We start from the raw sequence: 57,671 nt of genomic DNA on the forward strand, positions 1-57,671 counted from the left end.
AAAACAGCGCAAATTGTACTTTTTGGCAAAGGAGCATATTGAGGGAGAGTTTATGAAAAAAATAACAACATTGACAGCAGGTATCTTGCTGGGCATGAATATAGCTTTGGCAGGAGGCAACATTCCTGGGGTGCAGGCTGAGGAAGCCCCTAGCATCACAGCAATTGAAAGCAATGACAATACGGTTTTCAAAGTGGCTCAGCTGCGACCAGATCGTATTTTAGGGGAATATCGCCTAGCAAAATACGATACCATAAATATCATGGCCATAGGCTATTCCAATGGTATTGGCGTAGATGATATTACTGTAGGAGTGGACGGTATGGCTCGTTTGCCTTATGCAGGCAATATAAAGTTGGTAGGTCTTACTCTGGATGAGGCTAGAGATTTGATATATGCCAAGTTAAGCCCTTATTTCAAATTACCAGAGCTGAATATCAGCCTTAAGAATTATGGTGCCCGCAAGGTTTACGTTATGGGCAACGTAGAGAAGCCGGGTATCAAGGAAATGAATGTAGATAATATGAATGTCTACGCGGCAGTTTCCAGTGCCGGTGGTGTAGATAAGCGAGGTCGTTCCAAGCATATCCAGCTGATACGGCAGATAGACGGGGTGCTGTATTATCGGGAAATCAATATAGATGCCTTTGTCAAGAAGCATGATTTAAGCCAGAATATCCAGTTGGAGGATGGAGACATTGTCTATGTACCAGATTCCGGCAAGGTGGTATTCAGTGAAGATATTGCACCATATATTAATATCTGGGCAACTTACAAGTCAATTATAGATTAATTTTAGGAGTAGGAAATGAATCAAATAGAGCGGGAAGAAAATATAGATTTGACCAAGGTTTGGAGTTTGATGTGGGCGAAAAGACGGGTATGCAGTGGTATTGTGATTGGATTTACCATATTGGCATTGATAATTTCGCTGATATGGCCTAAGGAATATACATCCCAGGTTACAGTTCAGACCTCTAGCAGTGGTGTGGATATTGGTGGTGCCGCTGCTGCTATGGCAGCCTTGACAGGTGGCAGTCTTGGCGGTGGCAACAAGGCTATGACTTATATAGAACTCATGAAAACTCGTGTAGTATTGGATCCAATTATTGCACAGGTTTTTGATGATGAGCCAGAGGAGGATAGACCAGAGGCAGAAAAATTTGCCAAGAAATATCTAACTATTGCCAATACCAAGCAAACTCAGCTTATTACCCTTGAAGCCAAGGGGCGGACTCCAGAAGAAGCACAATATATAGCAGAAAATGTTGTTAATAACTTTTTGCAGTTAATGACCAGCTTGAACAAAGAAAATAAATCCTTGGTAGTGTCTTTTCTGGATGAACGCATTGATGTAGCGAAAAAGGAAGCGGATGAATCTGCTCAGGCCTTGGAGAACTTCAGCAAGGAGCACAAAATCTATAGCCCCGGGGAGCAGACCAAGGCTCAGCTGGAAAAATCCGCAGCATATGAGAAAACACTAGGAGAATTGGCTGTTCAGAAGATGGCTCGGCAGGCAAGTTTGTCCAGTATTTCAGCTCAGCTAGGGGAGCAGAACAGTGATGCATTGGAATACGCTATGACAGATAATCCATCAGTGCAGAAAATCCACAATACCATTGTAGAAAAAGAAACCGAACTGGTTAAGCTGAGGATTCTGTATCAGGATAAGCATCCTGCCGTTGTTAATGCCTTGGCAGAGCTGGAAAAACTGAATCAGCAGTTGAATAGCGAGGTACAGAAAGCTGTTGCTTCCAAGGCCGTTGCTATTAGTGAGACTCAGGCGGAGTTACAGCTAGCTAGATACCAAGCTGCTACAGCATTGGCAGTTGCTCAGGCATCAGAGTCACAAGTACAGGCCTTGCAAAACAAGTCTGATGAAGATATGGCTGGCATGGCAGATGATATTCTTGAATATCAAAAGTTATATAGAGAAGCCACTATCAAGCAAGAGATATATAACAATCTAACTAAGCAGATAGAGCAGGCCAAAATCCAGCAGACTATGGAGAGCATGGATATACAGATTGTAGATCCAGCTAATCTGCCTAGAGAAGATAAGCCAACCTGGCCAAGAAAGAAAATCTTTATTCCAGTAGGTTTTATTTTGGGTGTAATGGTGTCAATAGGTTATGGAATTACATTGTATAGGAAAATGTATTAATTCTTTTTTAGATAGGGGTAAAGGATACTTTGGATATAAAGATATTGGTAGCTACGCATAAAAGTTATTGGATGCCAACAGATAATGTTTATTTGCCAGTTCATGTTGGCAAAGAAGGAAAGGAAGACATCGGTTTTATTGGTGATAACACTGGTGACAATATCAGTACTAAAAATGCCAATTATTGTGAACTTACTGGACTTTATTGGGCATGGAAAAATATTTCTGCGGACTATATAGGCCTTTGTCACTATCGGCGTTATTTTACACGTGCTAATCCCATAAATTGTGAAAAAAAGAAGCAAGTCATATTATCTCGTAATGAATGGGAAAAACTTTTGGAAAAGCATCCAATAATCGTACCTGATAAGCGAAAATATTATATTGAAACAAATCGCAGTCATTATAATCATTCACATTATGCTAAGGATATTGATACAACTGAAAAAATAATACAGGAAAAATACCCGCAATATATTAATGCTTTTACTAAAGTGATGAAACGTACTTGGGCACATATGTTTAATATGTTTGTTATGCGCAAAGATTACCTTAATGAATATTGTACTTGGTTGTTTGATGTATTGCAGGAACTTGAAAACAGGACTGATATAACCAATTATAACGTTATAGAAGCTAGAATCTATGGTTACATAAGTGAATTGTTATTAGATGTGTGGCTTGAAACTAAGCAGTATGAATATTATGAGCAAAATGTAGCATTTTTAGAGCCACAGAATTGGATAAAAAAAGGCGGAATATTTTTAAGGCGAAAAATTATGGGCAAATGATAGGAGTGTGTTATATAAAATGCCATCAGAAGCAGGTATGGAGGAAATTCATCAGGATATATTAATTCTGTTAAAAAAGTTTCATAAATTATGTGTTGATAATAATATTAAATATTCATTGCATGGTGGTACTTTGCTGGGGGCTATTCGAGATAAAGGGTTTATTCCTTGGGATGATGATGCTGATTTAACTGTTACTAGAGAAAATTACAATAAATTAAAGCAAATATTCTCTAATAATCAAGAATATATTGATATGGTTTTTGATACAACAAGTGCTTTGCCAACGCAAATAAGATGTAAAAATAATAGACAAGAATCTGTTTGGCTGGATATTTTTATTTATGATTACATTTCAGAAAATAAGATGGCATCCGTACTGAAAAAAATAGGATTAGCTTTTTTTATTTGTTTTGCCAAAACACCTCAACTTATAAAATTTACAAGGGTTGGTGAATATAAAGGTTTAAGATATTATTTAATATATATAGTTTATTTATTAGGTAAATTATTTCCGCATAGTACAAAATTGAGATGGAAAAATTGGTTTGCAATAAATGCTTTTACTGGTAGTAAAAAGTATATGATACGGTCTAATGATCAGTATAGAGCTATTGGTTTAAAAATATCAGTAGAAGCTTTAGATGATTATGAAATGGTTCCATTCGAGGACACCAAGTTTATGGTACATTCAGGATACGATGAAATATTAAGGTCATCATATGGTGATAATTATATGACTCCCGTTAGAATGGCAGATATATTTGCATATGTACATAAAGAAATGAGGAACTGGTGAGGTAATATGAATATAGCGGTTATATTTGCTGGTGGAGCAGGTAAGCGTATGAATACACGTGCAAAAAACCAAGCAGTTTTTGAAAAATGCATGGTAAGCCAGTACTTATATATACCTTGCAACATTTTCAAGAACATAAGGACATAGACAAGATTGTATTGGTGTACATAAAATCATGGATTGACTATGCGCATAAGGTAACTGATAAATATCATATTGATAAATTGGTATCTATAGTTCCTGGGGGTAGTACAGGCCAGGAATCAATCATGCATGGGATATTGCTGCCAGACTGAATGATATAGTTTTGATTCATGATGGTGTGCGTCCGCTGATTAATGGAGATTTGATAAGTCGCTGTATTGATACCGTCAAGAAATATGGGAATGTTATTACTATTACATCAGCTAATGATCAATATTGCGCATTAATATCTAACAAGGCCATTGTTGATTACATAAGGGTTACATTTGAAGATACAAATGTAATGATACATTAAGGATATAAGGAAATACTTACATCTGCATACGATTCAAATTTCATGATACCTGTTCCACCATCTGATGTAGAAAAAATGGTTATTAGATGATAAGAAAAAGATGAAAAATTATCAGAAGAATATAATTTTAATAGTTAATTTTAGAAGAAAAGACAGTTTGGGCAAATAAATATGTTATTATGCTTGTACAATTACTGCACTAGGAGGATATCACATGAAAAAAATAGCCTTGATTACAGCAGCAGGTGTTGGAAGTCGTATGCATCAGGAGATACCTAAACAGTTTTTAAATGTAAATGATAAACCTATCATAATTTATACATTAGAAGCATTTCAGAAACACCCAAATATTGATGCCATTGAGGTAGTATGTTTGGAGGGGTGGCATGATATATTGCGAGCATATTGCAGGCAATTTGGTATTGATAAATTAGATGGTGTTGTATCAGGTGGTACCAATGGGCAAGAATCTATTTTTTATGGACTAAAAGATATTTCAATGAGATATAACAAAGAAGATATTGTATTGGTGCATGATGGAAATAGACCGATGGTATCAGCAGATGTAATATCAGATAGTATATCAGTTTGTGAAAATTATGGAAATGCAGTTGCTGTAACACAATGTGTAGAAGCAATGTTAAGGAAGAATACAATTGATGGTACATATGCATTAGAACAAGTAGATCGAGAGGATTTGAAAAAAACGCAAACCCCCCATGCATTTCCATTGGGAACATTAATAGATATGCATAAACAAGCGTCGAGTAGAGGAATTAAAAATACAGTGGCTTCATGTACGATGGCAATTGATTTGGGGATGAAAGTATATTTTTCACATGGTTCTGAGAAAAATTTTAAAATTACGACGATGGATGATTTAGATATGTTTAAAGCTATTTTAAGGACTAAATAATTATAAGATAATAGAGGGGAAAATGAAAAAAAACGAATATTATAAGCAACACGTATTAAAATATGTTGAAAATTTAAATATGTCATGGCTAATAAACAAATCTTTGTTAATAACAGGCGTAACGGGTATGATTGGTTCCGCATTAGCAGATATGCTTTTATTGGCAAATCAAAAATACAATTTACACTTAAGGATTATAGGTATTGGTAGGAGTAAAAACAAAGCAGATAAATTATTAGATTATGAATGGTATAAGCATAGCGATTTTACATTTATAGAGCAAGATATAATGCAGCCACTAAAGGAAAATATCTTAGGTGTAGATTATATAGTGCATGCCGCTAGCAATGCATATCCAGCTGTTTTTAAGCGTTATCCTGTAGAAACTATGTTAGCAAATATTATTGGGACTAAAAATTTATTGGATTTAGCAATTAAAGAAAATGGGAAATTACTGTTTGTTTCGTCTGGCGAGGTATATGGTGAATGTGATTGTGATGTAAAGTGTGAAGATGATTATGGATATATTAATAGCATGGAATTAAGATCATGCTATCCAAATTCAAAAAAAGCAGCGGAAACATTATGTGTATCATATGGTGAAGAATATGATGTTGATACTGTGGTAGTTCGCCTTAGTCATGTATATGGACCATCGTTTACAAATGAAGACAACAGGGTGGTGTCAGAGTTTATAAGGTTGAGTAAGAGTGGAAAGAACCTAATATTGAAAAGTAATGGAAAAACAATACGTTCATATACTTATGTATTGGATGCATGTAATGGTATTTTGATAGCCTTAGAAAAAGGAAAAAATGGGGAAGCATATAATATTGCAGATGAAAATAAAGCTATATCCATAGTTGATATGGCAAAAATCATTGCAAAAATTGGCAATGTAAAATTAAATTTTGAATTAGTAGATAACAAATATATAGGTCAAACATCAATAAGTAAACAAATTATGTGTGGGAAGAAATTGAAGAGGTTGGGATGGAATTGTTCATATCAAATCAAGGATGGACTAATAGAAAGTTTTAAATGTTTGGATGTAAACTAAATCTTAGAAAATAGGGTTTTATAAAAAAGGAAATATAATGGTAAAAATAGATAAATGTCTCATTGTATTGTTAGGAATAAAAAATTATTTAACAAAACATATTGGAAAAAGTTATGATAAGAAGCATAAAAACAAGAAAATTTTAATACTTATAGAACCTCCAGGTATTGGGGATGTTGTTTTGCTCCTAGATAGTTTGTATAACTTATCCAGGTATCTGAATGAGAGTAATGGCTATGATGTGTATTTAGCAGTTGATGAATCAACAAGCAGGTTTCTGATGAGTTGCAATGCTACATTCGGATTTCACATAATAAAAATGAATTTTAATTCAGCACATAAATATGACTGTGCTGTTTATAAAAACAATTTTAGTAAGTTAAATTTTCAATTTTGGGATTTGATTATATCTGCAGACCATCTAGGAAATTATTTAAAATTGCTATTGATGGGTTTGTCATACGGTAGAATAATATCTAGTGAAATACGATACGAATTGCCTTTTCTTGATAGATTATTAGAGCCTTTATTGCCCAATTTTAGAAAATTAAGTTTTCAAGATGATAGTAGAAAATTGGTGAATAGAACTGTTATTGCTGAGGCTATTATTAGAGAAGCTGTTATTAGCGAAGCTAGCGAAAGTAAATGGGTATTTAATAGATATAAAATTATTCCGTCTAAAAGTAGCAATTTATCTAATATGTATTGTTGTGTAAGTGCTGGAATAGCTAAAGGACACACATATGATTATAGGGCTTGGGAAATAGATAAATATTATGAATTGTTAAATTATGTAATTTCCCATACCAAAGTAGATATTGTTTTAACTGGCAGTGAAGATGATAAAGAAAATAATGGCAAGCTCTTTGATATGTTAAAAAATAATGAAAGAGTAATAAATCTGACAGGAGAAACATCTTTTAAGGAGTGGATTGCACTGCTTGGTAATGCCAAATTTGTGATTGGAAATGATAGTGGATATATACACTTATCATATGCATTAGGTGTGCAGGCATTTGTGATAGCTGGATATTGGAATTATGGAAGGTTTTTACCATATGTGAAACATGATGAAGAGGATGCAGTTCCTATAGATATTCGTGCTGCAAAACCAGAGTGTGTCCTATGTGCATACGGTAATAGTAATCCCAAGAAGCATGAGTGCGACTTGTTAGTGAAAGAAAAAGGAATATATAAGTGTATAGATGATATTACTGTCAAAAATGCTATTAAAGTTATTTATCCTTGGTTGAAAAAAAAGAATTTGATTGTGAGTGATAGTGAAAATGTTTAATGTAGCTGTTGTTATAGTAACATATAATAGATTAGAAAAATTGAAAATAGCATTGACACATTATGAAAAGCAGCTTTTATTACCTAAATATATTATAGTTGTAGACAATAATTCTACTGATGGGACAGATATATATTTATCAGAATGGAAAAATCAAAAGACTGAAATAAAAAAACATATCATTAGTTTGAAAAAAAATGTAGGTGGAGCTGGCGGTTTTTATGAAGGCGAAAAATATGCTATGCAATTGTCGGATATAGATTGGGTAATGATAGCGGATGATGATGCATATCCTGCTGAAGATTATTTGTTGGGGATGAGAAAATATATAAAAAGCGTTAATCATAGTAGTAATATATCGATTGTTTGTGGCAGGGTAGTAGAATCACATAAAATAGAAAATATTCATAGAACTTATTGGGTTGATAAATGGCATTGGAATTATCATAAGTATGTGCAAGCTGAAGATTATGAAAGAGATGTTTTTTATCCAGATTTTGTTTCATATGTAGGAATATTAATAAAAAAAGATATATTGCATAAATCAGGATTAGTGTGCAAAGAATTTTTCATTTGGAATGATGATACAGAGCATTCTTATAGGATGCATAAATATGGTTTGTTTGTATGTTTGCCAAAGTATAAAATCTATCATGATGTATCAGAAGAAAATAAAAATTTAAATTGGAAATCCTATTATAGTTATAGAAATAAAACTATATTTTTCAAAAGGCATTGTAAATTGCAATTTTCTTTTGTTATTTTATTGCAAGTTTTAAAATCTATTTTATGCCCCATAAAAGGCAAAAGTTTTACAGAAGTAAAATTACGGTTAACAGCCATTAAAGATGGTGTATTAGGTAATATGGGCATGAATGATGTGTATAAACCAGGTTGGAAGCCGTAAAATAAATAATTTAGTGGTGGTTGCCGTGAATGACATTTGTAAAGTGATATTTAATAAAAGTATATGGCTTTATATATTTGCATTGCTAATTATTCTAAATGCAAATTCATTGTATATTAAAGATTATTCTGCTGGCAAAATTCCAGATTATGCAATATTAGTGTCTTCTTATATCTGTATGTCTGTATTAGTAATAAATCAGAGAATGTTATCTAAAAAGATATTAATGAGCACATTAAAATTGTGCATATGTGTAGGCATTTTTGTTCTGATTCTTTACGCTGTAAATCCATACAATATCAATGTTAATATTCAGTGGTTGCTTAGAGTGGCCGTGTTAATCATATATTTTGTTATATGTAAGGACAACGAACATTCATTACTAATGGCATATAAGAATATAATGATTTTTATAGCATGTGAATCGTTATTCTTTTGGTTATTTGGTTCAGTTTTGGGAATTATAGAGCATACAGGATATTTATATTCTACATGGGCAGCTAATGAAAACTCAATAAAGGTATGCAATAGCTATTATGGAATATATTTTGAAACGCAGATGACAGATAGTTTTGGCAATGCAGGATTGATTAGAAATACAGCCATTTTTACAGAAGGGCCAATGGCATCACTGAATTTTTGCATAGCCTTGATGGTAGAGTATCTTCTACAACAAAGACCATATATGCCTTTTGTTGTAATATTCGTCCTAGCGATATTATCAACAGTTTCAACAACGGGGTATTTGGTATTATTGTCTTTAGTGTTGTTTAAGTTGATTATATATCCAGTTCATACTTCAATTTTGAAATTTATCAAATTTGTGGTGTTGCCAATTGCCATTGTAGTTATTGCTGGGGCTGGTATATATGTTTTGGCAGATAAACAGGATACAATGTCACTTTTATTGAGGGTGGATGATTTTATAGTAGGTTATAATACCTGGATAGAACACCCAATATTTGGATGGGGAGCTGGTAATACCTATCCTTTACAACAGCATATGGATTTTTGGCGCGGTGAGCAGACAGGGTTTAGCAACTCTATTTTTTGGGTATTAGTGCAGGGAGGCATTTATTTAGCAGCACCGTATATTATATCTTCAATATACATTTTGCTTTATTTGAAAAAAATGAAAGAATATAAAGCTTTATGGTTTATGATAGTGTATTTGATAATGTTATCATTTACCATAGCACCGCATCTTAATATAACATTTGTGGTTTTTATTTCATTTGTCATGTATGTGTATGGTAAAAAATCAAAAAGTTGCAGATGATGCTGTGCTGATATAGTAATTATAAAATTTGCTATTAGGAAGGAAAATATTAGTGAATGAAGATGCAAGACGTTATAATGTCTCAGACAGACAGACAGACAGACAGACAGACAGACAGACAGACAGACAGACAGACAGACAGACAGACAAGGTATTGAATATGATATTGTTAGAGCATTATTGATGATCAATATATAATGAATGTGAAAGAAGCTATATGAAAAAGAGTATTCAAAAAAATTACATATATAACTTAAGCTATCAGTTACTGACTTTGTTTACGCCATTTATTACTACCCCATATATTTCTCGAGTTTTAGGGGCAGAGGGGATAGGAATCTACAGTTACACTACATCTATAGTTTCCTATTTTATATTGCTGGCATCTTTGGGGGTTGCTAGTTATGCCCAACGAGAAATAGCCTATCATCAGGAGAATCAGTATATACAGAGCAGAATTTTTTACGAAGTTTTTGGCATTAGGCTGCTGACAGTTACAGTTAGTTTGTTTAGTTATTATGTACTTCTGGCTCATTTTGTACATGAGCATCCAATCATTTACTGGGTGCAAGCATTGAATATATTGGCAGTGCTTTTTGATATTAGTTGGTTTTTTCAAGGCTTGGAAGAGTTTGGTAAGATAGTTTTTCGCAATTTTATTATACGTATTTTTAATATTGTAGGTATATTTTTGTTTATCCACAGTGAAACTGATTTACTACTGTATATAAGTTTGATGTCCATTATGAATGTTTTAGGAGGATTGTCTATATGGTTGTATCTGCCTAGGTATTTGATATGTGTGGCAAAATCCGATATAAACATATTTAGAAATTTCAAGATTATAATCCAATTTTTTTTGCCTCAGATGGCTATTCAGATATATACAGTATTTGATAAGACCATGATTGGTGTTCTGACAGCTTCAAATCTTGAGAATGGTTTTTATGAACAAGCAGAAAAGATTAGCAAAATGTTATTGATGCTGGTTACTTCCTTGGGACCTGTTATGATGCCGAGGATAGCTGCTGCTTATGCTCATAATGACAAGGAAGCAATTAAGCATTATATTATGCGTTCCTATCGTTTTGTATGGATGATTGGTTTGCCTATAATGTTTGTTACGATAGGATTGATAGATACAGCAGTGCCGTGGTTTTTTGGCCCAGGATATGAGAAGGTCGGTCTGCTGGTGAAGATTTTTAGTGGTTTATTATTAGCTATCGGTATCAATAATGTAACTGGTGTGCAATACCTAATATCTGTTAATAAACAAAATACACTTACCTTAACTGTGCTGTTAGGCGCAATAATCAATTTTTGCTTGAATATGATATTAATTCCTAGTATGGAGTCAACAGGTGCAGCTATAGCTTCTGTTGCTGCCGAAACTGCTATTGCTCTAGTGCAATTTTATTTTGTGAGGGCGTATTTTTCTTTGAGTAAGGTCTTGCAATTGTCAAAATGCTATTTATTGTGTAGTTTGCTGATGTTTGCCTCTTTAATGATGGTATCAAGTATTTATTATGAACAAACAGTAATATATACAGTTGCTTTAGTGGGATTATCTGTCATTGTTTATAGTGGGTTTTTGATGTTATTTAGGGATGATTTTTTCATGGGATTCCTGAATAAAATAATGGGAAAGGTTCGTGAGAGATTATGAGTTTGAAGCATTTGATAAAGAAATGTGTTATGCATTCTGCCTATGGACGCCGAGTATTTTTTATTCGCGAATTGTATAGAAATGAAAAAATCAAGGGAAGGATAGTAGCAAATAAATTTAATTATGTACTTGATAACATCTAGTATTAGAATTTTTGCAAAGGTATTCCGTTGCTCAACTAGAAATTTTTTCCATACACGATCTGTCTAGAGAAAAATATAAAAATTTGGGTATGGAATTTGGAACATATCATGGTCCTTTAGATGATGATATAAAGAGATTAAAGAGAAAATTTGAAGCAATTGGTATAGAGTGCAAAATATTGAATATATCTTGATTTTATAACATCGAATTGCTATGTAGATAAAACGTATATTACGAATTAGAAGTAAACAATTATGAGATTTAGCAAATTGAGGAGTTGACAGGAGTAATGTTAGGAAATAGTCTTTCACAGACAGATAGGATTTTATCCATAAAGGGATATTTAAAAAGATATCGCATTACTAGGGCGATTGGTAAAGGGATAAAATCATTTTTAAGAGAGTATCATACAAAGGAATATATACATTCAGAAAAGAGAAAAGATTATTTTTTCTTAGATAATAGTCATGATTATGAAGATATGTGTATAGTTTTGGCCGGTTATAAATCTGATCTTTGGGATGATGTATTTGATAGAATAAAAGCATATGTCTATGAGAATATGGATATATGCGTGTGTTCTAGTGGTAAAAAAGATGAAAGACTTTTAGAAATATGCAAACAAAATGGTTGGTCTTATTTAGCTACCAAGAAAAATCAAATAAGCGATGTACAGAATATTGCTATTGATTTACATAAGGCAGCTCGATATATTTTCAAATTAGATGAAGATATTTTTGTTACAAAGTATTTTTTTGAAAATCTAAAAAGAAGAATGACGATCAGTAACCCTACCTATTATGAAATTGGTTTTGTGTGTCCGCTGATTAATGTAAATGGTTATAGTTATGTAAGAGTATTAGAAAAATTAAACTTGATAGGACATTGGGAAAAGTATTTTAACGAATGTATGCACACAGATGGAATTCATCATCATATGGATATATGGAAAAATGGTAATGCCGCCAAATTTATGTGGGGAGAGGATTGTCCAGAGTTGAATGATTTGGATGCTGTAGCTGAAAAATTTAATTCTGAGGCAGATTCATATAGTTTATGTAATACACGATTTAGCATAGGAGCAATATTATTCACAAGAAAAGCATGGGAAGAAATGGGACATTTTCCTGTTGATAACAGTATTGGCCTTGGTGCAGATGAGGAGGCAATATGTCATTGGTGCATGTTCTCTGCGCGAGCAATTGTAGTTGATGAAAACACTATTGTTGGGCATTTGTCTTATGGACCACAAAATGCTGTAATGCTTGAATATTATAAAAATAATAGACATAAATTTAGATATTCTGGTAACTAAGGTCTGTCAAATAGCAAAGATATCAGTTCACTGATTGAATGAATGTGTAAATTAATATTTGAACATAAGGGGGAGTACTTAATGTACGATTACCTGGTAGTAGGCAGTGGTTTGTTTGGGGCGGTTTTTGCTCATGAGGCGCGTAAAAACGGTAAATCAGTATTAATGTTGGAGCGTCGTAATCATGTTGGAGGCAATATATATTGTGAGGAGCTTGATGGGATTAACATACACAAATATGGCGCTCATATTTTTCATACATCTTATAAAGATGTGTGGGAATATGTGAATCAGTTTGTGGAGTTTAATAATTATGTTAATTCTCCTGTAGCTAATTACAAAGGGGAGCTATATAATCTTCCTTTTAATATGAATACCTTTACAAAATTATGGGGCGTAGTGACACCACAGGAGGCTGCCAATCGTATTGCACAGCAGCGGACAGTGATTCAGGGAACACCTCAGAATCTGGAGGAGCAGGCTATCTCATTGGTGGGAACTGATATTTATACCAAATTGATAAAAGGATATACCGAAAAACAATGGGGGTGTAGCTGTACAGAACTGCCAGCCTTCATTATCAAGAGATTGCCGGTGCGCTATACCTTTGATAATAATTATTTTAATGATAAATATCAAGGAATACCTATTGGTGGGTACAACAAATTGATTGATGCACTGCTGGAAGGCATTGAGGTTCGTCTGGGAATTGATTATAATGATAATTCTGCAGAATATAGGAAGTTAGCAGCTAAGGTAGTTTATACTGGTCCTATAGATGCGTATTTTGCTTATAGTCTTGGGCGGTTGGAGTATCGTGGCTTGCGTTTTGAAACTGAACGCCTGGAGGAACTTAATCATCAGGGGGTGGCTGTTATGAATTATACTCAGCGCGAGATTCCCTATACGCGTATTATAGAACATAAGCATTTTGAATTTGGGACACAACCTGTAACTTACATAACCAAAGAATATCCAGCAGATTGGCATCCAGGAGAAGAGGCTTATTACCCTGTAAATAACGATAAAAATCAACAGCTATATGAAAAATATGCTGCACGGGCAAAGCAGGAAAGTAATGTTATTTTTGGTGGTCGCTTGGCAGAGTATAAATATTATGACATGGATGATGTTATCAAAAGTGCTCTAATATGTGCTGAGAAGGAATTTTAGAATCAATATGTTATTAGGTATTGGCATAAAATAGGGAAAGCGAATAAATTATGACTAGATTTAGGGAGCTGCGGCTGCAGCGTGGTTTGTCACAGGAGCAGCTGTGCAGACTTTACAATGAAAAATATAATAGAAAATATACAACCGCAGCTATGTCCCTAATAGAGCATGATAAGCGTTCACCGGAGTTGGGGGCTTTGTTGGATTTTGCTGATTTTTATGGGGTGTCCTTGGATTATCTTTTGGGCAGGGACCAGGGGGAATTTGATTCTGCTCAGGTTGATTGCAAGAGTCGTACCTGGTACTTATCTGAGCAGCTGCGGAATATTGTCTTGGGCTTGTACAATGGCAAGGGGGCCAATAATATTGGTGGAAAATCTGAGGAGTGCGACTCTGGGGGTACCAATGCAGGTGATGGTGTCTCGCATCAGACTGAGGCAGCTGCACATAGGAGCCAGCAGAATATCAATCAGGAACTGCGCCAACTAGGGGAGCAGGATGAGAATGAGGAAAATTTGGAAATGCTGCGCAGCTTGTTGAAGCAGTCTATAGTTCTGGCCAAACGTGTAGAGAAAAACAAAAAATCTTGGTATAAATACTAAAATTATATAAAAATGATAATTGATAAAAAGCCCCCTATATGGGCAATCGCTGGAGATAGTGATTGCCCTCTAGGGGGCTATAAATTGTGCATTTTTGTAGGTTTTTTGTTTATAGCATCATAAGGTATTTCTGATACTCTGATGGGGCAATGCCTAGCGCCTTCATAGCAGCTTCAGCAGACCAATTGGTACTTTTCATAAGGCTTTTTATTGCTTCTAGTTTGCCAGCAAATTTACCACGAGCTTCACCGCGAGCTTCCCCGCGAGCTTCGCCAGCTTTGAGTAGAGCTTCCCGGGCTTCTTGTTCATTCCATTCAAATCCAAACATATCAATGACCTCCTCTTGGTGGTTTTTCAGATATTCTGTCATGACATCATGTTCCAAACAATAATGGACAGATTTGTGAACAGCCTCATCAATGGACAAGTTTTGCTTTCTGTAGAATTTGTAAGAAAATACTCCCCCATACGATAACAGTATGCTTTCTAGTGCAAATCATCATATAGAGGAGTATCAAATCATGTTCTGTTAATAATTACATCTGGCGATACATGCCGATAACCTTGCCCAGAATGGTTACGTCCTTCTCATAGAAAGGCTCCATAGAATCATTCTCAGGCTGGAGGCGGATGCAATCTGCTTCCTTGAAGAAGCGCTTTACAGTAGCGCCTTCGCCATCTACCAGGGCTACAACAATATCGCTGTCCTCGGCAGTGTTCTGCTGACGAACCATCAGATAGTCGCCATCGTAGATGCCTGCCTTAATCATGCTTTCGCCAGCAACCTTTAGCATGAAGCATTCGCTGGAAGTACCCATCAGATGAGTAGGGAAAGCAAAGGTATCCTCAATATTCTCCTGTGCCAGAATAGGAACACCTGCAGTAACAGTGCCTACCAAAGGTACGTTTACAGTACGCTCCCAAGGCTTGTCCTCCAGCAGATCAATAGCACGAGGCTTGGTTGGATCCCTGCGGATAAGGCCGGCAGCCTCCAGCTGATTCAGATAGCCGTGTACAGTAGAGCTGGATTTCAGGCCTACTTCTTTACCAATCTCGCGTACAGAAGGTGGATAACCCTTCTTCATCAACTGTTCCTTAATAACCTTGTAGATTTGTTCCATTCTTTTGTCAGCGCAACGCTTACGTCCCATATTAATACATCCTTTCAATATTATTGTAGAATAAGCAGATTCCCGTTAGTTGAAATAATTGTACCACATAAATGTTTGTTTGTAAAGTGTTCCGCAAACAAAAGTGTTAAGGAATTTCTGTTTTCTAAAAGCTAATTTAGAGAAAATATGTTGCAGATAACCTGTCTTTATGCTACAATAAATTCAGAAATACAGAGACAGTCTTTGGGGCAGGGTGAGATTCCCTACCGGCGGTATAGCCCGCGAGCCTGATGAGGCAGAGTAATTCTGCAGCGGATAGGCAGGATTCGGTGAGATTCCGAAGCCGACAGTATAGTCTGGATGAGAAAAGACATGTTGTGTGCATCTTTTTATGTGTTGTCAATGGCTGTTGAGGATTATTTCCTGACGGCTTTTTTTATTTGCAAGAACCGAAAGGTAATCAGCAGTATACATAGGCTGCTTCTGTACTTCAGATATTATGTATCAGAGGTGATAGGATGCAAGAAGATTTTGATGAGCAAATGATGAGGCGGGCCATTGAGCTGGCCAGAAATGCTACAGGCCGTACCTCCCCTAATCCCTTGGTGGGAGCTGTGGTAGTCAAAGAGGGACGGATTGTGGCTGAGGGCTGGCATCGACAGGCTGGTACTCCTCATGCAGAGGTTCATGCTCTGAATATGGCTGGTGAGCTGGCTAAGGGGGCTACAGTGTATGTGTCGTTAGAGCCTTGTGCTCATTACGGCAGAACAGGTCCTTGCGCCAAAGCACTGGTGGAGGCTGGGGTAAGCCGGGTAGTTATAGCTATGACAGATCCCAATCCTAAAGTAGCAGGCAAGGGCATTCAGATTCTTCGGGAAGCTGGCGTAGAAGTTGTTACAGGAGTACTGAAAAAGGAGGCCTATGAGCTGAATGAGGTTTTCCTGAAGTGGATAACCACAGGCAAGCCCTTTGTGGCACTGAAAACTGCCATGTCTCTGGATGGAAAGATTGCTACTGCTGGGGGAGAATCTCAGTGGATAACCAATGAAAAATCCCGTTACCAGGGACACCGTCTCCGGGATATTTATGATGGTATTCTGGTTGGGATTAATACTGTATTGCAGGACAATCCCAGCCTGACCACCAGGTTGCGGGAGTATCAGGGACAGAATCCTGTAAGGATTGTCTTGGATAGTCAGGCCAGATTGCCACTGGATAGCAAGCTGGCTACAGATGGCGCAGCTAGAACCATTGTGGCTGTATCGGCCCAGGCTCCTGCTACCCGTAAGGCTGCTTTGGAGGCAGCAGGCTTGGAGGTTCTAGTGGCAGGAACTGATAAGGTTGATGTGGTGGAGCTGATGAACCAGTTAGGGGCTATGCGCATTACCTCCATATTGGTGGAGGGCGGCGGCAGGGTGAATTTCTCCTTGCTGGAAGCTGGCTTGGTGGACAGAGTATATGCCTTTGTGGCTCCCAAGCTTATAGGTGGCAGTCAGGCCTTGACTCCAGTAGAGGGAGAGGGCTTCGCTCAGCTGGCTCAGGCTGTGGAGCTGGAGAATATCCAGACCAGTTTGCTGGACAATGATGTGATGATTACTGGCAGGGTTCGTAGACCGGAATGTGAATAAAGGGGTATGCTATGTTTACAGGAATTGTTGAAGAAGTGGGCCAGGTGAAAGCCATAGGCAATGGAACTCTCCAGATTCAGGCTACCAAGGTATTGGAGGATGTTAAGCTGGGAGATAGTATTGCTGTCAATGGCATTTGTCTTACGGTAACAGGCTTTAACAGCCATAGCTTTCAGGCAGATGTTATGCCTGAAACCATTAAGCGAACCTCCTTGGGGGAGTTGAAGCTGGGCAGTCCAGTAAATCTGGAGCGGGCCTTAACCTTAAGCAGTCGTCTGGGGGGCCATATTGTCAGTGGTCATATTGATGGCACTGGGCGGATCGTTTCTCTTAAGGAGGACAAAAACGCTATCCTTATGAAGATACAGACTGATGGTGCTATTCTGCGGTATATTGTGGAAAAGGGCTCTGTGGCTTTGGATGGTATCAGCCTAACAGTGGCTCAGGTTGGTACTAGGGATTTTACAGTATCCCTGATACCCCATACTAGGCAGGTAACAAATCTATCTGCCAAGGGAGAGGGTTCTCTCATTAATATTGAAAATGATGTGGTGGGCAAATATGTGGCCAAGCTGCTACAGCCTGCTGATGAGTCTGTGAATGTAGCTGCCCAGTCCAGTATTACCATGGATTTTCTTAAGGAAAACGGATTTTAAAAAGCATGCCCTATAAAGGGTTAGAGATAAAGGAGCATAGATATGGCAAAATTTGCAACAGTAGAGGAAGCAATTGACGAAATCAGAAACGGCAATATGATTATTGTAGTGGATGATGAGGATCGTGAAAACGAGGGCGATATTATTGTAGCGGCAGAGAAGTGTACTGCTGACCATGTTAATTTTATGGCAACTTATGCCAAGGGCCTGATTTGTACTCCAGTAGAGGGGTATATTCTGGATAGATTAAAGATTGGCCAGATGGTTACCAATAATACTGATAATCACGAAACAGCTTTTACTGTTTCTGTAGATGCAGTTAGCACCACCACTGGTATTTCTGCCTATGAGAGATGGGAAACCGTTAAGAAGATTATAGATCCAGAGGCAAGACCAGAGGATTTCCGCCGTCCAGGCCATGTATTCCCTCTGCGCTCTGTTCCAGGTGGTGTATTGCGCCGTGCAGGCCATACTGAAACCACCACTGACCTGGCTCGCTTGGCTGGCCTGATTCCTGCTGGCTGGTGCTGTGAGATTATGGATGATGATGGCCATATGATGCGTACACCAAAGCTGATGGAGTTCGCAGATAAGCATGGCTTGAAGATTATTACCGTTAAGTCCCTTATTGAGTATCGCAAGAAAACTGAGTGCTTTGTGGAGAAGATTGCCGAGGCAGATCTGCCAAGCAAATATGGTCACTTTAGAATCCATGCTTATGAAAGCAAGCTGGATGGCAAGTGTCATTTGGCTATTATGAAGGGTGATGTTCGAGGCAAGAAGGACGTGCTGGTAAGAGTGCATTCCGAGTGCCTGACTGGTGATGCTTTGGGCTCCATGCGCTGTGACTGCGGTGAGCAGCTGGCTACTGCCCTGAAAAAGATTGAGGCTGAGGGCTGCGGTGTGGTTCTTTATATGCGTCAGGAGGGCAGAGGTATTGGTCTGGCCAACAAGATGCGTGCCTACGAGCTGCAGGATCAGGGCAAGGATACTGTAGAGGCTAATGTATTGCTGGGCTTTGCTCCTGATGAGCGGGATTATGGCATTGGTGCTCAGATTTTGTCTGACTTGGGTCTCAGCAGCATTCGTCTTATGACTAACAATCCTGCCAAGAGAGCTGGTTTGGAGGGCTACGGCCTTAGCATTACTGAGCGGGTGCCTTTGGTTATGCCAGTAAATGAATATGATAGGAATTATATGAAGGTAAAAAGTGCCAAGATGGGACACATTCTGGGCTAAGCTGTTGAATATTAAGGAGGATTTTTCATGAAAGAGGTAAAGGTTTTGGAGGGCATGCTGAATGCCCAGGGTATGCGTTTTGGTATTGTAGTATCCCGTTTTAATGAGTTCTTTACATCTAAGCTGCTGGGGGGGGCACTGGACACCCTGCATCGTCATGGTGCCAACGAGGATGATATTACTGTAGCTTGGGTACCTGGTGCCTTTGAGCTGCCATTGGTATCCAAGAAGATGGCTGAGTCTGGCAAATATGATGCTATTATTGCTTTGGGTACTGTTATCCGTGGCTCTACCACTCATTATGATTATGTTTGCAATGAGGCTGCCAAGGGTATTGCTCAGGCTAGCATGGCTACCGGTGTACCTGTTGCCTTTAGTGTAGTAACCACTGAGAATTTGGATCAGGCTATTGAGCGTTCTGGTACCAAGGCTGGCAACAAGGGTGCTGATGGTGCTATGACTGCCATTGAAATGGCCAATCTGCTGCGCCAGATTTGATAGGAGGCGGCAGGCTATATGAAAATCGGTGTAATTAGTGACACTCATGGCTGCCGTGACCATTGGGCCAAGGCCTATGACAAGTTTTTCAAGGATGCGGATTTGATTATTCATTCTGGAGATGTGCTTTATCATGGGCCTCGGAATCCTATGCTGGAGGATTATAATCCAGCGGAGCTGGCAGAAAAAATCAATGGCTGTAGTCAGCCGGTGCTGATTTGCAAGGGAAATTGTGATTCAGAGGTGGATCAGCTGGTGCTGAATACACCTATTCAGTCCCCTTATGTCCATGCCTTTGCGGATGGGCGTCATATTGTGGCTACTCATGGTCATATGGTAGAGTCTGACGAGGCAAAGGAGGCTATGGCTGCTGCCATTAAGGCGGATATTTTTATCAGCGGTCATGTGCATTATACAGTGCTGGAGAAAAGGGGCAATACTGTGTTCCTGAATCCCGGCTCTCCGTCCCTTTCCAAGCGAGAAGATGGGCGCCAGACCTGTGCAGTGATTTCTGATGTTGATATTAAGGTGTATGATGTCAATACTGCTGAGGTATTGGCTGAGTTTAAATTCTGAGTTTAGGGGCTATCCACCATTGGTGGGCAGCCCTTAAAATTTTGAAATTTAGTTAGGAAGTGAAAATATGTCTGATACATTAGTAAAAGCTATAACCAAGGGCGTTCGTGTCTATGCGGCAGTTACTACGGATCTGGTTAATGAAGCCATCAAGCGCCATGATTGCTATCCAGTAGCAGCAGCAGCCTTGGGTAGAACCATGACTGGTGCCCTGCTTATGGCAGCTAATTTGAAAAACAAGGAAGCTATTACCATAAACATCAGAGGTAATGGCCCCTTGGCCAATATAACAGCAGATGCTGTACCAGAAGGCTATGTCCGGGGCTATGTAGCCAATCCTCATGTGGAGCTGCCTCTGAATGCTCAGGGCAAGCTGGATGTAGGCGGCGGTGTAGGTCAGGGCTTGGTAACTGTTACCAGATTTACTGGTCTGAGAGAGCCAATGCGAGGCAGCAGTGAGATTGTTAGCGGTGAAATCGCTGAGGATTTAACCAACTATCTCTATGTTTCTGAGCAGACTCCTTCCAGTATAGGTTTAGGTGTTTTGGTGGATACTGATTACACAGCCAAGGCTGCAGGTGGCTTTATGATTCAGCCTATGCCAGATGCAGACGAGGAGATTATTACCAAATTGGAAGAAAATCTTAAAAATCTGCGTCCAGTAACCACCATGATTGCCGAGGGCAAAGGCCCCAAGGAAATTATAGAGGAAATTATGACAGGCTTCCAGATGGAGTTCCTTACTACAACAGAGTTGGGCTTCAAATGCCAGTGCTCCAAGGAACGCCTGGAGGATGTACTGCTAAATCTCAATAGAGATGATATGCTGTCTTTGATAGAGGATGGTCAGGCAGAGGTTTGCTGTCAGTTCTGCGGAGCGAAATATAACTTTACCAAGGCAGAATTAGAGCATCTTTTAAAATTAGCCGACTCTGTAAAGTAAAAATACTTTACAAGAATATTTTTTTCTGCTATAATGACTAACGCAATGTGTAAATAGATGTTATCAGTTCACTGGGTAATTTTTATTTGGATTGTTGCAATTGATAATGAGCGTGTGTTATAATATTCATATTGTGTGTGAAGAGCGTACACACTCATAGATACTACAAGGAGGTGTGTTACATGGCAAGTGTATGTGAAGTATGCGGTAAGGGCGAGCTGAGCGGTAACAATGTCAGCCATTCTCATCTGAAGACTAAGCGTTCTTGGAAGCCAAACATCCAGCGCGTTCGCGCCAATGTTGAGGGCGAAGTTAAGCGCGTTAATGTTTGCACCCGTTGCCTGCGTTCTGGCAAGGTTGAGAGAGCTATCTAATTTGCGCAAAATATCTCAAATGATATATCATAAGAAAAGCTGGTTATTGTAATAACCAGCTTTTCTTATACCCACTATGGCAGGGATGTAAACGCCGCAAGGAATATTTTAAGAAAAGTCTTGGAAATGCAGAATCCTCTGCCTTGAGGCATGGAGAGTGTCAAGAGCTGCAGAAAATCGTGATTCCTAAATAATTATGTGCTGACAAGGAAAAATACTTGACAACATAGTTACAGCTAGTTATAATAACTATGGTCGGATAAAGGTGTGTCTTGAAAGCAGGTGGTTATATGCTGGAACAGAGATTGTATCTGGCGCAGCTATATGATATATATGGGCCATTGCTGACAGACAAGCAGCAGCGTTGCTTAGAGATGCATCTACTGGAGGATTTCTCCATGTCAGAGATAGGAGAGAGCCTACAGGTATCACGACAGGCAGTATATGATATACTGCATCGCTCGGAGCAGATCATGGCTGAGTATGAAACAAAGCTAGGGCTGGCTCAGAGAATTGCCAGACAGCGTCATGAACTGACAGAAATTTATGATGAGCTTTCTTCTCTGGAGACAGAGGGAACCCAACAGCAGATAGCTGGTATATTGCAAAAGCTTGCACCATATACCGGAGAAGCTGGCCAGGAGGAATAGATTTGATTTTTGAAGGTTTGGCAGATCGTCTGCAGGAAACATTTAAAAAGCTTCGGGGACATGGCAAGCTGACAGAGGACGATGTAAAGTCTGCTATGAAGGAAGTACGGATGGCTCTTTTAGAGGCAGACGTAAACTTCAAGGTAGTTAAGGACTTTGTCAAGCGGGTAACCGAAAGAGCTATCGGACAGGATGTAATGGAGGCATTGACTCCGGCACAGGTTGTCATCAAGATAGTAAATGAGGAGCTTACCGAATTAATGGGTGGCTCCCAGAGTAAGATTAATATGTCATCACAGCCACCTACCATTATTATGATGGCAGGTCTGCAGGGTGCTGGTAAAACCACCTCTGCTGGTAAGCTGGGACTGGCTCTGAAGAAACAGGGCAAGCGTCCAGTGCTGGTGGCTGCAGATATATATAGACCAGCGGCTGTTACTCAGCTGCAGGTTATAGGTAAGCAGTTGGATATTCCGGTATTCTCTATGGAGCCGGGAACCGATGCTGTTACCATTGCAAAATCCTCTTTGAATTATGCCTTTACTCATGCTAACGATGTTGTTATCATTGATACAGCAGGTCGACTCCACATTAATGAGGAGCTGATGCAGGAGCTGAAAGACATTAAGCAGGAGGTTAAGCCTCATGAGATTCTGCTGGTTGTAGATGCTATGACTGGTCAGGATGCAGTCAATGTGGCTGAGAGCTTCAATAAGGATCTGGAGCTGACAGGCTTGATTCTCACCAAGATGGATGGTGATTCCAGAGGCGGTGCTGCACTGTCCGTAAAGGCGGTAACAGGCTGTCCAATCAAATTCATCGGTGTTGGTGAGAAGCTGGAGCCGTTGCAGCCATTCTATCCAGACCGTATGGCTTCCCGAATTCTGGGCATGGGCGATGTGCTTTCCCTGATTGAGAAGGCTCAGGATGCCTTTGACCTTAAAGAGGCTGAGGAGCTTAAGCAGAAGCTGCGTAAGGATGAATTCACTTTGGATGATTTCCTGAAGCAGATGAAGCAGGTTCGCAAGCTAGGATCCTTTGAGCAGATTCTGGGCATGATTCCTGGTTTAGGCAGTCAGGTCAAGGATGCACTGAAGGATAAGGATATAGATCTGAATGGCAAGGAAATGCGTCAGATTGAAGCCATTATACTGGCTATGACTCCAGAGGAGCGAGCCAAAACCAAGATCATCAATGGCAGCCGCCGCAAGCGTATAGCCAAGGGCAGCGGCACCAGGGTGCAGGATGTCAACAAGCTTCTTAAGCAGTTTGACGAAATGCAGAAGATGGTAAAACGTATGAAGAAAATGCAAAATGGCAAAAAAGGCGGTCTTTTCGGCGGCATGAAATTACCATTTATGCATTGATTATATAAGAAAGTATATCTTCTATAAAATAGAGTTTAGATATACCATATCTAAGGAGGTGAATTTTCACATGGCAGTAAAGATTCGTTTGAACCGTATGGGTGCTAAGAAGAGCCCTTTCTATCGTATTGTTGTAGCTGATTCCCGTGCACCACGCGATGGCCGTTTCATCGAGGTAGTTGGCAACTACGACTCCACTAAGGAGCCTGCAGTAGTTAACATCGACGAGGAGAAGGCACTGGAGTGGATGTCCAAGGGTGCACAGCCTACTGATACAGTTCGTTCTTTGTTCTCCAAGCAGGGCATCATGGCTAAGTTTGATGCAGCTAAGCATGCTAAAGACTAAGAAAGAGGCATAGCATGAAAGAGATCGTTGAGATTATCGCGAGGTCTCTGGTAGACAATCCTGATCAGGTTGTAGTAAAGGAGAAGCAGGATGAGGGTATCGTCCTCTTCGAACTTCATGTAGCTGACGAGGATATGGGCAAGGTAATTGGCAAATCAGGACGTATTGCGAAAGCTTTACGTACTGTTGTCAAGGCCGCAGCTACTCGTGAGAATAAAAAAGTGAATGTAGAAATAGTTAGCTGATAACCTCAGCCGAAACTGCGGCAGATTTTTCTGCCGCAATTTCTATATATATGAGAATTTTTTTAGAGAAAATGGGGGCTTGTAAAATGGATAAGGTATTGGTAAAATTCCCACTCACCATTAAAGCAAAAATGACCGATAAATTGAAGGCAAAAATGCTGGATGAATTGGAAAAGGGCATGCAGCAGGCAGAGCTGGAAATTTCCCAGATTAATATTGAAGAAAACAAGGCTATTCAGCAGGAAAGCGCCAATGGTCAGGAGCCAGCTCAGGAAACCATGGCTATGATTCATCAGCATTTTGGTGTAGAGCGCCAGAAGCGCCAGGAATATGTAGCCAAGGCTCAGGCTCGTCATGATGAGCTGGAGAAGCTTGGACCTGGTGCAGAGATTGTACAGGGAACCACTGAGCGTTTTGTGGAGCTGAAGGTTGGAGATAATATTCGTGATCAGTTCAATGTGGAAGTAGTGGTGGAAGATGATAAGATCATCGCAATCCGCAGCTAAGGCGGCCAAAGTTTCCCACAAAAACCATATTGTCATTGGCAAAATCGGTGCTCCCCACGGCGTTCATGGTGAGATGCGGGTAATTCCTCTGACAGATTTTCCTGAGCGGTTTCAGACTTTGTCTCAGGTTTATGCCGGGGATGAACTGATGGATGTGGAGGATTGCTGGTATCACAAGCAGTTTGTTATTATGAAGCTGAAGCAGTGTCCTCATAGGGAAGCAGCTGCAGAGCTGACAGGCAGATTGCTATATGTGGACAAAGCTGATGCCATGCCTTTGGAAGAGGGAGAATACTATACCTTTGACATTATTGGCTTGGAGGTATTTGACCTGGAGGGAAATTCTCTTGGTCATATTACCGAGGTGCTAAAAACCGGCAGCAATGATGTTTATGTAGCCTCACGAAAGGGACAGGCCAAGCAGCTGATGATACCTGCCCTAAAGGCTGTGGTCAAGGAAATTGATGTGCCAGGTGGCCGTATGGTAGTAGATATGCCGGAGGAAGCCTGATGAGGATAGATATTCTCTCGCTCTTTCCAGCCATGTTTGCCGGCCCCTTTGGGGATAGTATTACCAAAAGGGCGGTGGCCAATGGTATTCTGGATATTCATCTCATGAATCCCAGAGATTTTGCTTTAGGCCGTCACAAGCAGGTAGATGACAGTCCCTTTGGAGGGGGCAGCGGCATGGTGCTAAAGCCTGAGCCTATGTTTAAGGCTGTGAACTTCATTAAGGATACCACAGATTATGCAAACCGCAGGGTGCTTTTAATGAGTCCCGAAGGAGCTGTATTCAATCAAGCCAAGGCTAGGGAGCTGGCTCAATATGATCAGTTGATTTTTATCTGCGGTCATTATGAGGGCTTTGATGCCAGAATCAGTGAGAATCTGGCGGATGAGATTATCTCCATTGGTGATTTTGTCCTTACCGGGGGAGAGCTGCCAGCTATGATAATTGTAGATGCAGTGTCCCGTATGTTGCCTGGGGTACTAGGCTCCGAGGAATCTGCTCCTACAGATTCCTTCTATAACGGCCTGTTGGAACATCCTCAATATACCAGACCAAGGGAATATGAGGGGTTGGCAGTGCCGGAGGTTTTGTTTTCTGGAGATCATGCCAAAATAGCTAAATGGCGCCGGGAAAAATCCTTGGAGATAACTCTCAGAAACCGTCCAGATTTACTAGAAAAGGCAGAGCTGAGCAAGGCAGATATAGAGTATCTGGCTAAGCTAAAAGCCTAGGAAAATCAAGTATAAAAATAAGCTGTCCATAGTGTACCAGCTTTTCAGAGTTAGACCAAAATTTAACTATGAGAAGCAGATACAGTGGACAGCTTTTTCTTTTGCCAAAATATGGAACTGTAAATATCTTTATTTATCCTGCTGCTTAATCTGGCCAATATAATGGGTAACAAACTGGCGGGCAGTACGTCCGGAACGGCCAGAATGGTTCATATACCAGCGATTGCCCTCAATGCGCAATTCCTCTGGCTCCATTTCAATGCCCTCCTGCCGCAGGAAGTGGTCAATAATAGCCAGATATTCCTGCTGATTTGGCTCAATATAATTGATAATCAAGCCGAAGCGGTCAGATAGGGAAATGGTTTCATTAATACTGTCGTTGCGGAACATTTCATCCTGTTCGCTATTTCTATCATGCCAGGTTTCCTTAATCAGATGACGGCGATTGGAGGTAGCATAGATAAGCACATTCTCTGGTTTGGACTCTACACCGCCCTCAATGGCAGATTTCAGATATTTGTAATCACTGTCAGATTCTTCAAAGGAAAGATCATCAAAGAAGATAATAAATCTCTTGCTGGCAAATTGCCGCAGGTTGGCCATAATGCCTGGCAAATCGCTAAGCTGTGATTTTTGCATCTGAATCAGCCGCAGACCATCACTGTAATAGGCCTTGGCCAGAGCCTTAACTCCAGAGGATTTGCCTGTACCTCTGGCACCCACCAGCAGTACATTGTTGGCAGGACGATGGTTGATAAAGGCTAGGGTATTGTTAATAAGCTGTTCCTTCTGGAAATCATAGCCTATTAAATCAGCAAAATCCATAGCCTCGAAATGGCGGATGCCCTGCAGCTTCTGTCTCTTGGAGTTCCAGCAAAAAGCAGGGTAGGAGGCAATTTCTCCATAGCCGTATTTAGTATAATAATTGACAAATACCTGAGTGATTTCCTCTGGGGTATTTTTGCCTTCCAGTTTTTTCTCCAAATATGCTGTAGCTTCCAGCTTGTGAGGCAGGGATGGCATATAATCATCCAGCAGATTTACATTGACAATCTCACTGGCTCTTTCTGTTAAAGCAGGCAGCAGCTTTTTCATATCATGGATAAAGGCTTGATGCAGGCTGGCACCAATCTGTCCCTGAGAAGCCTCTGCCATTTTGGCAGCCAGACAGCCTTCCTGACTAAGGAGATTCAGAAAAAGATCTCGAATCAGATTGCCACTCCAGCCCTCTTCTTCAGCCTTTTCCAAAAGATGACCAGCAAAGCGATGAGCCAAGGCCAAATCCTCTGGAGAGGAAACCGCCGCATCCAGCTCCTGTATCAGCTTGTCCTTTAAGATATTTCTGCATACCAGCAGATTTTGCAAATCCAATGTAACCATAGAAGAAATCCTCCTTACACACAAACAGAGGCTGTGGCATTTATAGCTAATGCAACAGCCTCTATTATTGTATCTATTCCTATATTAGACTGTCAAGACTTTAGAACTTCAGATTGTTACGGATTCTCTCCACAGCCTCAATGGTTTTTTCCCGATTGCCAAAGGATGTAAGGCGGAAATATCCCTCGCCACATGGGCCAAAGCCAGCGCCAGGAGTACCGACAATATGTACATCATGAAGGAGCTTGTCAAAGAAATCCCAGGAAGGCATATTATCCGGAGTCTGGAGCCAGATATATGGTGCATTAACACCGCCAAAGGCCTTGACACCAATAGCCTGTAAGCCCTCTCGAATAATGCGGGCGTTTTCCATATAGTAACCAATCATTTCCTTAACCTGCTGCTGGCCCTCTGGGCTAAAGACAGCCTCAGCACCACGCTGAACAATATAGGCTGTACCATTGAATTTGGTAGTATGGCGGCGGTTCCACAGAGGATTTAGAGCCTGTCGTTTGCCTTCAGCAGTTTTGCCGGTTACAGTCTTAGGCAGGACTATATAGCCACAGCGGGTACCAGTAAAGCCAGCGGTTTTGGAGAAGGAGCGAAATTCAATAGCGCACTCCTTGGCTCCAGGAATCTCAAAAATACTGCGAGGTACATCATCCTCAGTAATATAGGCATTGTAGGCAGCATCAAAGAGAATGATGGAGTCGTTTTCCAGAGCATAGTCCACCCATTTCTTCAACTGTTCCCTAGTGAGGGTAGTACCGGTAGGATTGTTAGGGCAGCAGAGATAAATTAGATCAACCCGCTTCTCTGGCAGCTCAGGACAGAAATTATTTTCTGCATTGCAAGGCAGATAGGTAACGCCTTCATAACGGCCATCTGGCTGCAAAGTGCCAGTGCGGCCTGCCATAACATTGGTGTCCAGATATACAGGATAAACAGGATCTGTAATAGCAATGGTATTGTCTACGCTGAAAATTTCCTGTATATTGCCACAGTCACTTTTGGCGCCATCAGAAACAAAAATCTCATCTGCAGCAATGCCCAGATCCTTATAATTGTGCTCAATGATTTTGTCTACAAGGAAGCTGTAGCCCTGCTCTGGGCCGTAGCCCCGGAAGGTATCTGGGGAGGCCATTTCGTCAACAGCCTTGTGCATAGCCTGAATACAAGCCTGGGGCAAAGGCAGGGTAACATCACCAATGCCCAGAGAAATCACATCAGCCTCTGGATGAGCCTCTATAAAAGCAGCTCTACGATGGGCGGTTTCCCGAAAAAGATAGCTGCCAGCCAGTTTGAGATAGTTGTCATTTATATTTGCCATAAATTCTCCTCCTTATAGCGGGTAAATAAAAACAGGCAACACAGAGCCAGGGAATGTAGTATATCATCCTAGCTTCTCTGTCACCTGCGTTGGTGTCTAAAATTACTTTTTTCAGTTTGTAGTGTAGCAGAATGAGGAACTTTTGTAAAGAATTTCCCCAAAAGTTTTAGCCATTCTGCATAGTAGTACGACAGAAATCAATAAAGGACTGAGCTGCATTGCTGATATATCTGTCCTTCTTCCAGGCCAGGCCCAAATCAACATAAAGAGGCTCATCAAAAGGTACAGCCTTGATGCCAGGCGCTCCCTTGGCAATAAAGTCCAAAAGGAAAGCAATACCCACATTGGAAGCAATCAGTCCTTTGACGGTTTCAATCTGATTGGATTCCAACACGATTTCCGGCGCAATATTAGCTCTTTTTATTTTGCTCAACACCAGCTGACGCAGGAAGGAGCCTTCCTTCAGCATAATCAAATCCGCGTTGGCAATATCATTAATAGAAATGGACTGGTGGGCGGCCAAAGGATGCTTCTCAGGAATACAGGCCATAATCTGATTCCTGGACATAGGCAAAAGCTGTAGGCTGGCAGAGGCATCAGAAATAATGACGATACCAAAATCCAGCTCGTCCCGTTCCAGCTTTTCACGAATGGCCATAGAGCCCTCCTCATAAAGGTAAATATCCAAATGAGGGTAAAGATGCTGGAAGCTGGAGAAAATCTTCGGGAACAGATAGGCACCAATCATGGAAGGAATACCAATTTTGATAGTTCCCTTCTGCAGCTGCTTGTAATCATTAACTTCAAGAACGGCATCGTTAATACTGCGGAGAGCCAGCTCTATGCGATTCAGAAAAATATGCCCCTCCGGAGTAAGGGATAGCTGCTTCTGACTGCGGTCAAAAAGCTTGATTCCCAATTCAGATTCCAGTTTTTTTATAGCAACTGTAATATTCGGCTGGGAAACATTGAGGCGCTCGGCAGCTCGGGTAATGTTTTTCAGACGGCTAGCCATCTGAAAATATTCTAATTGCCGTAACTCCATAGATTGTATCACTCCAATGCAAAAATACGTTATAATAAATTCGAATTATTTAGCTATTATTATATCATATGCAAGAGAAATAGTTAAGATTTTTTATGATATTATAAAGAAAAATTATTTACATCCTGCTTTGGTTGTGCAAAATTAATTGCATCTTAGGGATGAGAATAGTATACATATATTTAAGAAAAAATTATGTTTAGTACAATAGTCTGAAAATCAGCTTATTAGCAGAGAAATATAAGGAAGTGTTTGTTTTTCACGGGGAAATTTTGTATAATGAAGTTAATTATGTAGTACCAGAATTTTGCCTTGTGGTGTAGGGGCAAAAAACATAGAATAGGGGGATTTATTTTGGAATTAGCTACAGTCATTGGCCTGGTATTAGGCTTGATATCCATCTTTGTAGGTATGATTTTGAAGGGTGCACCTTTGTCAGCTATGAATAATCCAGCGGCTTTTTTGATTATCATAGGTGGTACCTTTTCCTGTTTGTTTATCGGTTTCCGCATGGATCAGCTGAAGAACTTTCCTACATTATTTAAAAAGACCTTTTTCAAGAATAACCTCCAGTCACCTGTGGAATTGCGTAATACCTTTGTGGAGCTTTCCCAGCTAGCTCGGCGTGAAGGTCTGCTGGCTCTGGAAAGCAGGATTCAGGAGATTGATGATCCATTCTTTCGCAACGGTCTTAGCATGGTAGTTGATGGTTTGGAGCAGGAATTTGTTAGTGATGTATTGGATGCAGAGCTGGCCATTATGCAGGCTCGTCACGCCGAGAACCGTTCTATGTTTTCTCAGGCAGGTACCTATGCCCCAACTCTGGGTGTACTTGGTGCCGTAGTAGGTCTGATTGCTGCTCTGGGTAATCTGAACGACATTGAGAAGCTGGGACATTCCATTGCCGCAGCTTTTGTTGCTACCATTCTGGGTATTTTCACAGGTTATGTACTGTGGCTGCCTTTGTGTAACAAGCTGAAGATTCTCTCTGAGCAGGAAATTGGTCAGAAGCGTATGATTATTGAGGGTATTCTTTCCCTGCAGGCTGGTGATTCTCCTTCTGCTATTGAGGCTAAGCTGATGGTATTTATTCCTCAGTCTGTACGTGAAACCTTGAAGGAGGAATAAGCTATGGCAAGAAAGAAAAGACCGGCTCCCCATGAAGAGGAAGCCAGTGAGGCATGGCTGTTGCCTTATTCTGATTTGATGACCTTGCTCTTGGCATTGTTTATTTGCCTATTTGCTATTTCTCAGACTGATGAAACCAAGCTGACGCAGATGGCTCAGGCCTTTAGCTCAGCCTTTAACATGGGCGGACCTTCCTTTTTTCAGGGAGCAGGCCCAGCTATGAACAGCTCCCGGGATTTGACTTCCGCTGATGATGGCGGCATGGAGGCCTATTTGGCAGAAAACAGCCAGATGGAAGCTGTCAAGAGACAGATGGATGCCTATATTGAGCAGAATAATTTGCAGGATGAAATTTCCACCCAAATGACAGAGGATGGCCTGATGATTCGAATTGAGGAAAAGGCGCTGTTTCCATCTGGCTCAGCGGAGCTGACTGCTGGCGTACAGAAAATCGGTCCTGTAATTGCCGCTTTGGTGGCACCAATTCCTCAAAGGATTCTGGTAACAGGCCATACAGATAATGTACCGATTCACAGTGCAGGTTATCCATCTAACTGGGAACTAAGCTCAGCCAGAGCTATTAATTTTATGAAGTATATCATTGCTCAGGATGGCAGAATGAATCCAGCCAGATTCAGTGCTATGGGCAGAAGCGAGTATAAGCCTATTGCAGATAATTCCACTCCGGAGGGCAGGGCGCAGAACCGCCGTGTTGAGGTATTGATTGAAAGATCTGTACATGTGGACAAATCTGAATATCAGGTGGCTCATAACTAAATAAGTTATAAGGACTGCTGCAGCAGTTAGAGCCTGGGCATTGCCTAGGCTCTTTTTGGTAGGTGAGGATATGATTATAGGTATAGGAACAGATATAGTGGAAATAGACAGAGTGGCCAAGGCTATTAAGGGAGAGGCTTTTGTGAAGCGGGTATTTACTCCTGCCGAGGCTGAATACTGCCGCAGCCGCAAGGCTGGCATGGCTGCCTCCTTTGCAGGGCGATTTGCAGCCAAGGAAGCCATTATGAAGGCCTTGGGCACAGGCTTGCGAGAGGGAAGTCTTACAGAGCTGGAAATTCTTAATGACCAGCTAGGTTGTCCACAGGTTAGGCTAACTGGCAGATTTGGGGAAATAGCCAAAGAAAAGGGTCTGATAAGCTGTCATATTAGTATTAGTCATTCTATGGCCTATGCCACAGCTCAATGTGTTATGGAGGGCCAGGAGCAGGGTAAAGGGGAGGAAAAATCATGAAGCTGACCACAGTAGCTGAAATGAGGCAGATTGACAAGAGGGCCATTGAGGAAATAGGCATACCAGAAATTGTGCTTATGGAGAATGCGGCTAGAGAAATATATAGCGCTCTCAGTTCTCTTTTGCAGGGGGTAGCCAACAAGCGTATCTGCATTATAGCAGGAGTGGGCAATAACGGTGGTGATGCCTTTGCAGCAGCCAGACATATTGTCAATGCCGGGGGACGTCCCAAGGTTTTTGTTCTAGGCAGTCAGGATAGAATGAGCCAATCTGCAGCGGTGAATTTCAATGTAATTTGCAATATGGGGATTCAGGTTTTCCAGTTGCAGGAGCAGCGGGATTGGGACAAGCTTATGGCTGTGCTGAAAACCGCTGATGGAGTATTAGACGGCCTGTTAGGCACTGGCTTCCACGGTCAGTTGCGGGAAAGCTCCGCCAAGTTGATTAATATTGTTAATAATGCCGGTGTGCCAATCCTGTCCATTGATGTGCCTAGCGGGGTTAATGCAGAAAATGGTCAGGTAGATTCTGTAGCCATTCAGGCCGATGCTACCATTACTCTGGGAGAGCCTAAATGGGGGATGCTATTTGCGCCTGGTTCTGTTCATTGTGGACATTTGTTAACTGATGGCATAGGTATTCCCAGCAATTTGCTAAATGACAGTCATATTCAGCAGGAGCTGCTGCAGGAGCAGGATGTGAAGCAGTGGCTGGTGCCTAGAGCAACAGACTGTCACAAGGGAAGTTGCGGCAGGATTCTGGTGGTGGCAGGCTCCAGAGGTATGACAGGAGCAGCCTCACTAGCTTCCTTGGCAGCTCTTCGCATGGGGGCAGGGATTGTAACGCTGGCCTGTCCAGCCAGTCTTAACGATATACTTGAGGTGAAGCTAACAGAGGTTATGACCTTGCCTTTGGAGGACAAGGGCTGTGGTTATTTGACTTTGGACAATTTGGCAGAGCTTTTGCAGAAATCTGCTGATTACGATTTGTTGTTAATTGGCCCAGGTTTGGGGCGGCAGGCTACTACAGGAGAACTGGTACGGGCTTTGGTTACCAAGGTAAAAAAGCCAGTGGTGCTGGATGCTGATGGTATTTATGCCTTTAGGGAGCAGGGGGATTTGTTGGCAAATTGCAACTATCCGCCAGTGCTTACTCCTCATATGGGGGAAATGGCTACCCTGCTTGGAATCACAGTACCGGAGCTGAAGGAGGAGCTTTTGGAGCTGGCTCGGGATGCGGCCAAGGAATATAAGGCCATTATGGTTATAAAAAGTGAAACCACAATTGTGGTTTATCCTGATGGTATGGCTTATGTGGCCAATACAGGCAATCCGGGTATGGCTACCGCAGGCTGTGGTGATGTACTGGCTGGTACCATTGCTGGCTTGTATCGTCAGACTGTACAGGACAAGTCACCTTTAGCTGGTGTATACATTCATGGCCGGGCAGGGGATTTGGCTTATGGCACTCTGGGCAATTGCCTGTTAGCCCATGATATTATTGACAAGCTGCCAGAGGTGGCCAAGGAATTGACAAAATAGAAATTTCTTTTTTCTCTTGATTTATTTTCTTAAAAAGCATACAATAAAACCGTTACACAGTAATGTTACAATGTTACAACAAAAAATGTAATTTGTTAGGAGATGTATTTTTATGGCAGATATTCGATTTGTACAGGCAGATACCCTGAAGGAAAAACCTGCAGATGTCAGCAAGGTAGGTTTCGGCCGTGTATTTACTGATTATATGTTTGAGATGGACTACAACCCTGAGGAGGGCTGGCATGATGCCAGAATCGTTCCTTATCAGGATGTTCCACTGAGCCCTGCCAATGCTACCCTCCATTATGGCCAGGCTATTTTTGAGGGCTGTAAGGCATATCGCTATGAAGGAGGCAAGGCTGTTGTATTCCGTGCCAAGGATCATATTGCCCGCCTGAATCGTTCTGCCAAGATTTTGGATATTCCAGAGGTTGATGAAAAGCTGGTTTATGATGCTTTGATGAAGCTGATTGATTTGGAAAAGGATTGGATTCCTGATGGTCCTGGTCAGAGCCTCTACATCCGTCCATTTATTTTCTCCACAGATCCATATCTGGGGGTAAGTGTAGGCCAGTACTACAAGATGATGATTATCCTTTCCCCAGTTGGTGCATACTATGCCAATGGCTTTGCTCCAGTAAAGATCATGGTGGAGGATACCTATGTAAGAGCACCAAAGGGTGGCTTAGGCGCAGCCAAGACTCCTGCTAACTATGCAGCTTCTCTCCACGGTGGCTTGATTGCTCATGAAAAGGGTTATGACCAGACTCTGTGGACTGATGGTATTGAGCACAAGTACATTGGTGAGGTTGGTTCTATGAACATCCTCTTTAAGATTGATGGCAAGGTTGTTACTCCAGAGCTGGATGGCACTATTCTGGACGGCATTACCCGCCGTACTGTCCTCCGGGTTTGCAAGGAGTGGGGTATTCCTACTGAGGAACGCCGTATTTCCATTGACGAGCTGATTGAGGATTATGAGAACGGCAAGCTGGAGGAGGTATTTGGCTCCGGTACAGCAGCTGTTATTTCCCCTGTTAGCGTATTGGGCTACAAGGGCCAGGATCGTGTTATCAGCGGTGGCAAGATTGGTGAATTTGCCCAGAAGCTGTATGATTATATTGATGATCTGCACACTGGCAAGGCTGAGGATGTTTATGGCTTTATTGATGTAGCCGGTCAGTATTAATAATATTAATAATTTACGGTAACGGATAGAGAGGTTGGAGAGATTTTAGGCTCTTCAGCCTCTTTTTTCATGGAAAATTCACAAAAAAGCTCTATATTTTTTGTGCTCATGCAGGATTTAACATTTTTTTAGCGAATAAAATAATATAGAAGATTTTTTTGCGGAAAATGTAGAGATTTTTGGTGAAATAGAGTAAAGTATTATTAGGAATAATGTGTAGTTTATGTTGGGGAGTATGTATATGCCATTTGATCTGTCTGTACCGTTGCAATATCATGGCCTTTTATCCACTGTAGGCATTCGGGATGTAGTGGATATTCTACTGGTTGCTGTTATTTTGTACAAATCCTATGAAATGCTGAAAGATACCAGAGCCATTACCTTGGCCAAGGGACTTTTTGTTATGATGGGTGTTGCATTGGCGGCATATATTCTGGAGCTTCATGCTATTTATTGGCTTCTCTCCAAAAGCATATATCTCTTGTTTATGGCTTTGCCTATTGTTTTTCAGCCAGAACTGCGTAGAGCCTTGGAGCGTATAGGTCAGGGCAGGTTCCTGGGTTCTGCTGTTCATTTGAACGCAGAGGAGGCTGACAGTTTGGTTAATGAGATTGACAAGGCCGTATTCAGTATGTCGGCCAAGAAAATCGGTGCTCTGCTGGTTTTGGAGCGGGATATTGGCATCAATGAGATTATTGATACCGGCATTAGAATAGATGGACTGGTTACAGCCCCTTTCATGATGAATGTCTTTATTCCCAATACTCCCTTGCATGATGGAGCGGCGGTTATACGAGGCAACCGGATGATAGCCGCAGGCTGTCTGCTGCCTCTGACGGAGAATAGAGGCCTTAGTACAGAGCTGGGTACCCGTCATAGGGCTGCTCTTGGCCTGTCAGAGCAATGTGATGCTGTGGTGGTTGTGGTCAGCGAGGAAACCGGTATTGTGTCCATTGCCGAAAATGGCCGTATTAGCAGGCGACTGACTCCTGATCAGCTAAGGAGCAGGCTGCGTCCTTTGTTTACCAAGGTAGATACTGCTATCAAGGTACAGGATATTCGCAATGCTATTGATTCCTGGAGGAAAAACAAGTGATGATAAATTTGCAGAACTTATTTCGGAAAAACCTTCCAGTAAAAATATTGGCCTTAATAGCTTCCATTATTATGTGGGGCTATGTTATGAATGAGGAAAATCCTTCAGTCAATGGCCGTTATACGGTGCCGGTGGAAATAGTTAATGCTCCAGAGGGCTATGATGTAAATATGGGTGTCAGGGAGGTTACCTTAAAGGTAAGGGCACCTAGATCCCTGATGGCAGCCGCCCATGAATCAGATTTCAAAGCCGTTATTGACCTGTCAGGAGATACTGAGGGTGAATATGATGAAAAAATCAGGACAATAATTCCTCAGGGCTTCGAACTGCTGGGGATGTCTGATGATACAGTTCATGTAACTATGGAAGCTTTGATTGCTCACGGTGTGCCAGTGGATATTGTGGTTAACGGTAAGGCAGCTCATGGCATGGAGCTGGGGGAGATAACGCCGTCCCAGCAATATGTTAATGTCTATGGCCCAAGGCATTTGGTGGATTCCATAGTCAAGGCTTCTGGTAAAATCAAGCTGGCGGACAACAATTCAGACTTTACCATGCGAGTAAAGTTGACAGCAGTAACAGCTGATGGAGAGAATATCAACAATCTGGCAGTATTGCCTGGAGAGCTGGATGTTACAGTGCAGCTGGTGCCGGGAGAAGGTAAAAAGATAGTGCCGGTAAAGCCAACGGTTACCGGTATTCTGCCAGAGGGTTATGTACTGGGAGAGGTTACACTACAGCCTAACCAGGTAGAGCTGGCTGGTGCCAACAAAACATTGGCGGATATAAAAAATGTTGATACCGTCCCAGTATCTCTGCATGGTATAACCTCCACCTTTGATAAGGATGTGGAGCTGTCCCTGCCAGAGGGAATTGCTTCCACCGTCAAAAAGGTAACCTTGCATATTGTGATAAAGAGTAAATAGAATATAGGAGATTGACAGTGATTCGTATATTGAATTTCAACGTTGCTTTTAACGATAAGAGTTCTTTGCAGGAATTGGCTGCCAAGCGTTTGAATTTAGCACCTCAGGATATTCGTGAGGTGCTAATTGTGCGTAAGGCTATTGATGCCAGAAGATTTCATGGTGCCCCTATCCGCTTTGTGTATATGCTGGATGTGGCCTTAGAGGGCAATGAAAAGAAGGTTTTGGCCCGGTTTAAAAAGGATAAGAATATTCAGCCTGCTAAGGCCCCAATACAGGAAAAGCTGATAGTACCACCATTGGCAGGAGTGGAAAAGCCCCCTGTGGTAGTAGGCTTTGGTCCAGCAGGTATGTTTGCGGCCCTTACCTTGGCTCGTCATGGCTACAGACCTCTGGTGTTGGAACGAGGCAGAGATGTAGATAGCAGACATAGAGATATAGAGAGATTTTGGCAGGGGGGAGCCTTTGACGAAGTTTCTAATGTGCAATTTGGGGAGGGTGGCGCAGGCACCTTTTCCGATGGCAAGCTAACCACCAGAGTAAATGATCCTCTTATGAGCCAGGTGCTGGAGGATTTTGTTACCGCTGGTGCTCCTCCCGAGATAAAATATCTCCACAAGCCTCATATTGGCACAGACCTTTTGCGGCAGGTGGTCAAAAATATCCGCCTGGAGATTATCCGTCTAGGAGGAGAAATCCGCTTTGAATCCAGAGTAACCGGTGTAAGGACGGGAGCTGCCGGAGAAATTCAGGCTGTAGAGGTCAATAATCAGGATAGCATTCCTGCCAGCGCTGTTTTTATGGGTATTGGCCATTCTGCTAGAGATACCTATGAAATGCTGTGGGAAAAGGGTGTGGCTATGGAGGCTAAGGCCTTTGCCATTGGGGTGCGTATCGAGCATCCCCAGGAATGGATTGATAGGGCCCAATATGGGGAGGATGCAGGGAATCAACTGCTGCCTGTAGCTGATTATGCTCTTACCTACAATGACCGTAGTACCGGTAGAGGCGTGTATTCCTTTTGTATGTGTCCCGGTGGCCAGGTGGTGGCTGCTGCCTCGGAGAATGGTGGCGTAGTAACTAATGGTATGAGTAATTATCACCGGGATAGCGGTGTGGCCAATGCAGCCATTTTGGTTACGGTAAATACAGGGGATTTTGCAAACCATGTGCTAGGAGGGATTCAATTCCAGCGGCAGTGGGAAAGGCTGGCCTATGAGCTGGCAGGCAAAAATTATTATGCCCCTGTTCAAACGGTGGGAGATTTTTTGACGGGCCAAAGTGGTTCAAGGGATTTCCTGACTAGGCCTAGCTATCAGCCTGGGGTAAAGGCGGTGGATTTGCATCAATGTCTCCCTGGCTTTGTTACTCAGATGATGGAGGCGGCTTTGCCTTTCTGGGAAAGAAAGATAAAGGGCTTTGCCGACAAGGGGGCAGTAATGACTGGTGTAGAAACCCGTTCCTCAGCTCCTTGCCGTATTATTAGAGATAAAGGAAGCTATCAGTCTCTTAGCACTCCAGGACTTTACCCTATGGGTGAGGGAGCAGGCTATGCCGGAGGTATTATGAGTGCGGCTTTGGATGGAATGAACAGCGCCCTTGCATTTTTGCGGGAAAAAGGGCATAATATATAAGTTAATGTAAATAAAACTGGAAGGTTTATTTTTAGATTTGGGTTTTGGGAGGTTTTGAATTTATGTCAAGATTGTTTGGAACTGATGGCGTTCGTGGCGAGGCTAATTTGGAGCTGACACCGGAGCTTGCTTATCGTATGGGCCGGGCGGCAACCTTGTATTTTGGTGAGTCCTGTGGTGATGAGCAGCCGGTAATCCTGATTGGCAGGGATACCCGTATTTCTGGTCAGATGTTCGAATCTGCCCTGATGGCAGGTATTTGCTCTGCTGGAGGCAAGGCCATATCTGCAGGTATTATTCCTACACCGGCTATTGCTTTTCTCACCAAGAAGCATAAGGCTCAGGCAGGTATTGTTATTTCTGCTTCTCACAATCCATTCCATGATAACGGTATCAAATTCTTTGGTGGCAATGGTTACAAGCTGCCAGATGCAGTAGAGGATGAGCTGGAGAATATTGTGCGGACTATTCAGCATGATGATAATCTCTATCGTGCTTCTGGTGCCCAGATGGGTACTGTGGAATATCATCATGATATGCTGGAGGAGTACATTGAATTTGTTCTCTCCACCACCAAGGAGCGTTTTGAGGGTATGAAGATTGTGCTGGACTGTGCCAATGGTGCAGCCTATGAGGCTATGCCTACCATTTTGAAATCCTTGGGAGCAGATGTTACTGTTATTAATGACAAGCCAAATGGTATAAATATTAACGATAACTGTGGTTCTACTCATTTGGAGGTTCTCCAGAAGAAGGTAGTAGAGCTGGGGGCAGATTTTGGTATTGCCCATGATGGGGATGCTGATCGTTGCCTCTGTGTAGATGAAAAGGGTAATGTAATTGACGGAGATCATATGCTGGTAATGTGTGCCAAGGAAATGATTGCTAATGGCACCTTGAAGAACAATACTGTTGTTACCACTGTTATGGCTAATATTGGCTTCCATAAGGCTGTAAAGGAGCTAAATGGCCGGGCTGAGATTACCAAGGTAGGAGACAGATATGTACTGGAAAATATGCTGGCCAACGGCTACAATTTAGGCGGTGAGCAGTCTGGACATATTATCTTCTCTGATTTCAGCACTACTGGTGATGGCCCTGTTACTGCTTTGCAGACTCTTAGCTCCATTAAGAGAAGCGGTAAAAAGGCCTCTGAGTTGAACGAGCTGATGATTAGCTATCCACAGCTTTTAGTTAATGTTGTGGTAAAGTCCAAGGATGGCTGGGAGCAGAATCCAAATATTGCAGCTGCTATTAAGGCTGGGGAGGAAGAACTGGGGGCAGATGGCCGTATTCTGGTTCGTCCTTCTGGTACAGAGCCATTGATTCGTGTTATGGCTGAAGGACCAGATCAGGCTCAGCTGGAGGTTATCTGTCAGAAAATCGCCAATGTAGTAGTAAACGAGCAGGGTGGCAAATAATGAAGCAGGCAATTGTGGTTGTAGGCTTTGGCGTAGGTGATGCCCAGGTAAAAAAGCGTTGTATCGACAGTCTATTAGATGATTTGCATCGCAGCTTTGGTGATGCCTATGATATCTATGAGGCCTGGACCAGTGATTTTCTCCGTCGCAAAATGGCCAGGGAGGGATATATTTATTCTAATTTGGCAGGTGTGTTGGAGGATTTAAAGGCTCAGGGCTATGAAAGAGTGGCAGTAATGCCAACCCATTTGACACCGGGAGAGGAATGGCAAAAGAAAATAATGCCTGTCCTTAAGGAGTATGAAGGAGTATTTCAGCGGTTGGGCTTTATGGAACCGGTGCTGACTGTAGCTTCTCCAGAGGAATTTGCTTTTATAGCAGAAGATATTCAGGCTTTTTTCCAGTTGGAGGATTTGGCAGATGGGGAAGAGCTGGTGTTGATGGGCCACGGTTCCCCTCATTACCACAATCCAATATATGAGTATTTGCAGAGCTTTGCTGATAAGCAGAAATGGCCTGTTCATATTGGCGTGGTAGAGTCAGATGATTATCCCAACCAGCAGGATGTAATTGATAGATTGCTGGCTAAAGGCTGTCAAAAAGTATATCTGCGGCCTTTGCTTCTGGCTGGCGGCAACCATGCTACCTATGATTTAGCAGGAGAGCAGGAGGATTCCTGGAAAAACCGCCTCAGTCAGGCCGGTTTGGAAGTTCGCTATTCCACCCAGGGATTAGGGGAGTATAAAGCTTTCCGCAGCTTGTATGTCAAGAAGCTGTCAGCTTTCCTTCAAAATAATATGAAATAAAGCAATAACAATACTATTAATTGTGGAAACATCCATTATTACTGGTAATTTATTTTAGAATATAGTATAATTTCCAGACATTATAGAAAAAAGTTATGAAAATTATTCTTATATCCTACTTTTATATGTGTTAATTTTCTGTTATAATATACAAAGGTATTGTTAGAAAGCTGTGGAGCATCGGCGTGGAACAAGGGAGATGCTAATAACAGCGGATGTTTTTTTACTATAATTTAAGGCGGTGTCTATATGGAAAATGAGATGACAAATCCAGCTGTCATAATGTTAATCAATATGACAATTGTATTTGCGGTATTGGCTCTCCTGAACCTTTTTATCCGGTTGATTCATTTTATTGATCCAACCAAGGAAAAGAAGGCTCCAGCAGCTGCACCAAAGGCAGCACCAAGGAAGGCGGCTCCTGCAAAGGCAGCAGCGCCAGCTCCAGTGGTGGCAGCAGGTGTAAGCGGAGAGACTGTGGCGGCTATTGCTGGTGCATTGGCAGCCTATGGTATTGGTTTTTCTCAAATCAGAGCTATTCGTCCTGCAGCAAGAAACAGCTGGACTGGGGCAGCTCGTATTGATGGGTTGAGAAATAACAAGTGATGTTTATTTTTTAGACGAATGAGGAGGCAATTATTATGGCAGTAACAAATGGTGTAAACAAGGACACAGTAGCAGTAATCGCAGGGGCATTGGCCGCAATGGGAATTGGGTTTTCCCGTATCAAGGCAATTCGTCCAGCGGCACGCCAGAATTGGGCTGACTCTGCCAAGGTGATTGCCCTGAGAAAATTTTAATAATCTTTGACACAAGGGGTGCATTAATTAATGGAAATTTTTGATGCGTTTGCGATTTCCTTGCAGTCCGTATGGCTGGACAGTGGCTTTGCTTCCTTTACCTTAGGTAATCTGGCAATGATCATTGTAGGTATTATCCTGCTGTACATGGCTATTGGCAAGGAGTACGAGCCACTGCTTCTGGCTCCTATTGCATTTGGTTGTATTATGGCTAACTTTCCTGCTACTGGCTTCCTGGAGGAGCCTGGTGTTATGCAGGTAATCAATTATGGTATTAAGTACGAGATTTTCCCACCATTGATTTTCCTTGGTGTAGGTGCTATGACGGACTTTGGACCGCTTTTGGCTAATCCAAATACCCTGTTCATGGGCGCAGCTGCTCAGTTCGGTGTATTTATTTCCTTGGTTGGTGCTATGTGCTTGGGCTTTACTGCTCAGGAGGCATCTGCAATCGGTATCATCGGCGGTGCTGATGGCCCTACTGCTATCTACATGGCATCCAAGATGGCTCCAAATCTTCTGGGAGCTATTGCTGTAGCGGCATATTCTTATATGTCCTTGGTACCATTGATTCAGCCACCTATTATGAAGCTCTGTACTAGCCAGAAGGAGCGGGAGATCAAGATGGATCAGCTCCGCAAGGTTACTCATTTTGAGAAGGTAGTTTTCCCAATCGCGGCCGCAATCTTGATTTCCTTATTGTTACCGCCTGTAGCTGCTTTGATCAGCATGCTGATGCTGGGTAATCTGTTCCGTGAGTCCGGCGTAACTGAGCGCTTGTCTGATACTTCTCAGAACGCTCTGTGTAACATTGTTACCATCTTCCTGGCAACTGGTACTGGTATGACCATGAGTGCTGAGCACTTCCTGACCATTCAGACTTTGGAGATTATCGGTCTTGGTCTGGTGGCCTTCGCTGGTGGTACTGCTTCTGGCGTTTTGCTGGGCAAGGTTATGTGCCGTCTCTCCGGTTGGAAGATTAATCCTTTGATTGGTTCCGCCGGTGTATCTGCTGTTCCTATGGCTGCCCGTGTATCTCAGATTGTAGGTCAGAAGGCAAATCCTTCCAACTTCCTGCTGATGCATGCAATGGGCCCTAATGTGGCAGGTGTTATCGGTACAGCTGTAGCAGCTGGTACTATGCTGGCTATGCTGGGATCAAAATAATAGTAAATTTGTATATGTAATTTCGAGCCATCCTTAAGGGTGGCTCTTTTTTTGCACAAAAATAACTGCCCAGCTCTTAAAAGAAGCTGGACAGATGTTTAAATATCAATGTTTAATTTGTTTTAGCCACGAAGATTATGGAGCAGGGACATTTTCATATCATAATAATCAGGACTCATATCCAGATAGTGCTTATGAGGGTTCTCAAAGCGCTGCTCCTCCTGCCAGATTTCGGAAGCAAGCTGTTCCTTTACATAGCTGCGAATCTCCTCCAGACTCCGTGGAGGCTGGGTTCTTTTGCCATCCTTAATAACCAGCTGCTGCAGTTCCTTGCAGGTGCAGTTTTCGAAGAAGCGGTTTTTCCAAGGCTTTTCTGGATCTACATAGCGATATGGTTCATCCATATTAACCTCTTCCTCAAAGCTGGTAATCAAATCAGCTACAGCATAGCCTTCCTCGCCGTAGATGCGATATACTCGCTTGAAGCCAGGATTGGTAATCTTCTCTACAGTCTCAGAGACCTTGATACGAGGTTCATAGCTGCCATCCTTTTCCACAGCAGAAATTTTGTATACTGCACCAAAGACAGGATCACTTTTGGCGGTAATCAACCGCTCTCCAACGCCAAAGGCATCAATCTGCCCGCCCTGATTGAGAATGGAAGTTATGGTATATTCATCCAGACTGTTGGATACCACAATCTTGCAGTCCTCCAGACCAGCCTCATCCAGCATTTTCCGTACCCGCTTAGACAGATAGGCCAAGTCACCGGAATCAATGCGGATGCCCTTCAGACGTTTACCCATAGGCTCCAGAACCTCCTTGGCTACTCGAATAGCAGCAGGAATACCAGAGCGGATAACATCATAGGTATCCACCAGCAGAACAGTGGCGTCAGGATATACCTGGGCATATTTCTTAAAGGCCTCATATTCATCCTTGTAGTACATTACCCAGCTATGGGCCATAGTCCCTCCAACAGGAATGTTGAACTTCTGGCCAGCCAGAACGGTGGCTGTACCAGCGGCACCGGCAATATAGGCAGCTCTGGCACCATAGACTGCAGCATCCATATTATGAGCACGGCGGGCACCAAAGTCCGATACAGCTCTATTGCCAGCAGCCCGGACAATACGGCTGGTTTTGGTAGCAATCAGGGACTGATGGTTGAACAGAGCCAGCAGGGCAGTTTCCACCAGCTGAGCATCTATCAGAGGAGCTACTACTGTTACGCAAGGCTCATTAGGATACATAATAGTTCCCTCTGGGAAAGCATATATATCACCGGTAAAACGGAAATCTTTTAGATAATTCAGAAATTCCTGAGAAAAAAGCTTCAAAGAGGCAAAATATTCAATATCCTGCTCTGTGAAATGCATATTTTCAATGTATTCCAGAATCTGTTCCAAGCCGGCAAAAATAGCAAAGCCACCGCCATCAGGATTTTTGCGATAGAAAATGTCAAAAATTACTCTAGGCTGGGTGTCGCTGTTGGCAAAATAACCATTAGCCATAGTCATTTCGTACAAATCCATCATCATGCTAATATTGCGAGTGGAAAATTGTGTCATAAAGTTCGCCTCAAATCATAATACTTCAAAAATCGTTATACCTTTTTACTATACACTTTCACAGGAAAACTTGCAATATTTTACTATGAAAAAAGCACCGCTTTGCGGTGCTAAATTTCTATCTGGTCGGGATGACAGGATTTGAACCTGCGACCTCTTCGTCCCGAACGAAGCGCGCTACCAAGCTGTGCTACATCCCGACTACAACTAATTATACCCCTGCCAATACTATTTGACAAGCAAAAATAAAGGCAGAGGTATAGAGTTTCAGGTCAAATTATTAGCAAACGCCCTGAGCCAGCATAGCATCAGCAACCTTCAGGAAGCCCGCAATATTGCAGCCTACCAGCAGATTGCCCTCATGGCCATACTCCTTGGCACAGCGCTTGGAGTTCTCATAGATATCAGCCATAATGGTCTTAAGCTTGTTATCAACCTCTTCAAAGGTCCAGCTATAACGCATGGAGTTCTGAGCCATCTCCAGAGCGGAAACAGCAACACCGCCAGCATTAGCAGCCTTGGCAGGAGCAAAGAGAACCTTGCTGTTCTGGATGTACTCAATAGCATCCAGAGTACATGGCATGTTGGCACCTTCACCTACAGCCTTAACGCCATTAGCAACCAGAGCCTTGGCAGCATCCAGATCCAGCTCCTGCTGGGTAGCACATGGCAGAGCAATATCGCAAGGAATAGTCCAGATACCCTTGCAGCCTTCATGGTACTCAGCAGATGGCTTAGCATCTACATACTCCTTGATACGGCCACGGCGAACTTCCTTAATCTCCTTAACAATGTTCAGGTCAATGCCATCCTTGTCATAGATATAGCCGTTGGAATCGGAGCAAGCCACAACTTTGGCACCAAATTCCTGAGCCTTCTGAATAGCATAGGTAGCAACATTACCGGAGCCGGAAACAACTACAGTCTGATCCTTGTAGTCAATACCAGCATCAGCCAGCATCAGCTTGGTGAAGTAGAGGAGACCATAACCGGTAGCCTCAGTACGTGCCAGGCTGCCGCCGTAGTTCAATCCCTTGCCGGTAAGAACACCAGCATCATAAGCATTGCGGATACGCTTGTACTGACCATAGAGATAACCAATCTCACGGCCGCCAACACCGATATCACCGGCAGGTACGTCAGTGTTCAGACCAATATGACGGCAAAGCTCAGTCATAAAGCTCTGGCAGAAGCGCATGATTTCAGCATCGGACTTGCCCTTTGGATCAAAGTTGGAGCCACCCTTACCACCGCCGATAGGCAGGGTAGTCAGAGCGTTTTTGAAAATCTGCTCAAAGCCTAGGAACTTGATGATGCTGAGGTTTACAGATGGATGGAGGCGGAGGCCACCTTTGTATGGGCCAATGGCACTGTTAAACTGTACACGATACCCCTTGTTTACATGTACCTTGCCAGCATCGTCAGTCCAAGGAACACGGAACATAACAACGCGCTCAGGCTCAACAATGCGCTCCAGAATAGCCTGCTGCTGATACTTAGGATTCTTATCCAGTACAGGAGCAATAGAAGTCAGAACTTCCTTTACAGTATTATGGAACTCGGTTTCACCAGGATTCTCAGCCTGAACCTTTGCAATAATTTCTTCAACATAAGTAGCCAATTTAGTATACCTCCAATGAATACAAATTTCGTATATGCGATATACATTATTTATATATCACATATATCACACAGCGATTTAATTATACTATAAATTTACACAATTACAATATTTTGCAACTATGTATACATTATTCTCTTTAGCTGTTGACTAATATATTAAGCAAATTGAAATACTTTGCAGTAAAAGATTATCATGATTGCAAAATACAATATTTTTAAGCACTTTATTTAGATAATAAAAAAGCATATCTCCTTAGCTGCCAAAGGATTGACAGGGCAAGGCTTGCATTAGACTTCATAATTTAATATAATGAAAATACTATACCCATGAAATCTATGGGTTGTTGCTAGTAAAAAGTGTTATATTTTTGCAGAGGAAGTGGAAATTTTGGATACCCCCTATCCGTTATGGTTGTTTGTAATAGGTTTTTTGATTTTGGTGAATGTGTTTTTTGCTTTAGCAGAAACCTCCCTTAATGAAAGTCACAAAAGCAAGCTGGAAAAAATGCAGGATGATGGCAACGAGGAGGCCAAGAAAGCCCTGAAGCTTCTGGAAAAGCCAGAGCGGGCCTTGGCAGTCATTCAGCTGGGTATTACCTTTGTTAGTATTTTGATTGGTGTATGCACCAGTGTGATTCTAGCACCTTGTATTCACAAATATCTATATTTGATGCCTTATTCCCAGGAGCTGTCCCTGTTGATAAGCATCCTGCTGATAACCTATCTAACCTTGATGTTAGGTGATTTTTTGCCTACCAGAATTGCTATGGAGAATCCAGAGGAAACGCTGATACAGTGCCAGAAGCATCTAAGAAGATTGATATTTATCACCAAGCCAGCAGTATCTCTGCTGTCCAATTCAGCCCGCATTTTGCTGGTAACTCTTGGCATGAATACCAGAATTGATGATACCGTTACCGAGGATGAGGTTAAGGATCTGATAGAGCAGGCCACTGAGGATGGCACCTTTGAAAAAAAGGAGCAGAATCTGGTAGACCGGGTTTTTCATATGGGAGATCAGACAGCTTATTCTTTAATGACTCCCCGCACGCAAATGTTGTGGATAGATTTGGAGGATAGTCTGGAACAGAACCTGGCCTTAATACGAGCCACCTCTGAGGCTATTATTCCTGTAGGCAAGGAAAGTCTGGATAATTTCTGTGGTGTTATTTATATCAAGGACATATTTAATGCAGCTTTGGATAATAAGCCACTTGATTTAGCACAGTTTATCCGCAAGCCTGTGTACATTCCCCGCTCTATGGAAAGCTTCCGTATTTTGGAGAAATTTCAGGTAACAGGTATTCATGAGGCGGCTGTATTGGATGAATATGGCGGTGTTATCGGCTTTATTACTTTGCAGGATATTCTGTTGGAGCTGATAGGGGAAACCAACAATGTGAACGAGCCTGAATCTGCTCAGATTACCTCTAGGGAAGATAATGCTTGGAATATTGAGGGGCTGTGCTCCATTGATGATTTCAAGGAAAAATTCGGCATTGAGGAACTGCCAGAGGAGGAGCAGGATCACTATCAGACTATGGGCGGCTTTGTTACAGCTCTCTTTGGCTATATCCCTAAAAAGGGAGAAACCATTCAGTGGGAGAATTTTGTCTTTGAAATAGAGTCCTTGGATAGATATCGAATTGACAAGATTATCTGCCGCAAGCAGGAAAAAGAGCCTGAACAGCCTAAGGATGATTAATATTGAGTTGCATATTTTTAGCCGGGGTGTTGTAGCCCCGGTTTTTTTATGATATAATTTTAGAGAACTTATTTTCTTATAGATAACAGGAATTGGCCCGCCATTAATAAATTAAGTGATGTGGTGGAGGCCATTAAAAGGATAGATAATTAGATAGGAGAATTTATTTCTATGAAAGATTATAGAGCTTTAAGACAACAGCCACCGGGACAGGCAGTGGCAGAGCAGGCAATACCAAATGTACAGTGGTTCCCAGGGCATATGAAGAAAGCCCGGGATATTATTGTCAACAATCTGAAGCTGGTGGATGTGGTTATTGAGCTATTAGATGCCCGTATTCCTTATAGCAGTGCCAATCCTATGCTGCAGGAGATTATTGCCGACAAGCCAAGGCTGGTGGCCTTGAACAAATCTGATTTGGCAGATAGAGCCGTAACCAAGCAATGGGTGGAGTATTTCAAAAAGCAGGGGATTCCTGCCGTAGCAGTGGATGCACCCCAGGGCAGGGGCATTAAGCAGCTGGTGGCCATGACAGAGGAGCTGGCTCGTCCTATGACAGATAAGCTGGTATCCAAGGGAGCCAAGGCCAGAGCAGCCAGAGTAATGATATTGGGTATTCCTAATGTAGGCAAATCCTCCTTGATTAACCGTCTGGCAGGCTCCAACAAGGCAAAGACTGCTGACAAGCCTGGCGTTACCAGAGCCAAGCAGTGGATTCGCCTAGGGGGCAATCTGGAGCTTTTGGATACCCCGGGTATTCTTTGGCCAAAGTTTGAGGATATGACTGCTGGCTTAAAGCTGGCCTTTACGGGGGCTATCAACGACGAGGTAGTGGATAGAGAGCTGATAACTGGTGTATTCCTACAGACTATGGCCTCCATGTATCCTGAGAGATTGCAGGAACGCTACAAGCTGACAGGAGATCTGCCTACAGAGCCTCATGAGCTGTTGGAGCTGATTGGACGGAAGCGAGGCTGTCTGGTTAAGGGCGGTCTGGTGGATACGGAAAAGGCTCAACGCATTGTGATGACAGATTTTCGCAGCGGCAAGCTGGGAACTGTTAGTCTGGATATGCCACCAGAGGTTCCTGAGACTTCCCAGGCGGAATAATATTAGTCAGATAAGCTAGGCAGATTGGTGAAATATATGGATATAAGCAAATTGAAAATAAAGGAGCTGGAGGCACTGCTGGCAGAAAATCCAGCATCAGAGCTTTTGACAGCTCTCCAGCAGGATGCCAGAGCCTCAGCTAGAAAGCTGGCGGAAAGCTATCAGAAAAGACAGGCCAAAAAGCTGGCAGAGGAAGCTAGGTTGCAAGCCATGTATCAGTATGAGGAGCAGGCTGCCAGTCAGGGATATAGAGCTGTGGCAGGTGTAGACGAGGCTGGGCGGGGGCCTTTGGCAGGCCCGGTATCTGTAGCGGCAGTTATCCTGCCAGATCATCTGTTACTGCCTCGTTTGAACGATTCCAAGAAGCTTAGTGCCAAGGTAAGAGATGAGCTATATGATGAAATTATGGCCAAGGCCTTGGCTGTAAAGCAGATTTTTATATCACCAGAGGAAATTGACCGTATCAATATTTTGCAGACAACTATGGAGGGTATGTGTCAGGCGGTACAGCAGTTGTCCCAGCCAGCAGATTATGTGCTGATAGATGCAGTAAAACTCAAAAAACTGCCTTTGCCACAGCTTTCCTTAATTAAGGGAGATGCCAAATCAGCTTCCATTGCTGCAGCTTCTATTATTGCCAAGGTCACAAGAGACAGGCTGATGGAAGAATATGACCGCCAGTATCCAGAATATGGCTTTGGCAGTCACAAGGGATATGGTACAGCAGAGCATATTGCTGCTGTAGAAAAATACGGTCCCTGTCCTATTCACAGAATGACCTTTGAGCCTATACGAACTATCAAGGCTAAATGGCAATGTAGATGAAGTAATTGATGTTTGAGGGGGAATCCATTATGGCTACCAATGTAAATCCGGCGGCGCCGTCTATACAGCCTGCGTCCCGCAGCTCAGAGACAAAAACGGACAAAATTGCTGTCAGCAGGGATGGAGGCTCCAGCTCTGGCTTTGCCAAGCAGACAGATGTGAAATTTACCAATTCAGTGGATAATATGTCAGCTGTCTTGGAAAAAATTTCTACTGCTAAATTAGGTAATGATAATGGACTACCACAACAGCTGCGGGAGATGATAAATAATATTGTTACCAAGGCTTTTTCCTTGGAAAGCTCTCTGGGGGAGGGACTGGGCAGTGCGATGGCCAGTGAAAGATACTCTGTAGAGCAACTAACCTCTCTGGGGCGGATTTTTCAGCAACTGGGCAATATGGCAGAGGCCAATGCTGTAGCAGGGCAGGCCAGTGGTGAAACTACAGCAGGACAGCTAAGCGATGCCTTGCAGACCATGATGGCCAATGTGAAAACCTTGCTGGCTAATAATGCTCTGGGTGGAAATACAGCGGATTTGGAGCTGGTACAGCTCACCAAGCTGGCCTTTCAGGTGTTGAATAATGGCAATACTGGCAATATGCCACAGAAGCTGGAGGCACTGCTGCAAATGTTGGCAGGACAGCAGATGGGGCAGACACCAGCTGGAGGAACAGCCTCTCAAACCACAGATAAGTTATGGCAAAATACTGCCAGTCAGACAGTAAGTAGTGGCAATGGAGTTGTTAGTCAGACAGTAAGCAGTGATAATGGGGGTATTAGTCAGGCCGTAAGCAACGGCAATGGATCTGTTGGTCAGTCCCATGCTCAGGAGGGAACTGTTAAACAGCTGGTGGATTTGCTATTTCCTAAGATGTCTGCCAACAACAGCTCTCAGGCCCCGGCTAATCCCCAGCCCTCTCAGGGACAGTCAGCCAGCAATACTGCCGGTCAAAATCCTCAGATGAATACTGCCGGTACAGCAGAGTCAGCCACGGTTGGAGCCAAGGCTTCCCAGACCAATGTTAGCAGTGAAACCATCATTAAGACTGGTTCTCAGTCTACTGGCCAGACCAATGTCGTCATTAGTGAAACACCAGCCAAGACTGGGGCTCAGCCTGCTGGGGAGAATATTCAGCAGAATCAGCAAAATCAGCAGGCAGGCGTATCTCCCAAGGTGCTCCATCAGGCAGCAGAATTGGAGAACAACCCTCTGTTCAAGCAGATATTCAGTCGTTATGGCTATAGTCAGGAAACCGGAGTGGTACGCCAGTCAGCCCAAACGGCACAGCAGGAAATTCCCCAGCTGCCTAATAATCAGCAGGTGGTGGATTCCTTCCGCAATCTGGCAGAGCTTTTGCTGAAGGATAGTAATTTAACCGCCAAGGATATGGCCTTACTAAAGAATTTTGTCAATAGCAGTCAGACACAGCTTTCACAGCAGGATGCCAAGCAGCTGAATCTTCTGCTCAAAATGGTGCAAAGCAATGTACCAGCAGCCATTCAGCAGGCTGGACAACAGCCTGGCATGGAGGGCTTACCTAAGCTATGGGCCTTTTTGCAGTTGGCAGATTTGGGCAGTCTAAAGGATCTGAAGGCAAAGGATTTTAAGAACGCCAATAAAGAAATCAAGACTGTTGTATCCTCTTTGAAAAGCTCCATTAGCAGTGAGGGCAGTTATCAGGCCGATGGTCAAAAATCCATTAGCTTTGTGATGCCTCTCTATATTGGAGAGGGTGGACATAGCTATCCTGCCTATATCAATCTTTATGATGAACCAGAGCATGAGGATGAATGTGGCCGTAAGCGAAAGGATACCTGGTTCCGGGTATGTGTATTAACGGACAATATTGGTGCTGTAGACATTGTTTGTCAGCTATTTGAGGGCAATAATCTGAATTTACGCATCAATTTTTCGGATAATGAAATAGTAAAGGATTTTGGTGAGTACTTGCCGGATATTCGCAAGGCCCTTTATGATACATCTATTCATTTAAATGATTTGCGTGTAGGGACGGTGAACTAATTGCTAAAGGATAGAAGAACTCCTCATCAGGAGCCAGAGCTGGATCCTACTGCAGAGAAGAAGGCTGTTGCCCTGAAATATGATGTGGAAAACAACAAGGCTCCAAAGCTGGTAGCCAAGGGCAGGGGCCATGTGGCGGAAAATATTATGGAGGCAGCCCGCAAGGGCCAGGTGCCGGTATATCAAAACAAATCTCTGGTCAATATGTTGATGGCTCTGGAGCTGGACAAAGAAATACCAACAGAGCTGTATACAACTGTGGCGGAGATTTTGGCCTATGTATATAGAATAGACAAGCGGCGGCATGGAGATAGGGAAAAAGCAGTTATGGAATCTCCTATGAAGCTACTCTAGGGTGGGAGATTTTTACTGTGGATAATATTAGTTTGGGACGTCAGGGTGAGACTATGGCAGCCAGCTATCTGTCGGCTCATGGATATACAGTGCTGCAGCGGAATTATAGCTGTCCTATGGGAGAGCTGGACATTGTGGCTAGGCAGGGAGATGTGGTGGCCTTTGTGGAGGTTAAGACCCGGCGCAGTCTACGCTATGGCCGTCCTTGTGAGGCAGTGAATTTTCGTAAGAAGCAGCATATTATCCAATCCGCCAAATGGTATATCAGCCAGCACAGGCTATCTGGTCTGCATTATAGGTTTGACATAGTGGAGGTATTGGCAAGGCCTGGGGGAAGTGCCAATATTAATCATATTCGGAATGCCTTTGAGGTGAAGTAACAGGGCCGTAATCAGCTGGAGAAATCTGGCGTGTGTATATGAATGAAAATTAGGGAGGCAAGGCCATGAAAATAATAGTGGGAATTACCGGGGCCAGTGGCAGTATCTATGGATTGAAGCTGATAGAGGTACTGAAAAATGCAGGCCATCAAGTTCATGTGGTTATATCTGACAGCGGACTGGGAGTAATACAGTACGAGTGTGATACTACTTTGGAGGATATTGCTCTGGTGGCAGACAAAATTTACAATGTGCATAATGTAGGGGCGGCTATTGCCAGTGGTTCCTTTCAGGCAGATGCTATGGTTATAGCACCTTGCTCCATGAACACCTGCGGCTGTCTGGCTAACGGTATTACCGAAAACCTTTTGACCAGAGCAGCAGATGTAATGCTTAAAGAGGGGCGGAAGCTGGTTATAGTGCCTAGAGAAGCACCTATGCATGCAGGACATTTGGAAAACCTGTTGAAGTTAAGCCGTATGGGTGCAACCATTATACCTGCCAGCCCTGGCTTCTACCATCGTCCAGACACTATTATGGATTTGGTCAATATGCTGGTAGGCAAGATTTGCGACAACCTGGGGGTAAGAACCAATCTATTCCAGCGCTGGGACGGTAGTATGCAGAAATAAAATTAGAATATTTTTCGAACAAAAAAGGCAACAGATTTTTGCGTCTGTTGCCTTTTATAGTGGTGTGTCCAGCACGGCGTATCTCGTTATAACCCCTGTAATTAGTACAGCATTACGCCAACTGTAGAGGTGGTGAACATCGAGTAAGGTAACGGCTAAACCATGACATTATTCTCCAGACAATATTTAATGGCTGCATCGACAGCATGGTCAATTTCAATTTTCTGTTGACGGAAATGCTTATAAGCGTTGGAGAATATGCTGTATTCCCCTATAGGCAGGCATTTTCTTTTCAACGCATCATTCATGCCATCCGCCAGATTATATACATGGACAGTAAGTTCTAATTTGTCTGACTGCGTTTCAAAGGCATCGCTTAGCTTCAATGTTTGCTGCTCAAAGGATGTATCGTTTCCATCGTAGAATACATAAAACTCCGGTGCAGGAATCTTGAGTAAATCATCGCCATAAATCTTTTTATGGGAGGTGCTGGTATAACGTTTGTACAGTTCATCAACATAACTGAGAAAACGCAAGGGAATATTGGGATTAATGGTGGTTTGATGTTCAATATAGATTAATCTTTTCAAGTAAAGTAGCGAAGATAGGCCTTAATATGTATACTGCCATTCTTAGAAGAGTTCTCAGTACGTATACTATCATACTGAGAAGAGTTAACAGAATGAAAATCTTTATCTTTGTCTATATTAGGCGACTGGTAAGCCTTGTGGCACAAGGGATTGGGGGATTATACCGTTCCTGTTTTGGTACTCGAAACAGGAACGGTACTGCGAGGAAGGTGGATTAAAGAATATGGATTTTGTTGAAGAAGTTTTATTTTTTGGCAGGAAATAGAAAAAATATGTCGAATATTGTAAACGTAGAGTTTTTGTTTGTAATTTAAACTTCCCACACCGTAAAATGGTGTAGTTCCTTGAAAACTGTATATTTCAGAAGATAAAAAAGGCGTAAAGCCTCAAAACTTGGTACAATAGAAGTGAACATCAACCATGACCAAGGAGGTTTACGCCATGTCTATTGTATCACTTTTGCCTCTTGCAAGAAGCAACGTGGTCGCTCTATGCAACGCTTATTGCAAGCTAATTGAGAAATTTATCTTTTGTTATTTGTTCATTGACAAATTTTGAAAAAGATGGTATTATATAGAATATATTAAATAATAATTATTTTTCATAAGTAAACAATATTGATAATATTAGCATATATTTACTGCCAGGGAAGCTGGTTGGGGAGAGTGTGTATCTGTTATGAGTGTGTATTATATCTAAGGGGGCGGTGTGTATGAAGCATTTGGCATTGAACATCAGGGTTCCTATTGAACAGGATAATCCTAGTATTGTCCGTGATGATGCAAAATGCATCAAATGTGGCATGTGTAAGGAGATTTGTACCAATCAGATTGGCGTGCACGGCACATATACCTTTGAGGAGACTAACGGGCTGGCAGTCTGCATCAACTGCGGCCAGTGTGCCAATGTATGCCCGGTGGACAGTATTACTGAGCGATATGAGTATCCTGAGGTGAAGGCGGCAGTGCAGGATAAGGACAAGGTAGTAATTGTCAGTACCTCGCCATCTGTCAGGGCTGCGCTGGGGGAGGAGTTCGGCATGGCTGACGGTAGCTTTGTACAGGGGAAGATGGTCGCTCTCCTGAGAAAGCTGGGGGCTGATTATGTGCTGGACACCAATTTTGCCGCTGACCTGACCATAGTAGAGGAAGCCAGTGAGCTGATTGAACGTGTCACCAAGGGAACGGCACCATTGCCTCAGTTTACTAGCTGCTGCCCGGCATGGATAAAGTATGCGGAAATCTATCATCCGGAAATCCTGCCGCATATTTCCACAGCCAAGAGCCCTATTGGTATGCAGGGGCCTACCATCAAGACTTATTTTGCGAAAAAAATGGGTATTGATCCGGCAAAGATTGTCAATGTGGCATTGACGCCTTGTACTGCTAAGAAATTTGAAATCCGCCGGGAGGAGATGAAGGATGCCGCAGATTATCTGCAGGCAGAGGGCATACGGGATATGGATTTTGTGATGACTACCCGGGAGCTTGCCAGGTGGTGCAAAGAAGAAGGCATTAATTTTGCAGATCTTGAGGACAGCGATTTTGATAAGTTCATGGGAGAGGCATCTGGAGCAGGTGTCATATTTGGCAATACCGGTGGCGTTATGGAGGCCGCACTGAGGACTGCCTATGAGTATATTACAGGGGAAACAGCTCCTGATGTGCTGCTCAAGCTGGAATCGGTCCGGGGCTACGAGGGCATCAAGGAGGCGGAATTGAAGGTAGGCGACCTGGAGATGCGGGTGGCTATTGTCTATGGTACAGCCAATGCGGAAAAGCTGCTGGCAGACATTAGAAACGGTAATAAGCAGTATCATTTTATAGAGGTCATGACCTGTCCGGGAGGCTGCATAGGCGGTGGCGGACAGCCGAAGGATTTTGATAAGGATAGTGATGAGGTGCGAAAATCCCGTATTGCCAGCCTGTATGCCCAGGATGCCGCCATGAGCCTGCGCAAGAGCCATGAAAATCCTGACATCAAGGCAATATATGAGGAATTCTATGGCAAGCCGCTTAGCCAGTTGGCGGAAAAGATGCTTCATACCTCATACACGGATAGAAGCAATACCATCAGCAGGAAAAATAATCCTGCTGACCAGGCAGGCAATGTAAATAAAACAGTAAAAGGAGAGAATGATATGAAGACCTGGAAGTGCAAGATTTGTGGTTATGTTTATGAAGGTGACAGCCTGCCGGCAGATTTCAAGTGTCCAATCTGCAAGCAGCCAGCGACTGCTTTTGAGGAAGTTGTTGTGCCTAAGGAGGAAGCTGTGCAGGGTAATAAATATGCTGGTACCCAGACGGAAAAGAATCTACATACTGCCTTTGCCGGTGAATCTCAGGCAAGAAACAAGTACACTTACTTTGCCTCTGTGGCACAGGGAGAGGGCTTTGAGCAGATTGCAGCTCTGTTCCTGAAGACTGCCGAGAATGAAAAGGCACACGCCAAGATGTGGTTCCAGGAGCTGGGAGAGCTGGGAGATACCAAGGCAAATCTTGCAGCAGCTGCCGAAGGTGAGAACTATGAGTGGACTGATATGTACGACGGCTTTGCCAAGACTGCCGAAGCAGAAGGCTTCCCGGAGTTGGCAGCCAAATTCCGTGCTGTAGGAGCCATTGAGAAGCACCATGAGGAACGGTATCGCGCCCTGCTGAAGAATATTGAGCTTTCTCAGGTGTTTGAAAAGAGCAAGGTTCAGGTATGGGAGTGCCGTAACTGCGGTCATATTGTGGTAGGCACAAAGGCACCTGATTTCTGCGAGGTTTGCGGCTATGCCCAGAGCTACTTTGAGCTGAATACTGAGAATTATTAATCATTTTTTAAACTTCCCACACCGTAAAATGGTGTAGTTCCTTGAAAACTGTATATTTCAGAAGATAAAAAAGGCGTAAAGCCTCAAAACTTGGTACAATAGAAGTGAACATCAACCATGACCAAGGAGGTTTACGCCATGTCTATTGTATCACTTTTGTCTCTTGCAAGAAGCGACGTGGTCGCTCTAAATATCTTCTTTCTGTTCCAGTGAAGGTAGGCCAGGACAAAAATGGCGACAATGGCATTGATGCCCGTATTGTCTGTGTCCGCAATCGCAATAAGCACAAGGACTGGATTGCCATTATCTGCACTGATATGAGCCTGAGCGAACAGGATATTATCCGTATTTACGGCCATCGCTGGGATATTTATGGTATCCGAAGTAGCAGATATAACCTATCATGAATAAATGATGATCATAGGTGAAGCTATGCTGGCAACAGTGCAGGAAGAATTCCATACTGAGTCCATGCAACGCTTATTGCAAGCTAATTGAGAAATTTATCTTTTGAAATATACAGTTTTCAAGGAGCCGTTAGGATTTTCTGTGTGGGAAGTTTGAGTTAAAAACATTAAAGCGAATTGATATAATCAATTGACTTTAATGTTTTTTTCTTATATACTTATAATGAGATTTTGGCTCACCGTGCATTACGGTTAGAATATGATGCACGTGTATGTTTAACTTCCGCAAGCGACGGGGTGCCTAGTGCGTAGAATATCGCTTACATGTGAGTGGGGTTCGCTGAAAAGGTGAACCCCATTTTTGTTGAGGGAATAAAATGAAGATTGTAACTATAGATAAATCATTGATGCTTAAATATGCTGGCGATCCGGAAATCTTACAAAAAGATAATCGCCCTTGTGTGCTTATCGTCAGATTGAAATATAAGAGAAAGAATCAAGATTTTGCTGTTCCATATCCCTCCTACTCGATAATGCCCATTGACAACAGGGAAAACTTGGACGCTTACAACAGAGCCACAAAAACAGGAAAAGCCACCTCTTGAAAACTGGCAGAAGTCTTATGGGAACGGAGAGTATATGCGAAGTGCAGAGATAACGGAAGAACAGAATTATAACATGATTGATGGAAGAATGAATAATCTGCCATCAAAACCAAGAAAGATTGGTCAGCGCATTTCCGTGTTAGATCGGCTGCATTTGAAGCAGGAAGAAATAGCAAAGCGCAGTGGGAAGCCTGTGACACAAATGAATATGGCAGAGGATATGGAGCGTAGAAGAAAATAAAAAAGAGGAAGATGTTTGCTTTTTGATGGCGGCATCTTCCTTTTTTTCGCTTTTATGATGTTAAACGGTAGCGGGGAATATTCTTC

The 57,671-nt window shown here is 42.4% G+C and carries 61 protein-coding genes, 1 tRNA gene and 1 riboswitch (1 of these 63 running past the window's edge); of the genes, 52 read left to right on the top strand and 10 right to left on the bottom strand.

The window, feature by feature from the left end:
- From I6E26_RS05065 to I6E26_RS05125, 14 genes are all read left to right on the top strand, one after another.
- Nucleotides 1-793: polysaccharide biosynthesis/export family protein (locus I6E26_RS05065; RefSeq protein ID WP_328227994.1), on the top strand; the 793-nt coding region annotated here is incomplete at its 5' end.
- Between the two features lie 15 nt (nucleotides 794-808).
- Nucleotides 809-2,164 (top strand): GumC family protein, encoded by a 1,356-nt coding sequence (locus tag I6E26_RS05070; protein WP_235320777.1) that lies wholly within the window; start codon nucleotides 809-811, stop codon nucleotides 2,162-2,164.
- Between the two features lie 29 nt (nucleotides 2,165-2,193).
- Nucleotides 2,194-2,955, top strand: a complete 762-nt coding sequence (locus I6E26_RS05075; RefSeq protein ID WP_235320778.1) for a DUF4422 domain-containing protein — start codon at nucleotides 2,194-2,196, stop codon at nucleotides 2,953-2,955.
- A 19-nt stretch (nucleotides 2,956-2,974) separates the two neighbouring features.
- Nucleotides 2,975-3,754: a LicD family protein gene (locus I6E26_RS05080; RefSeq protein WP_235320779.1), complete on the top strand. Its 780-nt coding sequence runs from the start codon at nucleotides 2,975-2,977 to the stop codon at nucleotides 3,752-3,754.
- 86 nt (nucleotides 3,755-3,840) lie between these two features.
- Complete coding sequence (locus tag I6E26_RS11370; protein ID WP_419179907.1) at nucleotides 3,841-4,050, top strand: IspD/TarI family cytidylyltransferase; 210 nt, start codon at nucleotides 3,841-3,843, stop codon at nucleotides 4,048-4,050.
- Between the two features lie 417 nt (nucleotides 4,051-4,467).
- The gene (locus I6E26_RS05085; RefSeq protein ID WP_235320780.1) at nucleotides 4,468-5,169 is read left to right on the top strand and encodes an IspD/TarI family cytidylyltransferase; all 702 of its coding nucleotides are present in this window, start codon (nucleotides 4,468-4,470) and stop codon (nucleotides 5,167-5,169) included.
- Nucleotides 5,170-5,191: 22 nt separating this feature from the next.
- Nucleotides 5,192-6,229 (top strand): NAD-dependent epimerase/dehydratase family protein, encoded by a 1,038-nt coding sequence (locus I6E26_RS05090; RefSeq protein ID WP_235320781.1) that lies wholly within the window; start codon nucleotides 5,192-5,194, stop codon nucleotides 6,227-6,229.
- Between the two features lie 37 nt (nucleotides 6,230-6,266).
- Complete coding sequence (locus I6E26_RS05095) at nucleotides 6,267-7,523, top strand: glycosyltransferase family 9 protein (RefSeq protein WP_235320782.1); 1,257 nt, start codon at nucleotides 6,267-6,269, stop codon at nucleotides 7,521-7,523.
- Nucleotides 7,516-8,430 carry a glycosyltransferase gene (locus tag I6E26_RS05100; RefSeq protein ID WP_235320783.1) on the top strand — a complete coding sequence of 305 codons (915 nt, stop codon included), beginning with the start codon at nucleotides 7,516-7,518 and terminating at the stop codon, nucleotides 8,428-8,430. Before I6E26_RS05095 ends, I6E26_RS05100 begins: the two co-directional genes overlap by 8 nt.
- 25 nt (nucleotides 8,431-8,455) lie before the next feature.
- Nucleotides 8,456-9,709 (top strand): O-antigen ligase family protein, encoded by a 1,254-nt coding sequence (locus tag I6E26_RS11310; RefSeq protein WP_235320784.1) that lies wholly within the window; start codon nucleotides 8,456-8,458, stop codon nucleotides 9,707-9,709.
- Nucleotides 9,710-9,926: 217 nt separating this feature from the next.
- On the top strand, nucleotides 9,927-11,375 hold the full coding sequence (locus I6E26_RS05110; protein WP_235320785.1) for a flippase: 1,449 nt from the start codon (nucleotides 9,927-9,929) through the stop codon (nucleotides 11,373-11,375).
- Nucleotides 11,376-11,808: 433 nt separating this feature from the next.
- Entirely contained in the window at nucleotides 11,809-12,834 is a 1,026-nt protein-coding gene (locus I6E26_RS05115) for a hypothetical protein (protein WP_235320786.1), read from the top strand.
- 81 nt (nucleotides 12,835-12,915) lie between these two features.
- Nucleotides 12,916-14,007 (top strand): UDP-galactopyranose mutase, encoded by a 1,092-nt coding sequence (gene glf / locus I6E26_RS05120; protein WP_235320787.1) that lies wholly within the window; start codon nucleotides 12,916-12,918, stop codon nucleotides 14,005-14,007.
- Between the two features lie 50 nt (nucleotides 14,008-14,057).
- Nucleotides 14,058-14,609 (top strand): helix-turn-helix domain-containing protein, encoded by a 552-nt coding sequence (locus tag I6E26_RS05125; protein ID WP_235320788.1) that lies wholly within the window; start codon nucleotides 14,058-14,060, stop codon nucleotides 14,607-14,609.
- Nucleotides 14,610-14,718: 109 nt separating this feature from the next.
- Here I6E26_RS05125 and I6E26_RS05130 read toward each other — a convergent pair whose 3' ends face one another.
- Nucleotides 14,719-14,937, bottom strand: coding sequence for a hypothetical protein (locus I6E26_RS05130; RefSeq protein WP_235320789.1), 219 nt, complete (start codon nucleotides 14,935-14,937; stop codon nucleotides 14,719-14,721).
- A gap of 208 nt (nucleotides 14,938-15,145) precedes the next feature.
- Entirely contained in the window at nucleotides 15,146-15,760 is a 615-nt protein-coding gene (lexA, locus tag I6E26_RS05135) for a transcriptional repressor LexA (RefSeq protein ID WP_235320790.1), read from the bottom strand.
- A gap of 196 nt (nucleotides 15,761-15,956) precedes the next feature.
- Nucleotides 15,957-16,097: riboswitch (FMN riboswitch) on the top strand.
- Nucleotides 16,098-16,239: 142 nt separating this feature from the next.
- Between lexA and ribD the strand changes: the two genes are divergently transcribed.
- The 14 genes from ribD (at nucleotide 16,240) to trmD (ending at nucleotide 25,991) form a co-directional block, all read left to right on the top strand.
- A complete protein-coding gene (gene ribD, locus I6E26_RS05140) occupies nucleotides 16,240-17,349 on the top strand; it encodes a bifunctional diaminohydroxyphosphoribosylaminopyrimidine deaminase/5-amino-6-(5-phosphoribosylamino)uracil reductase RibD (RefSeq protein ID WP_235320791.1) in 1,110 nt (369 codons plus the stop codon).
- 11 nt (nucleotides 17,350-17,360) lie between these two features.
- On the top strand, nucleotides 17,361-18,005 hold the full coding sequence (locus I6E26_RS05145) for a riboflavin synthase (RefSeq protein WP_235320792.1): 645 nt from the start codon (nucleotides 17,361-17,363) through the stop codon (nucleotides 18,003-18,005).
- Between the two features lie 42 nt (nucleotides 18,006-18,047).
- A complete protein-coding gene (locus I6E26_RS05150) occupies nucleotides 18,048-19,244 on the top strand; it encodes a bifunctional 3,4-dihydroxy-2-butanone-4-phosphate synthase/GTP cyclohydrolase II (protein ID WP_235320793.1) in 1,197 nt (398 codons plus the stop codon).
- 27 nt (nucleotides 19,245-19,271) lie between these two features.
- The gene (gene ribH / locus I6E26_RS05155) at nucleotides 19,272-19,742 is read left to right on the top strand and encodes a 6,7-dimethyl-8-ribityllumazine synthase (protein WP_235320794.1); all 471 of its coding nucleotides are present in this window, start codon (nucleotides 19,272-19,274) and stop codon (nucleotides 19,740-19,742) included.
- Nucleotides 19,743-19,760: 18 nt separating this feature from the next.
- Entirely contained in the window at nucleotides 19,761-20,318 is a 558-nt protein-coding gene (gene yfcE / locus I6E26_RS05160) for a phosphodiesterase (protein WP_235320795.1), read from the top strand.
- A 67-nt stretch (nucleotides 20,319-20,385) separates the two neighbouring features.
- On the top strand, nucleotides 20,386-21,261 hold the full coding sequence (hslO, locus tag I6E26_RS05165; RefSeq protein ID WP_235320796.1) for an Hsp33 family molecular chaperone HslO: 876 nt from the start codon (nucleotides 20,386-20,388) through the stop codon (nucleotides 21,259-21,261).
- Between the two features lie 182 nt (nucleotides 21,262-21,443).
- Complete coding sequence (rpmB, locus tag I6E26_RS05170; RefSeq protein WP_235320797.1) at nucleotides 21,444-21,635, top strand: 50S ribosomal protein L28; 192 nt, start codon at nucleotides 21,444-21,446, stop codon at nucleotides 21,633-21,635.
- A 290-nt stretch (nucleotides 21,636-21,925) separates the two neighbouring features.
- Complete coding sequence (ylxM, locus tag I6E26_RS05175) at nucleotides 21,926-22,285, top strand: YlxM family DNA-binding protein (RefSeq protein WP_235320798.1); 360 nt, start codon at nucleotides 21,926-21,928, stop codon at nucleotides 22,283-22,285.
- 2 nt (nucleotides 22,286-22,287) lie between these two features.
- Nucleotides 22,288-23,652, top strand: coding sequence for a signal recognition particle protein (ffh, locus tag I6E26_RS05180; protein WP_235320799.1), 1,365 nt, complete (start codon nucleotides 22,288-22,290; stop codon nucleotides 23,650-23,652).
- A gap of 70 nt (nucleotides 23,653-23,722) precedes the next feature.
- The gene (rpsP, locus tag I6E26_RS05185) at nucleotides 23,723-23,998 is read left to right on the top strand and encodes a 30S ribosomal protein S16 (RefSeq protein WP_235320800.1); all 276 of its coding nucleotides are present in this window, start codon (nucleotides 23,723-23,725) and stop codon (nucleotides 23,996-23,998) included.
- A 14-nt stretch (nucleotides 23,999-24,012) separates the two neighbouring features.
- Complete coding sequence (locus tag I6E26_RS05190) at nucleotides 24,013-24,243, top strand: KH domain-containing protein (RefSeq protein WP_235320801.1); 231 nt, start codon at nucleotides 24,013-24,015, stop codon at nucleotides 24,241-24,243.
- Between the two features lie 86 nt (nucleotides 24,244-24,329).
- Complete coding sequence (locus I6E26_RS05195; protein WP_235320802.1) at nucleotides 24,330-24,749, top strand: YlqD family protein; 420 nt, start codon at nucleotides 24,330-24,332, stop codon at nucleotides 24,747-24,749.
- Complete coding sequence (rimM, locus tag I6E26_RS05200; protein WP_235320803.1) at nucleotides 24,721-25,260, top strand: ribosome maturation factor RimM; 540 nt, start codon at nucleotides 24,721-24,723, stop codon at nucleotides 25,258-25,260. The genes I6E26_RS05195 and rimM overlap by 29 nt, the downstream gene beginning before the upstream one ends.
- Complete coding sequence (trmD, locus tag I6E26_RS05205) at nucleotides 25,260-25,991, top strand: tRNA (guanosine(37)-N1)-methyltransferase TrmD (protein ID WP_235320804.1); 732 nt, start codon at nucleotides 25,260-25,262, stop codon at nucleotides 25,989-25,991. The genes rimM and trmD overlap by 1 nt, the downstream gene beginning before the upstream one ends.
- 129 nt (nucleotides 25,992-26,120) lie before the next feature.
- Here trmD and I6E26_RS05210 read toward each other — a convergent pair whose 3' ends face one another.
- The 3 genes from I6E26_RS05210 to I6E26_RS05220 all read right to left on the bottom strand — a co-directional run bounded on the left by I6E26_RS05210 (nucleotide 26,121) and on the right by I6E26_RS05220 (nucleotide 29,746).
- Complete coding sequence (locus I6E26_RS05210) at nucleotides 26,121-27,371, bottom strand: ATP-binding protein (RefSeq protein ID WP_235320805.1); 1,251 nt, start codon at nucleotides 27,369-27,371, stop codon at nucleotides 26,121-26,123.
- A 100-nt stretch (nucleotides 27,372-27,471) separates the two neighbouring features.
- The gene (locus tag I6E26_RS05215) at nucleotides 27,472-28,701 is read right to left on the bottom strand and encodes an LL-diaminopimelate aminotransferase (RefSeq protein ID WP_235320806.1); all 1,230 of its coding nucleotides are present in this window, start codon (nucleotides 28,699-28,701) and stop codon (nucleotides 27,472-27,474) included.
- Between the two features lie 166 nt (nucleotides 28,702-28,867).
- The gene (locus I6E26_RS05220) at nucleotides 28,868-29,746 is read right to left on the bottom strand and encodes a LysR family transcriptional regulator (protein WP_235320807.1); all 879 of its coding nucleotides are present in this window, start codon (nucleotides 29,744-29,746) and stop codon (nucleotides 28,868-28,870) included.
- Between the two features lie 339 nt (nucleotides 29,747-30,085).
- On the opposite strand from I6E26_RS05220, the gene motA reads away from it, so the two are divergent.
- The 13 genes from motA (at nucleotide 30,086) to I6E26_RS05285 (ending at nucleotide 42,703) form a co-directional block, all read left to right on the top strand.
- A complete protein-coding gene (gene motA, locus I6E26_RS05225) occupies nucleotides 30,086-30,874 on the top strand; it encodes a flagellar motor stator protein MotA (protein WP_235320833.1) in 789 nt (262 codons plus the stop codon).
- 3 nt (nucleotides 30,875-30,877) lie between these two features.
- Nucleotides 30,878-31,651 (top strand): flagellar motor protein MotB, encoded by a 774-nt coding sequence (locus tag I6E26_RS05230; protein ID WP_235320808.1) that lies wholly within the window; start codon nucleotides 30,878-30,880, stop codon nucleotides 31,649-31,651.
- Nucleotides 31,652-31,721: 70 nt separating this feature from the next.
- Nucleotides 31,722-32,123 carry a holo-ACP synthase gene (gene acpS / locus I6E26_RS05235; RefSeq protein WP_235320809.1) on the top strand — a complete coding sequence of 134 codons (402 nt, stop codon included), beginning with the start codon at nucleotides 31,722-31,724 and terminating at the stop codon, nucleotides 32,121-32,123.
- Complete coding sequence (locus I6E26_RS05240) at nucleotides 32,120-33,664, top strand: NAD(P)H-hydrate dehydratase (protein ID WP_235320810.1); 1,545 nt, start codon at nucleotides 32,120-32,122, stop codon at nucleotides 33,662-33,664. Before acpS ends, I6E26_RS05240 begins: the two co-directional genes overlap by 4 nt.
- 112 nt (nucleotides 33,665-33,776) lie before the next feature.
- Nucleotides 33,777-34,853: a branched-chain amino acid aminotransferase gene (locus tag I6E26_RS05245; protein WP_235320811.1), complete on the top strand. Its 1,077-nt coding sequence runs from the start codon at nucleotides 33,777-33,779 to the stop codon at nucleotides 34,851-34,853.
- A 241-nt stretch (nucleotides 34,854-35,094) separates the two neighbouring features.
- Nucleotides 35,095-35,949 carry a diadenylate cyclase CdaA gene (cdaA, locus tag I6E26_RS05250; RefSeq protein WP_235320812.1) on the top strand — a complete coding sequence of 285 codons (855 nt, stop codon included), beginning with the start codon at nucleotides 35,095-35,097 and terminating at the stop codon, nucleotides 35,947-35,949.
- The gene (locus I6E26_RS05255) at nucleotides 35,949-36,875 is read left to right on the top strand and encodes a CdaR family protein (RefSeq protein WP_235320834.1); all 927 of its coding nucleotides are present in this window, start codon (nucleotides 35,949-35,951) and stop codon (nucleotides 36,873-36,875) included. The genes cdaA and I6E26_RS05255 overlap by 1 nt, the downstream gene beginning before the upstream one ends.
- A gap of 17 nt (nucleotides 36,876-36,892) precedes the next feature.
- The gene (locus I6E26_RS05260) at nucleotides 36,893-38,509 is read left to right on the top strand and encodes an NAD(P)/FAD-dependent oxidoreductase (RefSeq protein ID WP_235320813.1); all 1,617 of its coding nucleotides are present in this window, start codon (nucleotides 36,893-36,895) and stop codon (nucleotides 38,507-38,509) included.
- Between the two features lie 62 nt (nucleotides 38,510-38,571).
- Nucleotides 38,572-39,930, top strand: a complete 1,359-nt coding sequence (glmM, locus tag I6E26_RS05265) for a phosphoglucosamine mutase (protein WP_235320814.1) — start codon at nucleotides 38,572-38,574, stop codon at nucleotides 39,928-39,930.
- Nucleotides 39,930-40,736, top strand: coding sequence for a sirohydrochlorin cobaltochelatase (locus I6E26_RS05270; RefSeq protein WP_235320815.1), 807 nt, complete (start codon nucleotides 39,930-39,932; stop codon nucleotides 40,734-40,736). Before glmM ends, I6E26_RS05270 begins: the two co-directional genes overlap by 1 nt.
- 249 nt (nucleotides 40,737-40,985) lie before the next feature.
- Nucleotides 40,986-41,342, top strand: a complete 357-nt coding sequence (locus tag I6E26_RS05275; protein WP_235320816.1) for an OadG family protein — start codon at nucleotides 40,986-40,988, stop codon at nucleotides 41,340-41,342.
- A 35-nt stretch (nucleotides 41,343-41,377) separates the two neighbouring features.
- On the top strand, nucleotides 41,378-41,536 hold the full coding sequence (locus I6E26_RS05280) for a hypothetical protein (protein ID WP_235320817.1): 159 nt from the start codon (nucleotides 41,378-41,380) through the stop codon (nucleotides 41,534-41,536).
- Between the two features lie 30 nt (nucleotides 41,537-41,566).
- Nucleotides 41,567-42,703 (top strand): sodium ion-translocating decarboxylase subunit beta, encoded by a 1,137-nt coding sequence (locus I6E26_RS05285; protein WP_235320818.1) that lies wholly within the window; start codon nucleotides 41,567-41,569, stop codon nucleotides 42,701-42,703.
- A gap of 122 nt (nucleotides 42,704-42,825) precedes the next feature.
- On the opposite strand, the gene I6E26_RS05290 is transcribed toward I6E26_RS05285, so the two are convergent.
- From I6E26_RS05290 to gdhA, 3 genes are all read right to left on the bottom strand, one after another.
- On the bottom strand, nucleotides 42,826-44,274 hold the full coding sequence (locus tag I6E26_RS05290) for a nicotinate phosphoribosyltransferase (protein WP_235320819.1): 1,449 nt from the start codon (nucleotides 44,272-44,274) through the stop codon (nucleotides 42,826-42,828).
- Nucleotides 44,275-44,397: 123 nt separating this feature from the next.
- Nucleotides 44,398-44,474: transfer RNA gene (locus I6E26_RS05295), tRNA-Pro, on the bottom strand.
- An 80-nt stretch (nucleotides 44,475-44,554) separates the two neighbouring features.
- Nucleotides 44,555-45,895, bottom strand: a complete 1,341-nt coding sequence (gdhA, locus tag I6E26_RS05300; protein ID WP_235320820.1) for an NADP-specific glutamate dehydrogenase — start codon at nucleotides 45,893-45,895, stop codon at nucleotides 44,555-44,557.
- Nucleotides 45,896-46,336: 441 nt separating this feature from the next.
- Here gdhA and I6E26_RS05305 point away from each other — a divergent pair, with 441 nt between their 5' ends.
- The 7 genes from I6E26_RS05305 (at nucleotide 46,337) to I6E26_RS05335 (ending at nucleotide 52,927) form a co-directional block, all read left to right on the top strand.
- Complete coding sequence (locus I6E26_RS05305; RefSeq protein ID WP_235320835.1) at nucleotides 46,337-47,602, top strand: hemolysin family protein; 1,266 nt, start codon at nucleotides 46,337-46,339, stop codon at nucleotides 47,600-47,602.
- A gap of 171 nt (nucleotides 47,603-47,773) precedes the next feature.
- A complete protein-coding gene (gene ylqF, locus I6E26_RS05310; protein ID WP_235320821.1) occupies nucleotides 47,774-48,712 on the top strand; it encodes a ribosome biogenesis GTPase YlqF in 939 nt (312 codons plus the stop codon).
- Between the two features lie 36 nt (nucleotides 48,713-48,748).
- Nucleotides 48,749-49,537, top strand: a complete 789-nt coding sequence (locus I6E26_RS05315) for a ribonuclease HII (RefSeq protein ID WP_235320822.1) — start codon at nucleotides 48,749-48,751, stop codon at nucleotides 49,535-49,537.
- A 29-nt stretch (nucleotides 49,538-49,566) separates the two neighbouring features.
- Nucleotides 49,567-51,561, top strand: coding sequence for a hypothetical protein (locus tag I6E26_RS05320; RefSeq protein WP_235320823.1), 1,995 nt, complete (start codon nucleotides 49,567-49,569; stop codon nucleotides 51,559-51,561).
- Nucleotides 51,562-51,915: an EscU/YscU/HrcU family type III secretion system export apparatus switch protein gene (locus tag I6E26_RS05325; protein WP_235320824.1), complete on the top strand. Its 354-nt coding sequence runs from the start codon at nucleotides 51,562-51,564 to the stop codon at nucleotides 51,913-51,915.
- 17 nt (nucleotides 51,916-51,932) lie between these two features.
- Nucleotides 51,933-52,295 carry a YraN family protein gene (locus tag I6E26_RS05330; protein WP_235320825.1) on the top strand — a complete coding sequence of 121 codons (363 nt, stop codon included), beginning with the start codon at nucleotides 51,933-51,935 and terminating at the stop codon, nucleotides 52,293-52,295.
- A 65-nt stretch (nucleotides 52,296-52,360) separates the two neighbouring features.
- A complete protein-coding gene (locus I6E26_RS05335) occupies nucleotides 52,361-52,927 on the top strand; it encodes a UbiX family flavin prenyltransferase (RefSeq protein WP_235320826.1) in 567 nt (188 codons plus the stop codon).
- A gap of 155 nt (nucleotides 52,928-53,082) precedes the next feature.
- Here I6E26_RS05335 and I6E26_RS05340 read toward each other — a convergent pair whose 3' ends face one another.
- Nucleotides 53,083-53,517: an Rpn family recombination-promoting nuclease/putative transposase gene (locus tag I6E26_RS05340; RefSeq protein WP_235320827.1), complete on the bottom strand. Its 435-nt coding sequence runs from the start codon at nucleotides 53,515-53,517 to the stop codon at nucleotides 53,083-53,085.
- A 712-nt stretch (nucleotides 53,518-54,229) separates the two neighbouring features.
- Between I6E26_RS05340 and rbr the strand changes: the two genes are divergently transcribed.
- The 4 genes from rbr (at nucleotide 54,230) to I6E26_RS05365 (ending at nucleotide 57,585) form a co-directional block, all read left to right on the top strand.
- Entirely contained in the window at nucleotides 54,230-56,332 is a 2,103-nt protein-coding gene (gene rbr, locus I6E26_RS11315; protein WP_328228000.1) for a rubrerythrin, read from the top strand.
- Nucleotides 56,333-56,541: 209 nt separating this feature from the next.
- Nucleotides 56,542-56,739, top strand: coding sequence for a hypothetical protein (locus I6E26_RS05355; protein ID WP_235320828.1), 198 nt, complete (start codon nucleotides 56,542-56,544; stop codon nucleotides 56,737-56,739).
- A gap of 377 nt (nucleotides 56,740-57,116) precedes the next feature.
- Nucleotides 57,117-57,344 (top strand): hypothetical protein, encoded by a 228-nt coding sequence (locus I6E26_RS05360; RefSeq protein WP_235320829.1) that lies wholly within the window; start codon nucleotides 57,117-57,119, stop codon nucleotides 57,342-57,344.
- A gap of 34 nt (nucleotides 57,345-57,378) precedes the next feature.
- Complete coding sequence (locus tag I6E26_RS05365; protein WP_235320830.1) at nucleotides 57,379-57,585, top strand: DUF4316 domain-containing protein; 207 nt, start codon at nucleotides 57,379-57,381, stop codon at nucleotides 57,583-57,585.
- Nucleotides 57,586-57,637: 52 nt separating this feature from the next.
- Here the strand turns inward: I6E26_RS05365 and I6E26_RS05370 are convergent, their stop codons facing one another.
- Nucleotides 57,638-57,671 carry the 3' portion of an Abi family protein gene (locus tag I6E26_RS05370; RefSeq protein ID WP_235320831.1) on the bottom strand. Its footprint extends 911 nt past the window's final position, so only the last 34 of its 945 coding nucleotides appear in the window; the start codon falls outside the window, past its right edge; it ends in the stop codon at nucleotides 57,638-57,640.

This window comes from Anaerovibrio lipolyticus, assembly GCF_021531495.1.
Lineage (GTDB): Bacteria > Bacillota > Negativicutes > Selenomonadales > Selenomonadaceae > Anaerovibrio.

Bases quoted from the DNA above. Each gene is read 5' to 3' on its own strand.
- I6E26_RS05080 (WP_235320779.1), top strand. From the start codon at position 2,975: ATGCCATCAGAAGCAGGTATGGAGGAAATTCATCAGGATATATTAATT.
- I6E26_RS05210 (WP_235320805.1), bottom strand. From the start codon at position 27,371: ATGGTTACATTGGATTTGCAAAATCTGCTGGTATGCAGAAATATCTTA.
- I6E26_RS05115 (WP_235320786.1), top strand. From the start codon at position 11,809: ATGTTAGGAAATAGTCTTTCACAGACAGATAGGATTTTATCCATAAAG.
- I6E26_RS05245 (WP_235320811.1), top strand. From the start codon at position 33,777: ATGGCAGATATTCGATTTGTACAGGCAGATACCCTGAAGGAAAAACCT.
- ylxM (WP_235320798.1), top strand. From the start codon at position 21,926: ATGCTGGAACAGAGATTGTATCTGGCGCAGCTATATGATATATATGGG.
- I6E26_RS05130 (WP_235320789.1), bottom strand. From the start codon at position 14,937: ATGTTTGGATTTGAATGGAATGAACAAGAAGCCCGGGAAGCTCTACTC.
- glf (WP_235320787.1), top strand. From the start codon at position 12,916: ATGTACGATTACCTGGTAGTAGGCAGTGGTTTGTTTGGGGCGGTTTTT.
- I6E26_RS05290 (WP_235320819.1), bottom strand. From the start codon at position 44,274: ATGACACAATTTTCCACTCGCAATATTAGCATGATGATGGATTTGTAC.
- I6E26_RS05320 (WP_235320823.1), top strand. From the start codon at position 49,567: ATGGCTACCAATGTAAATCCGGCGGCGCCGTCTATACAGCCTGCGTCC.
- I6E26_RS05150 (WP_235320793.1), top strand. From the start codon at position 18,048: ATGGCAAAATTTGCAACAGTAGAGGAAGCAATTGACGAAATCAGAAAC.
- hslO (WP_235320796.1), top strand. From the start codon at position 20,386: ATGTCTGATACATTAGTAAAAGCTATAACCAAGGGCGTTCGTGTCTAT.
- I6E26_RS05255 (WP_235320834.1), top strand. From the start codon at position 35,949: ATGATAAATTTGCAGAACTTATTTCGGAAAAACCTTCCAGTAAAAATA.
- rbr (WP_328228000.1), top strand. From the start codon at position 54,230: ATGAAGCATTTGGCATTGAACATCAGGGTTCCTATTGAACAGGATAAT.
- I6E26_RS11370 (WP_419179907.1), top strand. From the start codon at position 3,841: ATGCATGGTAAGCCAGTACTTATATATACCTTGCAACATTTTCAAGAA.
- I6E26_RS05195 (WP_235320802.1), top strand. From the start codon at position 24,330: ATGGATAAGGTATTGGTAAAATTCCCACTCACCATTAAAGCAAAAATG.
- rpmB (WP_235320797.1), top strand. From the start codon at position 21,444: ATGGCAAGTGTATGTGAAGTATGCGGTAAGGGCGAGCTGAGCGGTAAC.
- acpS (WP_235320809.1), top strand. From the start codon at position 31,722: ATGATTATAGGTATAGGAACAGATATAGTGGAAATAGACAGAGTGGCC.
- I6E26_RS05270 (WP_235320815.1), top strand. From the start codon at position 39,930: ATGAAGCAGGCAATTGTGGTTGTAGGCTTTGGCGTAGGTGATGCCCAG.
- cdaA (WP_235320812.1), top strand. From the start codon at position 35,095: ATGCCATTTGATCTGTCTGTACCGTTGCAATATCATGGCCTTTTATCC.
- yfcE (WP_235320795.1), top strand. From the start codon at position 19,761: ATGAAAATCGGTGTAATTAGTGACACTCATGGCTGCCGTGACCATTGG.
- I6E26_RS05365 (WP_235320830.1), top strand. From the start codon at position 57,379: ATGCGAAGTGCAGAGATAACGGAAGAACAGAATTATAACATGATTGAT.
- glmM (WP_235320814.1), top strand. From the start codon at position 38,572: ATGTCAAGATTGTTTGGAACTGATGGCGTTCGTGGCGAGGCTAATTTG.
- I6E26_RS05125 (WP_235320788.1), top strand. From the start codon at position 14,058: ATGACTAGATTTAGGGAGCTGCGGCTGCAGCGTGGTTTGTCACAGGAG.
- lexA (WP_235320790.1), bottom strand. From the start codon at position 15,760: ATGGGACGTAAGCGTTGCGCTGACAAAAGAATGGAACAAATCTACAAG.
- I6E26_RS05145 (WP_235320792.1), top strand. From the start codon at position 17,361: ATGTTTACAGGAATTGTTGAAGAAGTGGGCCAGGTGAAAGCCATAGGC.
- I6E26_RS05190 (WP_235320801.1), top strand. From the start codon at position 24,013: ATGAAAGAGATCGTTGAGATTATCGCGAGGTCTCTGGTAGACAATCCT.
- I6E26_RS05230 (WP_235320808.1), top strand. From the start codon at position 30,878: ATGGCAAGAAAGAAAAGACCGGCTCCCCATGAAGAGGAAGCCAGTGAG.
- I6E26_RS05315 (WP_235320822.1), top strand. From the start codon at position 48,749: ATGGATATAAGCAAATTGAAAATAAAGGAGCTGGAGGCACTGCTGGCA.
- I6E26_RS05215 (WP_235320806.1), bottom strand. From the start codon at position 28,701: ATGGCAAATATAAATGACAACTATCTCAAACTGGCTGGCAGCTATCTT.
- I6E26_RS05110 (WP_235320785.1), top strand. From the start codon at position 9,927: ATGAAAAAGAGTATTCAAAAAAATTACATATATAACTTAAGCTATCAG.
- I6E26_RS05100 (WP_235320783.1), top strand. From the start codon at position 7,516: ATGTTTAATGTAGCTGTTGTTATAGTAACATATAATAGATTAGAAAAA.
- I6E26_RS05240 (WP_235320810.1), top strand. From the start codon at position 32,120: ATGAAGCTGACCACAGTAGCTGAAATGAGGCAGATTGACAAGAGGGCC.
- I6E26_RS05360 (WP_235320829.1), top strand. From the start codon at position 57,117: ATGAAGATTGTAACTATAGATAAATCATTGATGCTTAAATATGCTGGC.
- ribH (WP_235320794.1), top strand. From the start codon at position 19,272: ATGAAAGAGGTAAAGGTTTTGGAGGGCATGCTGAATGCCCAGGGTATG.
- rpsP (WP_235320800.1), top strand. From the start codon at position 23,723: ATGGCAGTAAAGATTCGTTTGAACCGTATGGGTGCTAAGAAGAGCCCT.
- I6E26_RS05335 (WP_235320826.1), top strand. From the start codon at position 52,361: ATGAAAATAATAGTGGGAATTACCGGGGCCAGTGGCAGTATCTATGGA.
- I6E26_RS05085 (WP_235320780.1), top strand. From the start codon at position 4,468: ATGAAAAAAATAGCCTTGATTACAGCAGCAGGTGTTGGAAGTCGTATG.
- I6E26_RS05280 (WP_235320817.1), top strand. From the start codon at position 41,378: ATGGCAGTAACAAATGGTGTAAACAAGGACACAGTAGCAGTAATCGCA.
- rimM (WP_235320803.1), top strand. From the start codon at position 24,721: ATGATAAGATCATCGCAATCCGCAGCTAAGGCGGCCAAAGTTTCCCAC.
- I6E26_RS05285 (WP_235320818.1), top strand. From the start codon at position 41,567: ATGGAAATTTTTGATGCGTTTGCGATTTCCTTGCAGTCCGTATGGCTG.
- I6E26_RS05220 (WP_235320807.1), bottom strand. From the start codon at position 29,746: ATGGAGTTACGGCAATTAGAATATTTTCAGATGGCTAGCCGTCTGAAA.
- I6E26_RS05095 (WP_235320782.1), top strand. From the start codon at position 6,267: ATGGTAAAAATAGATAAATGTCTCATTGTATTGTTAGGAATAAAAAAT.
- I6E26_RS05090 (WP_235320781.1), top strand. From the start codon at position 5,192: ATGAAAAAAAACGAATATTATAAGCAACACGTATTAAAATATGTTGAA.
- I6E26_RS05070 (WP_235320777.1), top strand. From the start codon at position 809: ATGAATCAAATAGAGCGGGAAGAAAATATAGATTTGACCAAGGTTTGG.
- trmD (WP_235320804.1), top strand. From the start codon at position 25,260: ATGAGGATAGATATTCTCTCGCTCTTTCCAGCCATGTTTGCCGGCCCC.
- I6E26_RS05275 (WP_235320816.1), top strand. From the start codon at position 40,986: ATGGAAAATGAGATGACAAATCCAGCTGTCATAATGTTAATCAATATG.
- ribD (WP_235320791.1), top strand. From the start codon at position 16,240: ATGCAAGAAGATTTTGATGAGCAAATGATGAGGCGGGCCATTGAGCTG.
- ylqF (WP_235320821.1), top strand. From the start codon at position 47,774: ATGAAAGATTATAGAGCTTTAAGACAACAGCCACCGGGACAGGCAGTG.